At 73.2% G+C, this 57671-nt stretch carries 51 protein-coding genes and 1 tRNA gene (2 of these 52 cut by a window edge); 40 read left to right on the top strand and 12 right to left on the bottom strand.

The window, feature by feature from the left end; genetic code table 11:
* The 8 genes from polA to aroD all read left to right on the top strand — a co-directional run.
* Positions 1-255: the final stretch of a DNA polymerase I gene (polA, locus tag BF93_RS02305; protein ID WP_038370277.1), read on the top strand. It extends 2463 nt beyond the left edge of the window; only the last 255 of its 2718 coding nucleotides appear in the window; the start codon falls outside the window, past its left edge; it ends in the stop codon at positions 253-255.
* A gap of 266 nt (positions 256-521) precedes the next feature.
* Positions 522-2000, top strand: coding sequence for a 30S ribosomal protein S1 (rpsA, locus tag BF93_RS02300; protein WP_038370276.1), 1479 nt, complete (start codon positions 522-524; stop codon positions 1998-2000).
* A gap of 136 nt (positions 2001-2136) precedes the next feature.
* Positions 2137-2967, top strand: coding sequence for an HAD-IIA family hydrolase (locus BF93_RS02295; protein WP_038370275.1), 831 nt, complete (start codon positions 2137-2139; stop codon positions 2965-2967).
* 176 nt (positions 2968-3143) lie between these two features.
* Positions 3144-3929 (top strand): hypothetical protein, encoded by a 786-nt coding sequence (locus BF93_RS02290; RefSeq protein WP_038370274.1) that lies wholly within the window; start codon positions 3144-3146, stop codon positions 3927-3929.
* A 26-nt stretch (positions 3930-3955) separates the two neighbouring features.
* Positions 3956-5188: a chorismate synthase gene (gene aroC / locus BF93_RS02285; protein WP_038370273.1), complete on the top strand. Its 1233-nt coding sequence runs from the start codon at positions 3956-3958 to the stop codon at positions 5186-5188.
* Complete coding sequence (locus BF93_RS02280; RefSeq protein WP_232226153.1) at positions 5185-5739, top strand: shikimate kinase; 555 nt, start codon at positions 5185-5187, stop codon at positions 5737-5739. Before aroC ends, BF93_RS02280 begins: the two co-directional genes overlap by 4 nt.
* Positions 5736-6818 carry a 3-dehydroquinate synthase gene (aroB, locus tag BF93_RS02275; protein WP_038370271.1) on the top strand — a complete coding sequence of 361 codons (1083 nt, stop codon included), beginning with the start codon at positions 5736-5738 and terminating at the stop codon, positions 6816-6818. The genes BF93_RS02280 and aroB overlap by 4 nt, the downstream gene beginning before the upstream one ends.
* A complete protein-coding gene (aroD, locus tag BF93_RS02270) occupies positions 6815-7558 on the top strand; it encodes a type I 3-dehydroquinate dehydratase (RefSeq protein WP_038370270.1) in 744 nt (247 codons plus the stop codon). Before aroB ends, aroD begins: the two co-directional genes overlap by 4 nt.
* A gap of 87 nt (positions 7559-7645) precedes the next feature.
* On the opposite strand, the gene BF93_RS02265 is transcribed toward aroD, so the two are convergent.
* Positions 7646-8473 carry a trimeric intracellular cation channel family protein gene (locus BF93_RS02265; RefSeq protein WP_051486417.1) on the bottom strand — a complete coding sequence of 276 codons (828 nt, stop codon included), beginning with the start codon at positions 8471-8473 and terminating at the stop codon, positions 7646-7648.
* Positions 8474-8514: 41 nt separating this feature from the next.
* On the opposite strand from BF93_RS02265, the gene coaE reads away from it, so the two are divergent.
* From coaE to uvrB, 3 genes are all read left to right on the top strand, one after another.
* The gene (coaE, locus tag BF93_RS02260) at positions 8515-9225 is read left to right on the top strand and encodes a dephospho-CoA kinase (protein ID WP_084148183.1); all 711 of its coding nucleotides are present in this window, start codon (positions 8515-8517) and stop codon (positions 9223-9225) included.
* Positions 9222-10271, top strand: coding sequence for a nitronate monooxygenase (locus BF93_RS02255; protein WP_038370269.1), 1050 nt, complete (start codon positions 9222-9224; stop codon positions 10269-10271). Before coaE ends, BF93_RS02255 begins: the two co-directional genes overlap by 4 nt.
* Before the next feature lie 198 nt (positions 10272-10469).
* Positions 10470-12575 carry an excinuclease ABC subunit UvrB gene (gene uvrB / locus BF93_RS02250; protein ID WP_038370268.1) on the top strand — a complete coding sequence of 702 codons (2106 nt, stop codon included), beginning with the start codon at positions 10470-10472 and terminating at the stop codon, positions 12573-12575.
* Positions 12576-12578: 3 nt separating this feature from the next.
* Here the strand turns inward: uvrB and BF93_RS02245 are convergent, their stop codons facing one another.
* Entirely contained in the window at positions 12579-13259 is a 681-nt protein-coding gene (locus tag BF93_RS02245) for an MBL fold metallo-hydrolase (protein ID WP_038370267.1), read from the bottom strand.
* A gap of 86 nt (positions 13260-13345) precedes the next feature.
* Between BF93_RS02245 and uvrA the strand changes: the two genes are divergently transcribed.
* The 9 genes from uvrA to secG all read left to right on the top strand — a co-directional run bounded on the left by uvrA (position 13346) and on the right by secG (position 24680).
* Positions 13346-16213: an excinuclease ABC subunit UvrA gene (gene uvrA, locus BF93_RS02240; RefSeq protein WP_038370266.1), complete on the top strand. Its 2868-nt coding sequence runs from the start codon at positions 13346-13348 to the stop codon at positions 16211-16213.
* A gap of 3 nt (positions 16214-16216) precedes the next feature.
* Positions 16217-18109, top strand: a complete 1893-nt coding sequence (uvrC, locus tag BF93_RS02235) for an excinuclease ABC subunit UvrC (RefSeq protein WP_038370265.1) — start codon at positions 16217-16219, stop codon at positions 18107-18109.
* A gap of 23 nt (positions 18110-18132) precedes the next feature.
* Complete coding sequence (gene rapZ, locus BF93_RS02230; protein ID WP_051486416.1) at positions 18133-19032, top strand: RNase adapter RapZ; 900 nt, start codon at positions 18133-18135, stop codon at positions 19030-19032.
* Positions 19029-20096: a gluconeogenesis factor YvcK family protein gene (locus BF93_RS02225; RefSeq protein WP_084148182.1), complete on the top strand. Its 1068-nt coding sequence runs from the start codon at positions 19029-19031 to the stop codon at positions 20094-20096. Before rapZ ends, BF93_RS02225 begins: the two co-directional genes overlap by 4 nt.
* Entirely contained in the window at positions 20080-21057 is a 978-nt protein-coding gene (whiA, locus tag BF93_RS02220; RefSeq protein WP_038370264.1) for a DNA-binding protein WhiA, read from the top strand. The genes BF93_RS02225 and whiA overlap by 17 nt, the downstream gene beginning before the upstream one ends.
* Positions 21058-21243: 186 nt before the next feature.
* Complete coding sequence (gene gap, locus BF93_RS02215; protein ID WP_038370263.1) at positions 21244-22248, top strand: type I glyceraldehyde-3-phosphate dehydrogenase; 1005 nt, start codon at positions 21244-21246, stop codon at positions 22246-22248.
* 117 nt (positions 22249-22365) lie between these two features.
* Entirely contained in the window at positions 22366-23565 is a 1200-nt protein-coding gene (locus BF93_RS02210) for a phosphoglycerate kinase (protein ID WP_038370547.1), read from the top strand.
* Complete coding sequence (gene tpiA / locus BF93_RS02205; protein ID WP_038370262.1) at positions 23562-24338, top strand: triose-phosphate isomerase; 777 nt, start codon at positions 23562-23564, stop codon at positions 24336-24338. Before BF93_RS02210 ends, tpiA begins: the two co-directional genes overlap by 4 nt.
* Positions 24339-24437: 99 nt before the next feature.
* The gene (secG, locus tag BF93_RS02200; RefSeq protein WP_038370546.1) at positions 24438-24680 is read left to right on the top strand and encodes a preprotein translocase subunit SecG; all 243 of its coding nucleotides are present in this window, start codon (positions 24438-24440) and stop codon (positions 24678-24680) included.
* 84 nt (positions 24681-24764) lie between these two features.
* On the opposite strand, the gene BF93_RS02195 is transcribed toward secG, so the two are convergent.
* From BF93_RS02195 to tkt, 5 genes are all read right to left on the bottom strand, one after another.
* Positions 24765-25298 (bottom strand): hypothetical protein, encoded by a 534-nt coding sequence (locus tag BF93_RS02195; protein WP_156954011.1) that lies wholly within the window; start codon positions 25296-25298, stop codon positions 24765-24767.
* A gap of 384 nt (positions 25299-25682) precedes the next feature.
* Positions 25683-27386, bottom strand: a complete 1704-nt coding sequence (pgl, locus tag BF93_RS02190; RefSeq protein WP_038370260.1) for a 6-phosphogluconolactonase — start codon at positions 27384-27386, stop codon at positions 25683-25685.
* On the bottom strand, positions 27383-28918 hold the full coding sequence (gene zwf / locus BF93_RS02185) for a glucose-6-phosphate dehydrogenase (protein ID WP_038370258.1): 1536 nt from the start codon (positions 28916-28918) through the stop codon (positions 27383-27385). The genes pgl and zwf overlap by 4 nt, the downstream gene beginning before the upstream one ends.
* 71 nt (positions 28919-28989) lie before the next feature.
* On the bottom strand, positions 28990-30102 hold the full coding sequence (gene tal / locus BF93_RS02180) for a transaldolase (RefSeq protein ID WP_038370257.1): 1113 nt from the start codon (positions 30100-30102) through the stop codon (positions 28990-28992).
* A gap of 107 nt (positions 30103-30209) precedes the next feature.
* Entirely contained in the window at positions 30210-32327 is a 2118-nt protein-coding gene (gene tkt / locus BF93_RS02175; RefSeq protein ID WP_038370256.1) for a transketolase, read from the bottom strand.
* 321 nt (positions 32328-32648) lie between these two features.
* On the opposite strand from tkt, the gene BF93_RS02170 reads away from it, so the two are divergent.
* The 11 genes from BF93_RS02170 (at position 32649) to BF93_RS02120 (ending at position 44402) form a co-directional block, all read left to right on the top strand.
* The gene (locus BF93_RS02170; RefSeq protein WP_038370255.1) at positions 32649-33605 is read left to right on the top strand and encodes a heme o synthase; all 957 of its coding nucleotides are present in this window, start codon (positions 32649-32651) and stop codon (positions 33603-33605) included.
* Between the two features lie 15 nt (positions 33606-33620).
* A complete protein-coding gene (locus BF93_RS02165) occupies positions 33621-34586 on the top strand; it encodes a tyrosine recombinase (RefSeq protein ID WP_051486414.1) in 966 nt (321 codons plus the stop codon).
* 170 nt (positions 34587-34756) lie between these two features.
* A complete protein-coding gene (locus BF93_RS02160; protein WP_038370254.1) occupies positions 34757-35629 on the top strand; it encodes a ParA family protein in 873 nt (290 codons plus the stop codon).
* On the top strand, positions 35629-36483 hold the full coding sequence (locus BF93_RS02155) for a pseudouridine synthase (protein WP_051486413.1): 855 nt from the start codon (positions 35629-35631) through the stop codon (positions 36481-36483). Before BF93_RS02160 ends, BF93_RS02155 begins: the two co-directional genes overlap by 1 nt.
* A complete protein-coding gene (locus BF93_RS02150; protein WP_051486412.1) occupies positions 36480-37631 on the top strand; it encodes a prephenate dehydrogenase in 1152 nt (383 codons plus the stop codon). The genes BF93_RS02155 and BF93_RS02150 overlap by 4 nt, the downstream gene beginning before the upstream one ends.
* Before the next feature lie 19 nt (positions 37632-37650).
* Positions 37651-39897, top strand: a complete 2247-nt coding sequence (gene der / locus BF93_RS02145) for a bifunctional cytidylate kinase/GTPase Der (RefSeq protein ID WP_084148181.1) — start codon at positions 37651-37653, stop codon at positions 39895-39897.
* A 63-nt stretch (positions 39898-39960) separates the two neighbouring features.
* Positions 39961-40434, top strand: a complete 474-nt coding sequence (locus BF93_RS02140; RefSeq protein WP_038370253.1) for an NUDIX hydrolase — start codon at positions 39961-39963, stop codon at positions 40432-40434.
* On the top strand, positions 40431-41063 hold the full coding sequence (locus BF93_RS02135) for a hypothetical protein (RefSeq protein WP_038370252.1): 633 nt from the start codon (positions 40431-40433) through the stop codon (positions 41061-41063). The genes BF93_RS02140 and BF93_RS02135 overlap by 4 nt, the downstream gene beginning before the upstream one ends.
* Before the next feature lie 137 nt (positions 41064-41200).
* Positions 41201-42589 (top strand): extracellular solute-binding protein, encoded by a 1389-nt coding sequence (locus tag BF93_RS02130; protein WP_038370251.1) that lies wholly within the window; start codon positions 41201-41203, stop codon positions 42587-42589.
* Positions 42586-43536: a carbohydrate ABC transporter permease gene (locus BF93_RS02125; RefSeq protein ID WP_038370250.1), complete on the top strand. Its 951-nt coding sequence runs from the start codon at positions 42586-42588 to the stop codon at positions 43534-43536. Before BF93_RS02130 ends, BF93_RS02125 begins: the two co-directional genes overlap by 4 nt.
* Positions 43533-44402 (top strand): carbohydrate ABC transporter permease, encoded by an 870-nt coding sequence (locus tag BF93_RS02120; protein ID WP_038370249.1) that lies wholly within the window; start codon positions 43533-43535, stop codon positions 44400-44402. The genes BF93_RS02125 and BF93_RS02120 overlap by 4 nt, the downstream gene beginning before the upstream one ends.
* Positions 44403-44508: 106 nt before the next feature.
* Here the strand turns inward: BF93_RS02120 and BF93_RS02115 are convergent, their stop codons facing one another.
* On the bottom strand, positions 44509-45696 hold the full coding sequence (locus BF93_RS02115) for an acyltransferase family protein (protein WP_084148180.1): 1188 nt from the start codon (positions 45694-45696) through the stop codon (positions 44509-44511).
* A gap of 122 nt (positions 45697-45818) precedes the next feature.
* Between BF93_RS02115 and BF93_RS02110 the strand changes: the two genes are divergently transcribed.
* Both BF93_RS02110 and BF93_RS02105 read left to right on the top strand, forming a co-directional pair.
* A complete protein-coding gene (locus BF93_RS02110; RefSeq protein ID WP_051486411.1) occupies positions 45819-47090 on the top strand; it encodes a sensor histidine kinase in 1272 nt (423 codons plus the stop codon).
* Entirely contained in the window at positions 47087-47707 is a 621-nt protein-coding gene (locus BF93_RS02105; RefSeq protein ID WP_038370248.1) for a response regulator, read from the top strand. The genes BF93_RS02110 and BF93_RS02105 overlap by 4 nt, the downstream gene beginning before the upstream one ends.
* Positions 47708-47767: 60 nt before the next feature.
* Here the strand turns inward: BF93_RS02105 and BF93_RS02100 are convergent, their stop codons facing one another.
* Positions 47768-48652 (bottom strand): formyltetrahydrofolate deformylase, encoded by an 885-nt coding sequence (locus BF93_RS02100; RefSeq protein WP_051486410.1) that lies wholly within the window; start codon positions 48650-48652, stop codon positions 47768-47770.
* 127 nt (positions 48653-48779) lie between these two features.
* The gene (locus BF93_RS02095) at positions 48780-49859 is read right to left on the bottom strand and encodes an NADH:flavin oxidoreductase/NADH oxidase (protein ID WP_038370247.1); all 1080 of its coding nucleotides are present in this window, start codon (positions 49857-49859) and stop codon (positions 48780-48782) included.
* Positions 49860-50032: 173 nt separating this feature from the next.
* Here BF93_RS02095 and BF93_RS02090 point away from each other — a divergent pair, with 173 nt between their 5' ends.
* Positions 50033-50533: a universal stress protein gene (locus BF93_RS02090; RefSeq protein WP_038370246.1), complete on the top strand. Its 501-nt coding sequence runs from the start codon at positions 50033-50035 to the stop codon at positions 50531-50533.
* On the opposite strand, the gene BF93_RS02085 is transcribed toward BF93_RS02090, so the two are convergent.
* Positions 50497-51225 carry a DedA family protein gene (locus BF93_RS02085; RefSeq protein ID WP_051486409.1) on the bottom strand — a complete coding sequence of 243 codons (729 nt, stop codon included), beginning with the start codon at positions 51223-51225 and terminating at the stop codon, positions 50497-50499. The two genes, BF93_RS02090 and BF93_RS02085, sit on opposite strands and share 37 nt — an antisense overlap.
* A 212-nt stretch (positions 51226-51437) precedes the next feature.
* Between BF93_RS02085 and BF93_RS02080 the strand changes: the two genes are divergently transcribed.
* From BF93_RS02080 to BF93_RS02065, 4 genes are all read left to right on the top strand, one after another.
* Positions 51438-52613 (top strand): sensor histidine kinase, encoded by a 1176-nt coding sequence (locus BF93_RS02080; protein WP_051486408.1) that lies wholly within the window; start codon positions 51438-51440, stop codon positions 52611-52613.
* Positions 52606-53322, top strand: coding sequence for a response regulator (locus BF93_RS02075; RefSeq protein WP_269518582.1), 717 nt, complete (start codon positions 52606-52608; stop codon positions 53320-53322). The genes BF93_RS02080 and BF93_RS02075 overlap by 8 nt, the downstream gene beginning before the upstream one ends.
* A gap of 100 nt (positions 53323-53422) precedes the next feature.
* Positions 53423-55897: a PEP/pyruvate-binding domain-containing protein gene (locus BF93_RS02070; RefSeq protein WP_038370245.1), complete on the top strand. Its 2475-nt coding sequence runs from the start codon at positions 53423-53425 to the stop codon at positions 55895-55897.
* Positions 55898-55972: 75 nt separating this feature from the next.
* Positions 55973-56566, top strand: coding sequence for a dihydrofolate reductase family protein (locus BF93_RS02065; RefSeq protein WP_038370243.1), 594 nt, complete (start codon positions 55973-55975; stop codon positions 56564-56566).
* Positions 56567-56651: 85 nt separating this feature from the next.
* Here the strand turns inward: BF93_RS02065 and BF93_RS02060 are convergent.
* A tRNA-Pro gene (locus BF93_RS02060) sits at positions 56652-56725 on the bottom strand.
* A gap of 379 nt (positions 56726-57104) precedes the next feature.
* Between BF93_RS02060 and BF93_RS02055 the strand changes: the two genes are divergently transcribed.
* Together BF93_RS02055 and ftsR are read left to right on the top strand one after the other, a co-directional pair.
* Positions 57105-57542 (top strand): FHA domain-containing protein, encoded by a 438-nt coding sequence (locus BF93_RS02055; protein WP_038370242.1) that lies wholly within the window; start codon positions 57105-57107, stop codon positions 57540-57542.
* A 3-nt stretch (positions 57543-57545) separates the two neighbouring features.
* Positions 57546-57671: the beginning of a transcriptional regulator FtsR gene (ftsR, locus tag BF93_RS02050; RefSeq protein WP_038370241.1), read on the top strand. Its footprint extends 567 nt past the window's final position; the window shows 126 of its 693 coding nt (coding positions 1-126); its start codon is at positions 57546-57548; its stop codon lies off the right edge, out of view.

The following is a 57671-nucleotide window of genomic DNA, read 5'->3' as shown; positions in this document are numbered from 1 at the left end:
TCGCCGATCCAGGGCAGCGCGGCGGACATCATCAAGCTCGCCATGCTCGCGGTCGAGTCGCGGATGCGCGAGGCCGGGCTCGGCTCCCGCATGCTGCTGCAGGTGCACGACGAGCTCGTGGTCGAGGTCGCCCCGGGAGAGCTCGAGCAGGTCCGCGAGATCGTCGTGGACGGCATGGACGGCGCCTACGAGCTGTCCGTGCCGCTCGAGGTGGGGGTGGGCATCGGCCGCACCTGGCTCGACGCCGCGCACTGAGCGGGCCGAGCGCCGCGCCGTGCGCGGGGGCCGATGGGCATGCCCGCCGGGCCCCCGCGCGCCCGGCGGGTCCGCTCGGGGGCGCTGCGAGCGCATCCCGGGCGCGCACCGGGAGCACGCCCGGCGGCATGTGCGACGGGGCATGCGGAAAAGCCGTCGTCACCGAGACGCGGCCCTGCTATGCTTGAGTCCGTCTGTGCGCTGACCGCGCCCGGATGTTCGTCCCCGTTCCTACTCATTCCTGTTCCTACGGAGTTCCGACCTACATGACCGACACCACCGCCCCTCAGATCGCCATCAACGACATCGGCACGGCCGAAGATCTCATGGCCGCCATCGATTCGACCATCAAGTACTTCAACGATGGCGACATCGTCGAGGGCACCGTGGTGAAGGTCGATCGCGACGAGGTCCTGCTCGACATCGGCTACAAGACCGAAGGCGTCATCCCGTCCCGCGAGCTCTCCATCAAGCACGACGTCGACCCCTCCGAGGTCGTCGAGGTCGGCGACGAGGTCGAGGCCCTGGTCCTCCAGAAGGAGGACAAGGAGGGTCGCCTGATCCTGTCCAAGAAGCGCGCCCAGTACGAGCGCGCCTGGGGCACGATCGAGCAGATCAAGGAGGACGAGGGCGTCGTCACCGGTCACGTCATCGAGGTCGTCAAGGGCGGCCTGATCGTCGACATCGGCCTGCGCGGCTTCCTCCCCGCCTCCCTCGTCGAGATGCGCCGCGTCCGCGACCTGCAGCCGTACGTCGGCCAGGAGATCGAGGCCAAGATCATCGAGCTCGACAAGAACCGCAACAACGTGGTCCTCTCGCGTCGCGCCTACCTGGAGGAGACCCAGTCCGCGGTCCGCTCCGACTTCCTGCAGACCCTGCAGAAGGGCCAGGTCCGCGAGGGCGTCGTGTCCTCGATCGTCAACTTCGGCGCCTTCGTCGACCTGGGCGGCGTGGACGGCCTCGTGCACGTCTCCGAGCTGTCCTGGAAGCACATCGACCACCCCTCCGAGGTCGTCGAGGTCGGCACCAAGGTCAAGGTCGAGGTCCTGGACGTCGACATGGACCGCGAGCGCGTCTCCCTGTCGCTGAAGGCGACCCAGGAGGACCCGTGGCAGCTGTTCGCGCGCACCCACGCCATCGGCGAGGTCGTGCCCGGCAAGGTCACCAAGCTGGTCCCCTTCGGTGCGTTCGTCCGCGTCGAGGACGGCATCGAGGGCCTCGTGCACATCTCCGAGCTGGCCGTGCGCCACGTGGATCTGCCCGAGCAGGTCGTCACCGTCGACCAGGACGTCTTCGTCAAGGTCATCGACATCGATCTCGAGCGTCGCCGCATCTCGCTCTCGCTCAAGCAGGCCAACGAGGGCGTCGACCCCGAGGGCGACGACACCACCTTCGACCCGGCCCTCTACGGCATGGCCGCGGAGTACGACGCCAACGGCGAGTACAAGTACCCCGAGGGCTTCGACCCGGAGACCAACGAGTGGCTCGAGGGCTACGACGCGCAGCGCGAGGAGTGGGAGGCCCAGTACGCGGCCGCCTACGAGCGCTGGACCGCGCACAAGGCCCAGGTCGCCGAGGCGCTCAAGGCCGACGAGGAGTCCGCTTCCGGCGCCAGCACGCAGACCGAGTCCGCTGCTCCGGCCCCGGCCGCCCAGGCCTCCTACCAGTCGAGCTCCTCGGACGAGGGCACGCTCGCCTCGGACGAGGCCCTGGCCGCCCTGCGCGCCAAGCTCACCGGCAACTGATCGGACCGGAGGCCGGCCGCGCGCCGGCCTCCGCCTGATCGCCCGACGGGGCACCACCGCATCGGTGGTGCCCCGTCGTCGTCCGCGGCGGGCGAGCGCGGTGGCCCGCGCGGGGAACCTCGGGCAGACTGTCCTCATGACCACCACTTTCGATGACCGTCCTGTCAGCACCTGGCTCACCGACATGGACGGGGTGCTCGTCCATGAGCAGATGGCGCTGCCGGGGGCGGCGGAGTTCATCGCCGAGCTGCAGCGCTGCGGGCGCCGCTTCCTGGTCCTCACCAACAACTCGATCTTCACGCCTCGGGACCTGCGTGCCCGTCTCGCGCGCGCCGGGATCGACCTGGAGGAAAACGCGATCTGGACCAGCGCCCTGGCCACCGCGCAGTTCCTGTCCGAGCAGTCCCCGGGCGGCTCCGCGTACGTGATCGGAGAGGCCGGCCTGACCAGCGCCATGCACGAGGCCGGCTTCATCCTCTCGGACACCGACGTCGAGTTCGTGGTGCTGGGGGAGACGCGCACCTACTCCTTCGAGGCCATCACGCGGGCGATCCGCCTGATCGGCTCCGGGGCGAAGTTCATCGCGACGAACCCGGACGTGACCGGGCCCAGCCCGGAGGGGCCGCTGCCGGCCACCGGGGCGGTCGCGGCGATGATCACGGCCGCGACCGGCATCCAGCCCTACTACGTGGGCAAGCCCAACCCGCTCATGATGCGCACGGCGCTGAACCGCATCGAGGCCCACTCGGAGACCTCCGTGATGATCGGCGACCGGATGGACACCGACGTGAAGTCCGGCCTGGAGGCGGGCATGCGCTCGATCCTCGTGATGACGGGGTCGACGCGTCCGGAGGAGATCACCCGCTTCCCGTACCGGCCCTCGCTCGTGCTGGACGGCATCAAGGACGTGGTGCCGCTGATCGACGGTCTCACCCCCCTTCCCTCGGTCGAGCTCGACGAGGACTGAGAGGTCCCGGGGCGGCGGATGGTTGACGCCCACGCGTCCGCATGCCATGGTGTTGCTCGGTTGATGATTCGGTAAAGCCGTGGTCAAGTGTCCAGGTTCTTCGGGCCTGGCGGGCCACGGAGCATCGGCCGGAGGCGTTGCACGGCGCCTCGCACCGACAGCAAGGAAGTCCCCGCATGCCGTACCGCCCCCGTCGCACCGCCGTCGCGACCGTCGCCGCCCTGACCGCCCCGGTCCTGGCCGGCCTCGGGTTCGCCGCCGCCGCCTTCGCGACCGCCCCGGCGGTCCCCGCCCATCTGCCGACGGAGCCGTCCGCCGCGGAGACGACGGACTCCGCGCCCGCCCCCACCCAGCTCATCGCCGCCGGGCCGGGGGTCTTCACCCCGGAGCAGCGCGCCGGCAGCGACCGCACGGTGCCCCGCGACCTCGTCGAGGACCGCCTGGCCGAATGGGTCGCCCTGCCCGGCCAGGTCGACGACGCGTTCTGCACCGGCACCCTGTCCACGGAGAGGCCCGGGCAGTTCTCGACCTGCTCCATCACGGACGCGTCCGGGCAGAAGCAGACCTACTACGGCTACGTCGCCGAGAGCCTCGCCTACGGCTCCGACTTCCAGCTGTTCTACGCCGAGGGGGCGCCGCTGTCCGACGAGGCGACCGCCGTGCTCACCGACGAGGACGCCGCCGTGATCGTGTATCCCGTCTATGACGAGACCTCCGCGGTCAAGCCCCGCTCCCTGACCTCCCAGCGGGCGGTCTCCGCCGGCAACCGGATCCTGGAGCTCGCGGGCCAGCGGGATCTGCGGATCGTCTCGGTGCTGGACCGGGTGGACCTGACCTCGCCGGAGCCCGTCGAGGCCGTGGCCGAGGACCGGACCACCGGTGCGGTGCGCACCGTGCACCTGCTGCCGGTGGTGATGGAGGGGGAGAGCCCCGTCCTGGTGGTGAGCGTGGAGGCCGTCTGACCTCGTCCCATGAGAGAATCGCGCTCATGCTTCGATGGATCACCGGTGGGGAATCCCACGGCCAGTCCCTGATCGCCCTCCTCGACGGCGTCCCCGCCGGGATCGCCCTGACGACGGACGATCTCCGTGCCGTCCTGGCGCGCCGTCGCCTCGGCCACGGCCGCGGCACCCGGCAGAAGTTCGAGCAGGACGTCGTGCGCGTGCTCGGCGGCCTGCGCCACGGCGTGACCATGGGCTCGCCGATCGCGATCGAGATCGCCAACAGCGAGTGGCCCAAGTGGGAGAAGGTCATGTCCGCCGATCCCGTCGCCCGCGAGGACCTGATGGTCGACGCCGGCACCGGGGACGAGCGCGAGATCGCCCGCAACAAGCCCCTGACCCGCCCGCGCCCCGGCCATGCCGATCTCGCCGGCGTGCTCAAGTACGGCTTCGACGAGGTGCGCCCGGTCCTCGAGCGGGCCAGCGCCCGCGAGACCGCGGCGCGGGTCGCCGCCGGCAAGGTCGCGGCGGCGCTGCTCGAGCAGGCCGCCGGCATCCGCCTGGTCTCCCACACCCTCTCCGTCGGGCCGATCCGCGTCCCGGAGGACGCCCCGCTGCCCACCCCGGAGGACGGCGCCGTCCTCGACGCGGATCCGGTGCGCTGCTTCCACCCGGAGACCTCCGCGCGGATGGCCGCCGAGATCGACGCGTGCAAGAAGGACGGCGACACCCTGGGCGGGGTGGTCGAGGTCCTCGCCTACGGGATGCCCATCGGCCTGGGATCGCACACCCAGTGGGACCGGCGGCTGGACGGGAAGCTCGCCCAGGCGATCATGTCGATCCAGGCGATGAAGGGCGTGGAGATCGGCGACGGCTTCGCCACCGCCGCCCGGCGCGGCTCCGCGGCGCACGACGAGATCCTCGCCGGGGCGGACGCCGCCAGCACCCAGCGGGCGAGCAACCGCGCCGGCGGGCTCGAGGGCGGCATCTCCAACGGCCAGGTGATCCGGGTGCGCGGGGCGCTGAAGCCGATCTCCACCGTGCCGCGCGCCCTGCGCACCGTCGACATCGTCACCGGGGAGCAGGCCACCGCCAACCATCAGCGCTCGGACGTGTGCGCCGTCGCGCCCGCCGCGGTGATCGCCGAGGCCATGGTCGCGCTCACCCTGGCCGATGCCCTGCTCGAGAAGGCCGGAGGGGACAGCGTGGAGGAGATCCGCGCCCACCTGTCCGCGACCGGAGCGCTGCAGCGGGAGGGCAGGGAGGGCTCCGCCTCGTGAGCGGAGCGGACGCCGGCCCCTGCATCGTCCTCATCGGCCCGATGGCCGCGGGCAAGAGCAGCATCGGCCGCCGGCTGGCCTCGCTGCTCGAGGTGCCCTTCGCCGACCTCGACGACCTCGTCGTCGAGCGCGACGGCCGCGAGATCCCGGACATCTTCGCGGCCGACGGCGAGGAGTCCTTCCGCGCCCTCGAGGCCCGCGTGCTCACCGAGGCGCTGCGCACCCACCGGGGCGTCCTCAGCCTCGGCGGCGGGGCGCCGATGACCGCGTCGGTCCAGCCGCTGCTGCGGCAGGCGCCGGTGGCGCTGCTGGAGATCGGGCCCGAGACCGCCGCGCGGCGCATCGGCACCGGCACCGGCCGGCCGATGCTGCGCGGCGAGGACCCCCTGCAGCGCTGGACCCGCCTGGCCGAGGAGCGCACCCCCACCTACCGCGCGCTCGCCCGCTGGCGCATCGACGCCGATCGCGGATCGGTCACCGGCCTGGCCCGCCGCCTCGCCGACCTGATCCGCACCCCCGCCCCCACCTCCTCCGGGAAGGACCGCGCATGAGCACCACCGTCATCCCCGTCAGCACGCCCACCGGGAGCTACGACGTCCACGTGGGGCGCGGGATCCTCGCGCAGCTGCCGGAGCACGTCCCCTCCCGGGTGCGGCGCATCGTCGTGGTCCACCAGCCGAGCCTGCGGCAGGTCGCCGAGCAGCTGCGCGAGGCGCTGCTGGCCAGCGGCCGCGAGGCCTTCCTCGCCGAGGTCCCCGACGGGGAGGAGGCCAAGACCGCCCAGGTCGCCGGCTTCCTCTGGGGAGTGTGCGGGCAGGCCGAGATCGGCCGCACCGACCTGGTGATCGGCCTGGGCGGCGGCGCCGCGACCGATCTGGCCGGCTTCGTCGCCGCGACCTGGCTGCGCGGCGTGGACGTGCTGCAGGTCCCCACCACGGTCGCCGCCATGGTCGATGCCGCCGTCGGCGGGAAGACGGGGATCAACACCGCCGAGGGCAAGAACCTCGTCGGCTCCTTCCACCCGCCGATCGCCGTGGTCGAGGACCTCGACGTCCTGGCCGGGCTCGGCGCCCATGACGTCGCCGCGGGCCTCGCCGAGGTCGTCAAGGGCGGGTTCATCGCCGACGAGCGCATCCTCGAGATCGTCGAGGCCGATCCCTCCGCCGTGCTGGACGTGTCCAGCGAGGCCTTCCGCGAGGTCGTCGAGCGGAAGATCCGGGTGAAGGCGAAGGTCGTCTCCGCGGACCTCACCGAGCAGGGGGACCGCGAGATCCTCAACTACGGGCACACCCTGGCCCACGCGATCGAGCGCAACGAGCGCTACCAGTGGCGCCACGGCGCCGCGGTGAGCGTGGGGATGATGTTCGCCGCCGAGCTGTCCCATCTCGCCGGGAAGCTCTCCGAGCAGGACGTGAACCGCCACCGCGAGATCCTCACCTCCCTGGGGCTGCCCACCACCTACCGCGACCGCCAGTGGCCCAAGCTCGAGGACGCCATGCGCCGGGACAAGAAGACCCGCGCCGGCACGCTGCGGTTCATCGTGCTGGACCGGGTGGGCAAGGTCTCCCGCCTCGAAGGACCGGACCCCGCGCTGCTGCTGGCCGCGTACGACGCGGTCACCGAGGGATGATCCCGGCGGCGCCGCTGGACGGCAGCGGGCCGACGGCCGTGATCGTCCCGGTCACCGCGGCGGATCCGGCGCGGCTGGCGCAGGAGGTCCGGACGGCGGCCGATGCCGCCCCGGATCTCCTCGAGTGGCGGGCCGACCCGCTGCTCGCCGCCGGGCACGCCGGAGCGGTCGCCTCGCTCGCGCAGACGGTGCGGGAGGCCGCCGGGGACATCCCCCTGCTGGTCACGGTGCGCACGCGCGCCGAGGGCGGCGCGGCGGACCTGACCGGCGTTGCGACCACGACGCTGCACGAGCGGCTGCTGGCCACCGGGGCGGCGGACCTCCTGGACGTCGAGATGCTCACGGACCCGACGGCCGCCCGGGCCTCCCTCGAGGCCGCGCATCGGGCCGGCGTGCGGGTGGTGGGATCCCACCACCGCTTCGACGCGACCCCGGACGAGGACGAGATGGTCGCGGCGCTGCACCGCATCGCCACCGCGGGGGCCGATGTCGCCAAGCTCGCCGTCATGCCGCACAGCCCGCAGGACGTCCTCGCGCTGATGCGCGCGACGCTGCGCGCCCACGAGGAGCTGCCGGTCCCGGTGGTGACCATGAGCATGGGGCCGCTGGGGGCCCTCAGCCGCCTGTCCGGCCCGCTCACGGGCTCGGCGGCGACCTTCGCGACCGTCGGCGCGGCCTCCGCCCCGGGACAGCTGACCCTGGCGCAGGTCCGCGCGGCCCTGGCCGCCCTGGCCGGCTGACCTGATCCCGGACCCGGCGCGGTCTGTCCCGCGGACGGCTCCTGACGGCCCGGTCCGGGGCCCCCGCCTCCGCGGCGGGAGCGCCGCTCAGGCCGGGGAGCCGGGGGAGCGGGGGCTGGCGGCGGAGGCGGCGGAGCCGAGGTCCTCGGCGACCAGATGGCCGTCGGCCGCATCGGGCGGGAGCACGGGGATGGCGCCGGTCTCGCGGGCCACGCGGCGCCGCTCGCTGCGGCGCACGCGGCGCACCATCGTGCGCATCTGGCTCGCCGAGAGGGTGACCTGCCAGTCCTGATGGCTGGGCAGGCCCCAGCTGCGCCACTGCGACAGGATCGCGAGGCTGGTCCCGAGCACCACGGCGACCAGGACCAGGGCGCCCGGCAGGTGCAGGGCCTGCACCAGGACGGCGCCGGTCGCGGTGACCAGGGCGCTGGTGGCGTACAGCGGCCCGCCCCCGAAGATCACCGGGATCCGCCCCACCAGGAGGTCGCGGATCGCGCCCCCGCCCACGGCGGAGACGATCCCCAGCAGGATCGCGGCCAGCACGTCCAGGCCTGCGGCGAGGGACTTCAGGGTGCCGGTGGCCGCCCACAGCCCCAGGGCCGTCGCATCCAGCCCCACCATGAGCCGGCGCCAGGCGGTGCCGTCCGCGGCGACCAGGAAGGAGAAGCCCGCGCCGGCGAGCGCGCACACCAGGTACCAGGGCCCGCCGAAGGCGGCCGGCACCCCCTGGTCCAGCATCACGTCGCGGAGGATCCCACCGCCGAGCCCGGAGACGATGCCGATGGCGGCGAAGCCGACCGGATCGAAGCGCAGCCCCCGCGCGATCGAGCCGCCGGTGATGCCCATGACGACCACGCCCACCAGGTCCAAGGCGCGCAGGAGGTCGTTGGAGGCGAGCAGCTGCACAGGGGTCACAGCAGGCCACGATAGGCGAGCCCATGCCTAGACTGACAGGTATGGAACGCTCCGTGACGGGATCCACCCTCGTGCGCATCGGACTCACCGGCGGCATCGGTGCGGGCAAGTCCACCGTCGCGGAGATCTGGCGCGAGGAGGGGGTCCGGGTGATCGACCTCGACGCCCATTCCCGGGCCGTGCTGGACCGGCCCGGGGAGGGCCTGGAGGAGGCGATCGCCCGGTTCGGGGAGCAGTACCGCAGCGATGCCGGCACCGCCGACCGGGAGGCGCTGGCCCGCCTGGTGTTCTCCGATGCCGCGGCCCGCGCCGACCTGGAGCGGATCGTCCTGTCCCGCGTGGACGCCGCGATCGCGGACGAGGAGGCGGCGGCCGTCGCGGCGGGGGAGCGGATGGTCGTCCACGACAGCCCGCTGCTGCTGGAGAAGGGCCACGACGACGGACGGTACCGGTGCGTGGTCGCGGTGATCGCCCCGCGCGAGCAGCGGCTGCGCCGCATCGAGGAGGGGCGGGGGCGGCCCCGCAGCTACACCGAGTCCGTGATGGGCGCCCAGGTCGGCGACCTCGAACGGATCCGCCGTGCCGATCGGCTGATCATGAACGGGCAGGGCCTGGAGGCCCTGCGCGCACGCTCCCTAACCCTGCTGGCCGCCCTGCGCGCCGAGCTCGGCGCCGCGGCCTCCCCGCCGCCCGCCCGGCCTGCGGCGCCGACCGCGGCCGTCCGCGAGACCGCCGCCGGGCAGTCCCGATGAGCGCGAGCGCCGTCCTGGACGCCCTGCGCCTGCCCCTCGTGGGAGCGCCGATGGCCGGGGGTCCCAGCACCCCGGGCCTGGCCGCCGCCGTCACCGAGGCCGGGGGACTGGGGAGCCTGGCCGCGGGATACCGCACCGCGGCGGAGGTGCGCGCGCAGATCGCGGCCGCCCGGGAGCTGACCGGCGGCCCGCTGAGCGTGAACGTCTTCATGGCCGAGACCCATCGTCCCGATCCCGCCGCGCTGGCGCGCTACGGAGAGGTCCTCGCCCCGTGGGCGCGGGAGGTCGGCCGGCCGGCGCCGCGGCCCGTCGTGGTCGACCCGGAGGTCGAGGCGCGCGAGGTCGAGGAGGTCCTCTCCGCGGCGCTGGACGCCCCCGGGCGCGGGATCGACCTGCTGACCACGACCTTCGGTCCGCCCTCGCCGGCGCAGGCCCGGCGGGTGCATGCCGCCGGCGTCGAGCTCGGCGTCACGGTGACCAGCGCCGCCGATGCCCGCAGCGTGCTCGCGCTCGCGCCGGAGGTGCTCGTCGTCCAGGGCCCCGAGGCCGGGGGCCACCGCAGCACCTTCCGCGCGGACGCCCCGCCGCCGCAGCTCCCGCTGCCCGGGCTGCTCGCCGAGGTCCGTGCCCTCGTGGGCTCCGCGGCCGATGCCCCGTCGCTGGTGGCCGCCGGCGGCGTCGCCTCGCGCACGCACGTGCGGGAGCTGCTCGCCCTCGGGGCCGACGCGGTGCAGATCGGGACGCTGCTGCTGGCGGCGGAGGAGGCCGGCACCCGGCCCGCGCATCGGCGCGCCCTGGGCGGCGACGCCCCCACCGTGGTCACGCGGGTGTACAGCGGGCGGCCGGCGCGGGCGATCCGCAGCCGCACCATCGACGAGCTGGGGCCCCACGAGATCACGGCCTATCCCCATGTCCATCGCATGACCGCGCCGCTGCGCGCCGCCGCGGGGGAGGACGCCGGGCGGCTGAACCTGTGGGCCGGCACCGGCCACGCCGCGGCCCGCCCGGGCACCGCCGCGGAGATCATCGGCCGCCTGGCTCCCTGACCCCGCGCGATCCCTGACCCCGCGCGATCCCCGACGCTGCGCGATCCCCGACGCTGCGCGGCCCCTGACGCTGCGCGGTCCTGGACCCCGCGCGATCCCCGGCCCGGCGCGCCGCTCCCCGCGCGATCCGGGCGCCGGACCCTGCGTGCCGCGCCACAGAGGTCACCTCCTGTCCGCCTCGGGTCGTAGGCTCGTCCCATGCGTCCCGTCACCGATCTCGTCCGCTCCGTCAACCCCTTCGAGGTCGTCTCCCCGTACCAGCCCTCGGGGGACCAGCCCCAGGCCATCGCCGAGCTCGCCCGCCGCATCGAGGCCGGGGAGCAGGACGTCGTCCTGCTCGGGGCGACCGGCACCGGCAAGAGCGCGACGACGGCCTGGCTCATCGAGAAGCTGCAGCGCCCCACCCTGGTGATGGCCCACAACAAGACGCTCGCCGCGCAGCTCGCGAGCGAGTTCCGCGAGCTGCTGCCGAACAACGCGGTCGAGTACTTCGTCTCGTACTACGACTACTACCAGCCGGAGGCGTACGTCCCGCAGTCGGACACGTACATCGAGAAGGACTCCAGCATCAACGCCGAGGTCGAGCGCCTGCGCCACAGCGCCACCAACTCGCTGCTGACCCGCCGCGACACCGTCGTGGTCAGCTCCGTCTCGTGCATCTACGGCCTGGGCACCCCGCAGGAGTACGTGGACCGCATGGTGCGCCTGGCCGTGGGCCAGCAGATCGATCTCGACGAGCTGCTGCACCGCTTCGTGGACATGCAGTACGACCGCAACGACGTCTCCTTCGAGCGGGGCACCTTCCGGGTGCGCGGCGACACCGTCGAGATCATCCCCATGTACGAGGAGCTCGCGATCCGCATCGAGTTCTTCGGCGACGAGATCGACGCGCTGTACACCCTGCACCCCGTGAGCGGCGAGGTGATCCGCAAGGAGGAGCAGATCCACGTGTTCCCGGCCTCCCACTACGTGGCCGGGCCCGAGCGCCTCTCCCGGGCGATCGAGTCGATCGAGGTCGAGCTCGCCGAGCGGCTCGAGGAGCTCGAGGGGCAGAACAAGCTGCTCGAGGCGCAGCGGCTGCGGATGCGCACCACCCACGACCTGGAGATGCTGCGCCAGACGGGCAGCACCAACGGCGTGGAGAACTACTCGCGCCACCTGGACGGGCGCGGACCGGGCACCGCCCCCAACACCCTCATGGACTACTTCCCCGAGGACTTCCTGCTGGTCATCGACGAGTCCCACGTGACCATCCCGCAGATCGGCGCCATGTACGAGGGGGACCGCTCGCGCAAGCGCACCCTGGTCGACTTCGGCTTCCGCCTGCCCAGCGCCCTGGACAACCGCCCCCTGACGTTCGACGAGTTCGTCCGGCGCACGGGGCAGACCGTCTACCTCTCGGCCACCCCGGCGGCCTACGAGCTGGAGCGCTCGCACGGCGCGGTGGAGCAGATCATCCGCCCGACGGGGCTGGTGGACCCGCGGGTGATCGTCAAGCCCGTCAAGGGGCAGATCGACGACCTGCGCGCCGAGATCGAGAAGCGGGTCGCGGCCGATGAGCGCGTGCTGGTCACCACCCTGACCAAGCGCATGGCCGAGGACCTCACCGACTACCTGCTCGAGAACGGGGTGCGGGTGCAGTACCTGCACTCCGACGTCGACACCCTGCGCCGTGTGGAGCTGCTGCGCCAGCTGCGCCTGGGGGAGTTCGACGTGCTGGTGGGCATCAACCTGCTGCGCGAGGGCCTGGACCTGCCGGAGGTGTCGCTGGTGGCGATCCTCGACGCGGACAAGGAGGGCTTCCTGCGCTCGCGCACCTCGCTGATCCAGACCATCGGCCGTGCCGCCCGCAACGTCTCCGGCGAGGTGCACATGTACGCCGACCGGGTCACCGACTCGATGCAGCAGGCGATCGACGAGACCAACCGGCGCCGCGAGAAGCAGATCGCCTACAACGAGGAGCACGGCATCGACCCGACGCCGCTGCGCAAGCGGATCGCGGACGTCACCGACATGCTGGCCCGTGAGGACATCGACACCGAGACCCTGATGTCGACCGACTACCGCTCGGGGAAGGACCGGGTCGCCCGGGACCGCGCCCGCTCGCAGGCGGTCGACGCCGTCTCGGCCCGCAGCGTCGACCTGGGCGACGACCCGGTCGGCTCGCTCACCGGCATGATCGACGAGATCACCGCCCAGATGCACCAGGCGGCGGAGACGCTCCAGTTCGAGGTCGCCGCGCGCCTGCGCGACGAGGTCACCGAGCTCAAGAAGGAGCTGCGGCGCATCCAGCGCAGCTCCTGAGGATCACCAGCCCCGCTCGGCCCATTCGTCCAGGTGCGGGCGCTCGGCGCCGAGGGTGGTGTCGTCGCCGTGCCCGGGGTAGACCCAGGTCCCGTCGCCCAGGCGGTCGAAGATGCGCTCGCGCACGTCGCCCAGGAGGAGCCGGAACCGCTCCGGGTCGCTCTGCGTGGCCCCGACCCCGCCGGGGAAGAGCGTGTCCCCCGTGAAGAGATGGTCGCCCTCGGCGCCCCCGCGCCACAGCAGGGCGACCGAGCCCGGCGTGTGCCCCCGCAGCACGATCACCTCGAGGTCGTGCACCCCGACGCGGATCGTGTCCCCCTGGCGCAGCGGCTCCGCGGTGGCCACGGGGATCCCGTCCATGTCCTCGGCGCCGGCGGCCGTGACCGCGCCGGTCGCCGCCTCGACCTGGGCGAGAGCGCCCCAGTGGTCGTGGTGCTGGTGGGTGGTCACGATGGTGTCCAGGCGGGAGGTGGGGGATCCCTCGCGCACCAGCTGCAGCAGGCGCGGGGCATCGGCGGCCGCATCGATCAGCAGCTGCGCCCCGGAGACCCGGCAGCTGAGCAGGTAGGCGTTGTTGTCCATCGGCCCGACGGCGGCCTTGCGGATGATCAGGGTGGACAGCACGCGCATGGCGGCGGGTCCCCCGACCTCGACGTGCGGGGTGTACGAGTCCTGGGAGGTCATGCCCCGAGCATATTCGCGGACAGGATGTGTCCGCTCGGACACCCCCGGCCCGACCACGTGTCGGATCCGGCCACTACGATGGACCGGTGAGCGATTCGCTGGTTGTCCGTGGTGCCCGGGAGCACAATCTGAAGGATGTCGACATCGAGATCCCCCGGGATCGTCTGGTGGTGTTCTCGGGGCTCTCCGGATCGGGGAAGAGCTCCCTGGCCTTCGACACCATCTTCGCCGAGGGCCAGCGGCGCTACGTCGAGTCGCTGTCCTCCTACGCCCGCCAGTTCCTGGGGCAGATGGACAAGCCGCAGGTCGATCACATCGAGGGGCTCTCCCCGGCGGTGTCCATCGACCAGAAGTCGACCAACCGCAACCCGCGCTCGACGGTCGGCACGATCACCGAGATCTACGACTACCTGCGCCTGCTGTTCTCCCGCACCGGTGTGCAGCACTGCCCCGTCTGCGGCGAGGTGGTCACCGCCACCAGCGCCGAGCAGATCGTGGACATCCTCCTCGAGCTCGAGCCGGGCACGCGCTTCCAGCTGCTGGCCCCGGTGCTGCGCGGCCGCAAGGGCGAGCACGCCGACCTGCTGTCCTCCCTGCGCACCCAGGGCTATGCCCGGGCCCGCATCGACGGGCGCCTGCGGCGCCTGGACGAGGACATCACCCTGGACCGCAAGCTCAAGCACTCGATCTCGGTGGTCGTGGACCGCCTGGCCGCCAAGCCCGACGCCCGCCGGCGCCTGACCGACTCCGTGGAGACCGCCCTGCGCCTGGCCGAGGGCCTGCTGGTGGTGGACTTCGTCGACCGCGACGAGGACGATCCGCAGCGGATGCGGCGCTTCTCCGAGGCGCGCGCCTGCCCCAACGGCCACGAGCTCACGATCGACGACATCGAGCCGCGCTCCTTCTCCTTCAACGCCCCCTACGGCGCCTGCCCGGAGTGCACGGGTCTGGGCCAGAAGCTCGAGGTCGACCCGGAGCTGGTCGTCCCGGACGAGGACCTGAGCCTCGCCGAGGGCGCCATCGCCCCCTGGACCATGGGCTCCAGCGACCACCACCAGGAGATGCTGGCGGGCCTGGCCGAGGAGCTCAAGTTCTCGATGGACACGCCGTGGAGGGCGCTGCCGCAGCGCGCCAAGGAGGCGCTGCTGCACGGCAACGACTTCGAGGTCCACGTGCGCTACCGCAACCGCTTCGGCCGCGAGCGCACGTACTCCACTGGCTTCGAGGGGGTCATGCACTTCCTCCAGCGCCGCCACTCCGACACCGAGTCGGACTGGGCCAAGGACAAGTACGAGCAGTTCATGCGCGAGGTGCCCTGCGCCGCATGCCACGGGGCGCGCCTGCGCCCGGAGATCCTCGCGGTCACCGTCGGCGGCCGGTCCATCGCCGAGGTGTGCGAGATGTCCATCCGCGAGGCCCAGCAGTTCATCGTGAACCTCAGCCAGAGCGAGCGGGACGCCGAGATCGCCGCGGAGATCCTCCGCGAGGTGCGCGCCCGCCTGGGCTTCCTGCTGGACGTCGGACTGGACTACCTCTCGCTCGCCCGCGCCGCCGGCACCCTCTCCGGCGGGGAGGCGCAGCGCATCCGCCTGGCCACCCAGATCGGCTCCGGCCTGGTGGGCGTGCTCTACGTCCTGGACGAGCCCTCCATCGGCCTGCACCAGCGGGACAACGAGCGGCTGATCGCCACGCTCACCCGGCTGCGGGACCTGGGCAACACGCTGATCGTCGTCGAGCACGACGAGGACACCCTCAACGCCGCCGACTGGGTCGTGGACATCGGCCCGCTGGCGGGGGAGTACGGCGGCCACGTCGTGCACTCCGGGAGCGTGGAGGCCCTCAAGCTCAACCCCGAGAGCCTGACCGGCAAGTACCTCAGCGGCGAGCTGTCCATCCCGGTGCCGCCGGTGCGCCGTCCCGTGGACCCGCAGCGGGTGCTGAAGGTCATCGGCCCGCGCGAGAACAACCTCCGCGGCACGGACGTGACCTTCCCGCTGGGCACCCTGACCGCCGTCACCGGCGTCTCGGGCTCGGGCAAGTCCACGCTCGTCAACGACATCCTGTTCTCGGTGCTCGCCAAGGAGCTCAACCGTGCCCGGGTGGTGCCCGGGCGCCACAAGCGCGTCACGGGGCTCGAGCACCTCGACAAGGTCGTGCACGTGGACCAGTCGCCCATCGGCCGCACCCCCCGCTCGAACCCGGCGACGTACACCGGGGTCTGGGACCGGGTGCGCACCCTGTTCGCCCAGACCTCCGAGGCGAAGATCCGCGGCTACCAGGCCGGCCGCTTCTCCTTCAACGTCAAGGGCGGGCGCTGCGAGGCGTGCTCGGGCGACGGCACCATCAAGATCGAGATGAACTTCCTGCCGGACGTCTACGTCCAGTGCGAGGTGTGCCACGGCAACCGCTACAACCGCGAGACGCTCGAGGTCCGCTTCAAGGGCCGCAACGTCGCCGAGGTGCTGAACATGCCGATCTCGGAGGCCGTGGAGTTCTTCGACGCCGTCCCGGCGATCCGCCGCCAGCTGCAGACCCTGGTCGACGTGGGCCTGGGCTACGTGCGCCTGGGCCAGAGCGCGACCACCCTCTCCGGCGGCGAGGCGCAGCGCGTGAAGCTCGCCTCCGAGCTGCACAAGCGCCACAACGGGCGCAGCGTGTACGTGCTCGACGAGCCCACCACCGGCCTGCACTTCGAGGACGTGCGCAAGCTCCTGGGCGTCCTCGACGGCCTGGTGGACAAGGGCAACACGGTCATCGTCATCGAGCACAACCTCGACGTCATCAAGAGCGCCGACTGGGTGATCGACCTCGGGCCCGAGGGCGGCGCCGGCGGCGGCCAGGTCGTCGCCACGGGCACGCCGGAGAAGGTCGCCCAGGTGGAGGCCTCCTACACGGGGCGCTTCCTGGCGCCCATGCTCGAGGGGACCGCGCGGACCGCCGTCGGAGCGCGCTGATCCATGGCCGATCCCGCGACCTATCGCCCGGCGCCCGGGACCATCCCGACCTCCCCGGGGGTCTACCGCTTCCGCGACGCCGACGGCCGGGTGGTCTACGTCGGCAAGGCCAAGAACCTGCGCCAGCGGCTGTCCAACTACTTCCAGGACATCTCGGCGCTGCACGACCGCACCCGCCGCATGGTCACCACCGCGGCGAGCGTCGAGTGGACGGTGGTGGGCACCGAGGTCGAGGCGCTCACCCTCGAGTACACCTGGATCAAGGAGTACGACCCGCGGTTCAACGTCAAGTTCCGCGACGACAAGTCCTACCCGTTCCTCGCGATCACCATGGGGGAGCGGTTCCCGCGGGTGCACGTCACCCGCAGGCCGCGGGCGAAGGGGGACCGCACCTTCGGTCCCTACGCCCAGGTCTGGGCGATCCGGGAGACGGTCGACCTCATGCTGCGCGTGTTCCCGGTGCGGACCTGCACGCCGGGCGTGTTCCGCCGGGCGGAGCGCAGCGGCCGCCCCTGTCTGCTGGGGTTCATCGGCAAGTGCTCGGCGCCGTGCACGGGGGAGATCTCCGAGCAGGACCATCGCCGCCTGGCCGAGCAGTTCGCGGACTTCATGGCCGGCAACACCGCGACCTACACCCGGCGCATCGAGCAGCGCATGCGGGAGGCCGCCGCGGCGATGGACTACGAGACGGCCGCCTCGCTGCGCGACGACCTGCAGGCCCTCACCGCGGTGATGGAGAAGAACTCGGTCGTGCTCTCCGATGCGACCGATGCGGACCTGGTCTCCATCGTGCAGGACGAGCTGGAGGCCTCCGTGCAGGTCTTCCACGTGCGCGGCGGCCGGATCCGCGGCCAGCGCGGCTGGACGGCGGAGCTGCTGGACGAGTCCACGCCCTCCGATCTCATGGAGCGCGCCCTGACCCAGCTCTACACCGACGGGGAGGCGCCCCGCGAGGTGCTCGTCTCCGAGCTCCCCTCGAACGAGGACCAGGTGCGCCAGCTGCTGGGCCGCGGCGCGGACCTGCGGGTGCCGCGACGCGGGGAGAAGAAGGAGCTGCTGGGCACCGTCACCGCCAACGCGCAGGAGGCCCTGCGCCTGGGCCGGCTGCGCCGCACCGGCGACCTCACGGCCCGCTCCAAGGCCCTCGAGGACCTGGGGGAGGCCCTCGAGCTGGCCGAGCCGCCGCTGCGGATCGAGTGCTTCGACATCTCCCACTCCCAGGGCACGAACGTGGTGGGGTCGATGGTGGTCTTCGAGGACGGACTGCCCCGCAAGAGCGAGTACCGCCGCTACTCGGTCAGCGGGGAGGCGGCCCGCGACGACACCAGCTCGATGTACGACGTCATCCGGCGGCGCCTCCAGCGCCACCTGAACCCGCCCGAGCAGAGCGAGGAGGATGCGCGCCGCTTCGCCTACCCTCCCTCGCTGATCCTCGTCGACGGCGGGGCGCCGCAGGTCGCCGCCGCCCAGCGCGCCTTCGACGACCTGGGGGTGAGCGACGTGGCGCTGGCCGGGATCGCCAAGCGCCTCGAGGAGATCTGGCTGCCCGGCGAGGAGCACCCGCTGATCCTGCCGCGCACCAGCGAGGCCCTGTTCCTCGTGCAGCGGCTGCGCGACGAGGCCCACCGCTTCGCCATCAGCTACCACCGCTCCAAGCGGGGCCGCGCCCAGAACCAGAGCGCCCTGGACGGCATCCCGGGGCTGGGCCCGGCCCGGCGGCGCGCGCTGCTGGACCGCTTCGTGACGGTCCGGGCGATCCGCGAGGCCGAGCCCGAGCAGCTGCGGGAGGTCGACGGGATCGGGCCGGCATTGGCCGCGCAGATCCTCGCCGCGCTACGATCCGAGGAGCCCGGACCGGCGGTGGACATGTCCACCGGGGAGATCCTCGAGCCGTGAGCGGGCCCGCGGAAGGAGAGCACGTGACCAGTTCATCCGGTCAGCAGGCGCAGCCTGCCGGAGGTCCGGGGGAGATCGTCATCATCACGGGGCTCGCGGGCTCGGGCCGCGAGACCGCCGCCCATGCCCTCGAGGACCTGGGCTGGTACGTCGTCTACAACATCGCCCCCCAGCTGATCGGGACGCTGTACGAGCTGCAGGCCCAGGCCGAGGGGCGGGACACCCGCTTCGCCGTGGTCGTGGATCCGCGCTCCGGCCCCTTCTTCTCCGAGCTGTCCGAGGTGGTCCAGACCCTCCGCCGCGCCGAGCTGCGCCCGCGCCTGGTGTTCCTCACCGCCAAGGAGGACGTGCTGGTGCGGCGCTTCGACTCGGTGCGCCGCCCCCACCCGCTGCAGGGCGACGAGGGCGTGCTCGAGGGGATCCGCCGCGAGCGGGAGATGCTCGCCCCCTACCGCCGCCTGGCCGACGTCGTCATCGACACCAGCGGCATGAACGTCCACCAGCTGACGATGAAGATGCGCACCAGCTTCGGCTCCTTCGAGGAGCAGTCGCTGACGGTCAACGTGGTCTCCTTCGGGTTCAAGTACGGCATCCCCATCGAGGCCGACCATGTCAGCGACGTGCGCTTCATCCCCAACCCATACTGGGTCGAGGGGCTGCGCGCGAAGCGGGGCACGGACCCGGAGGTCGCCGAGTTCGTGCTGGAGAACGCCAACGCCCGCGAGTTCGCCGAGCGCTATCTCGACATGATCGCGCCGGTCCTGCGCGGGTACACCGGCGAGAACAAGCACTTCACGACCCTGGCGATCGGCTGCACCGGCGGCAAGCACCGCTCCGTGGCGATGGCCGAGCACATCGCCGACGGCCTGCGCCAGAGCGGTCATGCCGTCCGGGTCCGTCACCGCGACCTGGGGCGCGAATGAGCCCCGCGGCGCGGCCGGGGACGCCCCGGCGACGCGGGCGCGCGCGGATCGGCAACCCCTCCACCGGCATGCGGGTGGTGGCGCTCGGCGGCGGGCACGGCCTCGCGGCGAACCTGCGCAGCCTGCGCCTGCTGGTCGAGGACATCACCGCCGTGGTGACCGTCGCCGACAACGGCGGCTCCTCCGGCCGGATCCGGACGGAGCTGCCGGTGCTGCCGCCGGGGGACCTGCGGATGGCCCTCGCCGCGCTGTGCGAGGACTCCGACTGGGGCTCGATCTGGCGCGACGTGATCCAGCACCGCTTCTCGACCACGGGCGAGCTGGACGGGCACGCCCTTGGGAACCTCCTGATCGTCGCCCTGTGGCAGATCCTCGAGGACCCCATCGCCGCGCTCGACCAGATGGGCGAGCTGCTGGGCGCCCGCGGGCGCGTGCTGCCGATGGCCCTGGAGCCGCTGGACATCGAGGCCGATGTGCTCGACGCCTCCGGGACGATGCGCCTGGTGCGCGGGCAGGCCCAGGTCGCCAAGGCCGACGGCCGCGTCCAGGAGGTGCGCCTGCTGCCGGCCACCCCGCGGGTCCCCGAGCAGGTCATCGAGGCGATCCATCGGGCCGACTGGGTGATCATCGGCCCCGGCTCCTGGTACACCTCCGTGCTGCCGCACCTGATGATCCCCGAGATCGCCGAGGCGATCCGCACCACCAGCGCCCGGCGCTGCGTGACGATGAACCTCAGCGCCGGGACGCAGGAGACCGAGGGCCGCTCCAGCCGGGACCTGCTCGAGGAGCTCTTCGAGCGCGAGCCCGGCATCCGCTTCGATGCGCTGGTGGCCGATCCGACCGCCCTCGAGGACGCCTCGGAGCTCGCCGATCTGGCCGACCGCCATGGCATCCGCACCCTGCTGCGGCAGGTGAGCGTGCGCACCGGGGTCGCCGTGCATGACCCGATCCGCCTGGCCGCGGCGTACCGTGACCTGTTCGACGGCGCCTACGGCGACGTGGACGACCAGGCCCCCACCCCGCCCCTGCAGATGGAGGATCCCCGCGATGGCGCTCACCGGTGACGTCAAGGAGGAGCTCGCCCGCCTCGAGGTGACCCGGCCCTCGGCACGCAAGGCCGAGGCCGCCGCGATGCTCCGCTTCGCCGGAGGACTGCACCTGGTCGCCGGGAAGATCGCGGTCGAGGCCGAGCTCGACCATGCCGCCAGCGCCCGGCGCCTGCGCGCCGCGATCGCGGACATGTACGGGCACTCCAGCGAGATCGCGGTGCTCGCCGCCTCCGGGATCCGCCGCTCCACCCGCTACGTGCTGCGGGTCCACGGCGACGGCGCGGTCCTGGCCCGGCAGACGGGCCTGCTCGATGCCCGCGGCCGCCCGGTGCGCGGCATGCCGCCGGCCGTGGTCGGCGGCGCCCTGCCCGACGCCCAGGCCGCCTGGCGCGGCGCGTTCCTCGCCCGGGGCTCGCTGACCGAGCCCGGCCGCAGCTCGGCCCTCGAGCTCAGCTGCCCGGGACCGGAGGTGGCGCTGGCGATGGTCGGGGCCGCGCGCCGCCTCGGCGTGACCTCCAAGGCGCGCGAGATGCGCGGCATCGACCGGGTGGTGCTGCGCGACGGCGACCAGATCTCCGCGCTGCTGACGCTGATGGGCGCGCACCAGACCGTCCTCACCTGGGAGGACCGCCGCACCCGGCGGGAGGTGCGGGCGACCGCGCACCGCCTGGCGAACTTCGACGACGCCAACCTCCGCCGCAGCGCGCGCGCCGCCGTGGCCGCGGGCCAGCGCGTGGAGCGGGCCCTGGAGATCCTCGGGGACGAGGTCCCCGACCACCTCCTGCAGGCCGGCCGGCTGCGCCTCGAGCACCGCCAGGCGAGCCTGGAGGAGCTGGGCCGCCACTCCGATCCGCCGATGACCAAGGATGCCGTCGCCGGGCGCATCCGGCGCCTGCTGGCGCTCGCGGACAAGCGCGCCGAAGAGCTCGGGATCCCGGGCACGGACGCGGGAGTCCGCGACGAGGACGCCTCCTGACCTGCATCGATGCCGGGCGCGGGACGTCCCGTCTCACGGTGTGCGCACGCTGGGCGGCGGGTCCCTGAAGCATTGGTACGCTATCGGGTGGCCGGGCACACATCGCCCGGTCGTCCGAGCGTACGACGGTGTGCGCGACACCCATCGCCGCGGCATCTCCGAGGTGCCGCGATCCAAGGAGGAACCGTGGCCCTCAAGGTCGGTATTAACGGATTCGGTCGCATCGGGCGCAACTTCCTGCGCGCCGCGCTCGAGCAGAAGGCAGACATCGAGATCGTCGGCGTGAACGACCTGACCGACAACGCGACGCTCGCCAACCTCATCAAGTACGACTCCATCGGCGGCGTCCTGCCCTACGACGTCTCGTTCGACGACGAGTCCATCACCGTCGGGGAGAACACCTTCAAGGCCTTCGCCGAGCGCGACCCGGCCAACCTCCCCTGGGGCGAGATCGGCGCGGACGTCGTCATCGAGTCCACCGGCATCTTCACCAACGCCGAGAAGGCCAAGGCCCACCTCGACGCGGGGGCCAAGAAGGTCATCATCTCCGCTCCCGCCACCAACGAGGACGCGACCTTCGTGATCGGCGTCAACGAGGGCGACTACGACCCGGCGACGCACCACATCGTCTCCAACGCCTCCTGCACCACCAACAGCCTCGCGCCGCTGGCCAAGGTGCTGAACGAGAAGTTCGGGATCGTCAAGGGCCTGATGACCACGATCCACGCCTACACCTCGGACCAGGTGCTGCAGGACGGCCCCCACAAGGACCCGCGCCGTGCCCGCGCCGCCGCCCTGAACATCGTCCCCACCACCACCGGCGCCGCCAAGGCCGTCGCCCTGGTGCTGCCCGAGCTCAAGGGCAAGCTGGACGGCTACTCGCTGCGCGTGCCGGTCCCCACCGGCTCGATCACCGACCTGACCTTCGAGGCGACCCGCGAGGTCACCGCCGAGGAGATCAACGCCGCCGTCAAGGAGGCCGCCGAGGGCCCGCTCAAGGGCATCCTGCGCTACACCGAGGACCCGATCGTCTCCAAGGACATCGAGGGCGACCCGCACTCCTCGATCTTCGACGCGCAGCTGACCAAGGTCAACGGCAACCTCGTCAAGGTCTTCGCCTGGTACGACAACGAGTGGGGCTTCTCCAACCGCCTCGTCGAGCTCTCGCAGCTCGTCGGCAAGTCCCTCTGATCCGCCCGTCGTCGCGCTGACGACACGGACAGCCACGGAGCCCGCCGGACGCCACCCTGCAGGGTCGGCGACCGGCGGGCTCCGCTCGTCCCCCTCCGACCGGAAGGAAGCTCTGTGCTGAAGACCCTCGAATCGCTCGGCGATCTGCGCGGGAAGCGCGTGATCGTGCGCGCGGACCTCAACGTCCCCCTCGACGGCGAGACCATCACCGACGACGGCCGCATCCGCGCCGCCCTGCCCACCCTGACCCGCCTGGTCGACGCCGGCGCCCGCGTGGTCGTCGTCTCCCACCTCGGCCGCCCCAAGGGCGCCCCCGAGGACCGCTACTCCCTGCGCCCCGTCGTGGCCCGCCTCGGCGAGCTGCTGGGCCAGGAGGTCGCCTTCGCGAACGACACCGTGGGCGAGAGCGCCCGCGAGGTCGTCTCCGCGCTGGAGGACGGCCGCGTCGCCGTGCTGGAGAACCTCCGCTTCAACGCCGGCGAGACCGCCAAGGACGAGTCTGAGCGCACCGCCTTCGCGCGCGAGCTCGCCGAGCTGGGCGACGCCTTCGTCTCCGACGGCTTCGGCGTCGTCCACCGCAAGCAGGCCTCCGTGTACGAGCTCGCGCAGCTCCTGCCCGCGGCGGCCGGCGAGCTGGTCGGCCGCGAGGTCGAGGCCCTGCGCAAGGTCACCGACACCCCGGAGCGCCCCTTCGTGGTGATCCTGGGCGGCTCGAAGGTCTCCGACAAGCTCGGCGTCATCGACACCCTGCTGACCAAGGCCGACCGCATCCTCATCGGCGGCGGCATGGCCTTCACCTTCCTCAAGGCCAAGGGCTGGGAGATCGGCACCTCGCTCCTGGACGGCGATCAGCTCGAGACGGTGCGCGGCTACATCGCGCAGGCCGAGTCCGCGGGCGTCGAGCTCGTGCTGCCGGTGGACGCCGTGGTGGCGCCCGCCTTCGCGGCCGACTCCCCGGCGACCACCGTCGCGGCCGACGCCATGCCGGTGGACCAGATGGGCCTGGACATCGGACCGGAGTCCGCGAAGCTCTTCGCCGAGAAGATCGCCGATGCGGCGACCGTCTTCTGGAACGGGCCGATGGGCGTGTTCGAATTCGAGGCCTTCGCCGGCGGCACCCGCGCCGTCGCCGAGGCCCTCGCCGAGGCGCCCGGATACACCGTGGTCGGAGGCGGCGACTCGGCCGCCGCCGTCCGCACCCTGGGCTTCGAGGAGTCGAAGTTCTCGCACATCTCCACCGGCGGCGGTGCGAGCCTCGAGCTGATCGAGGGCAAGGCCCTGCCGGGCATCACCATTCTCGAGGAGGACGACAAGTGAGCAGCCGCACCCCGCTGATGGCGGGCAACTGGAAGATGAACCTGGACTGGAAGCAGGGCCTGGCCCTGGTCGAGGACCTGGGCGACGCCCTGAAGGACGTCGACACCGACGCCGTCGAGGTCGCGGTGATCCCGCCGTTCGTGGACATCCGCACCGTGCAGACCGCCGTCGAGGCCGGGAAGCTCCCGATCGCCTACGGCGGCCAGGACATCTCCGAGCACGAGTCCGGCGCCTACACCGGCGAGACCTCCGGGCAGATGCTCGCCGCCCTCGGCGCGACCTACGCCCTGGTGGGCCACTCGGAGCGGCGCCAGTACCACGCCGAGACCGAGCAGATCACCAACGCCAAGGTCAAGGCCGCCTTCGCCGCCGGCCTGGTGCCGATCCTCTGCGTCGGGGAGCCGCTCGAGGAGCGCAAGGCCGGCAAGCACGTCGAGTACACCCTCGCCCAGCTCGAGGGCGGCGTCGAGGGCCTCTCCGCCGAGGACGCCGCGAAGATCGTCATCGCCTACGAGCCGGTGTGGGCCATCGGCACCGGCGAGGTCGCCACCCCGGAGGACGCCCAGGAGGTCTGCGCGGCGATCCGCGAGGCGCTGCGCGGCCTGTTCTCCCCGGAGGTCGCCGACGCCGTCCGCGTGCTGTACGGCGGCAGCGTGAAGTCCTCCAACGTCGCCGAGATCATGGGCAAGGAGGACGTCGACGGGGCTCTCGTGGGCGGCGCCTCGCTCAAGGCCGACGAGTTCGCGAAGATCGCCGGGTACCAGAGCGCCTGATCCCTGTGCGCCGGCCCACGGGCCGCGTCCCCCAGGGGGCGCGGCCCGTGCCGTATCCTGGACGCGTACGTGCTTCGACCGGAAGGGGTCTTCGTGGACCTGTCCCTGCTGCGGATCATCCTGCAGGTGTTCATCGCGGTCACCGGGATCCTGGTGATCATGCTCATCCTGCTGCACAAGGGCCGGGGCGGCGGCCTGTCGGACATGTTCGGCGGCGGCGTCTCCTCGACCGCGAGCGCCTCCGGCGTCGCGGAGCGGAACCTGAACCGCCTCACCGTGACCCTGGCCGTGCTGTGGGCCGCCGGTGCCGTGGGCCTGGGCATCATCGAACGCATCCTGTGATCCGAGCGCGCTGCGGCGCGCACCGAACGGGCCGTCCCCTCCGGGGCGGCCCGTTCCGTCGTTCCTGGGCCGGGGGAGACGCGCTCACGCGGCGACGGCCATCTCCTCCGCACGGAGGTCGATGAGCACGTCGTGCTCGGCGGCGATCGGCACCAGGTGGCGCTCGAGCGGGGTCGTCCTGGGCGTGCTCGCCGTGATCCCCTCGGGATGCGCCGCGGCGATCCGTTCGCCGTCCATCTCCACGTCGATGCCGACGTCGAGGTGGTTCCCCACGATGTCGATCCCGGCGCTGATGATGCCGAGGCCCTCGGCGCCGTCCCCGGCGAACACGGCGTCCTGCGCGGCCGTGAGCTCGTCCCAGGAGTGCTCGACGGGCGCCACGCGGACGTAGGCGTCGAACTCGGCGCCGAGGAGATCGCGCGCCTGGTCGACGACCTCCGCGCCGTCGTCCGTCACGAAGATCTCGAGCATCGTGCCGTCCGAGGTGAGCGCGGCGCCGGCGAAGACGTCCGTGCGGGTCCACAGCAGCTCCTGCACCGGCAGGGTCGCGGCGGCCTCCATCGCCGGATCGGGGGCCCCGTCCCAGACCCGCTGGCCCTCCTCGTCGGTGCGGTTCACGCCGCGGTCCGGCGGGGCGGCGGGGGAGGAGGGCGGCGGTCCGGACGAGGGAGGCGGCGCGGACGGGGGAGGCGGCGGGGAGGGGCTGCTCGACGGGCCGGCCCCGTTCTGCGGCGCCCCCGAGGATGAGAGCACGATCGCGACCACGAGGCACAGCACGGCGAGGGCGGAGGCCCCGACCGTCAGCAGGACCGACGCACGGGCACGGACCGGTGGCCCCATGGCTGCCCCCTCTCGATGCTCCCCGGGGCAGACAGTGTGGCACAGGGCGCCCCGGCACGGGCCTCCGGCGGCAGGAACGGCCGCAGGGCCCGTCCCCGCGCTCGAGCGCGGGGACGGGCCCTGCCAGGGGCGACGCGCACCGCGGGAGGCGGTGCGGGCCGATCAGGTCGTCGGCGGGAGCTCCGCGGCGGCGGCCTCGTCGAGGAACCAGGTGGTCGACTCCAGCCCGCGCACGGCCGAGGCCGGTGTGCCGGTCGGGTCGATCTCGCCGTGGCCGCGGGCGACGGCGGCGGCCTTCTCCGCGCCGGCGACCAGCAGGGCCACGTGGCGGGCGGAGTTCACGACCGGCCAGGTCAGCGAGATCCGCTCGGCCGGGGGCTTCGGGGACTCGCGCACGGGGATCACGTTCGCGCTCACGTCCTGCTGCGCCGGGTGCTCCGGGAACAGGGAGGCGATGTGCCCGTCGGGGCCCATGCCCAGCAGGATCACGTCGAAGAACGCCTGCCCGCGGGTGCGGAACGGGGCGTCGCCGCCGGCGAGGTCCAGCTGCTGGCCGTACCAGGCAGCGGACTCGTCCAGAGACATCCCGTCCGAGGTGGCGGGCATGCGGTGCACGCGGTGGGCGGGCAGGCCCAGGGCCTCGATGGCGGGCTGCACGGCGGCGTCGTTGCGGTCCGGGTGGCCCGCCTCGACGAAGCGCTCGTCGCCCCACCACAGGTGCAGGGCGCCGGTGTCCACGCCCGCCGCCGCGAGGGCGTCGGGCAGGGCCAGCGCGGTCTTCACGCCGACGGTGCCGCCGGTGAGGACCAGGTGCGCCACGCCCCGGGCGTCGATCGCCTCGCGCAGCCGGGCGGCGACGTGCGCCGCCGCATCGGCCGCGACGGCATCGGCGTCGGCTGAGATCGCATCGGTCGGGGCGGGCTTGTCCTTGGCATACGTGGACAGGTTGCGCACCACCGAGTACGCGTGGGAGAGGACGTCGCCGTAGACCTCGTCGGGGTCCAGGCGCCGCAGCTCCTCGGCGAGGAGCTCGTACAGCGAGCGCTCCGGCATCGCCACGTGCTGGCCCGCCTGGTCGCCCGGGAGGGTCAGGACGATCGAGTCGTCGTTCTCGCGGCGCAGGCTCACGGTGCCCTCGGCGCGGTGCAGGACGATGCCCTGCACGCCGGGGGCGTCCGTGCTCGGGGCCTCGACCCGGACCTCCGTGCCCAGGGACAGCTCGAGCCAGGAGGCCAGCAGCACCACGGACGGGTCCTCCGCCCGGCCGGTGACGACCACGCGGTCCGGCGTGGTGGCCGGCGGCACCTCGTAGGCGGTGGCCACCAGGCCGCGCCAGTTGGTCAGCCGGGCCCAGGCCAGGTCCGAGTCCCCGCTGGAGTACCCGCGGCGCAGCCGCTTGAGCGTCGCCGTCGGCTCGCCGCAGGCGAGCGCGTCGGTGATGCGGCGCTGGGACATGGAGCCGAGCACGTCGTGGACGGGGGAGGAGGGAGCGTTCTCGGGCCACCAGGTGACGATCGGCGCATCCGGCAGCAGCAGCGGCATGATCAGCGTGTCGAGGTTCGCCATCACCTCGCCGCGGGCGCGCAGGATGATGATCTCCCCGGCGCCGGCGTCGCGCCCCACACGGATCTCCGCGTCGAGGCCTGAGACCTCGGCGTCGCGATCGGCGTCGACCACGATGACCCGGCTGGGGTGCTCGTGGCTGGCGCGCACGGCGGCCTCCAGGGGCGCGTCGATGTCCTCGCCGGTGGCGACGATCAGCAGGGTCAGCACGCGGCCGATGGTGTTGGCCCCGAACGTCTCCCGCATCTGCGTCATCTTCTTGTCGATCGCCGACGCGGTGGTATCGGTCAGGGTGGTGATCACGGTCGCCTCCAGGCGCGCCCGTCGCGGGCGAGCATCTCGTGTGCGGTGTCCGGGCCCCAGGTCCCGGAGCGGTACGGGGTGGGGGGCAGCTGCTCGGCCCAGAACGCGGTGATCGGGTCCAGGATCTTCCAGGACAGCTCGACCTCCCGCTGGCGCGGGAACAGCGGCGGGTCGCCCAGCAGCATGTCGAGGATCAGGCGCTCGTAGGCCTCCGGGGACTCCTCGGTGAAGGACGAGCCGTAGGCGAAGTCCATCGTCACGTCCCGCACCTCCATCTGGGTGCCCGGGACCTTGGAGCCGAAGCGCATGGTGACGCCCTCGTCCGGCTGGACGCGGATGACGATCGCGTTCTGGCCCAGATCCGCCGCATCGGTCGACCGGAAGGGCAGGAACGGCGCGCGCTTGAGGATCACGGCGATCTCGGTGACGCGGCGTCCCAGGCGCTTCCCGGCACGCAGGTAGAACGGCACGCCCGCCCAGCGGCGGGTGGCGATGTCCAGGCGGATCGCGGCGAAGGTCTCGGTCTGCGAGTCGGCCGGGATCCCGTCCTCCTCGAGGTAGCCGCGCACGTGCTCGCCGCCCTGCAGCCCGCCGACGTACTGTCCGCGGGCGGTGTGGGCCCCGAGCTCCTCGGGGAGGGTGACGGCCGCGAGGACCTTCTCCTTCTCGGCGCGCAGGTCGCTGGCCTCGAAGGAGACGGGCTCCTCCATGGCGGTCAGCGCCAGCAGCTGCAGCAGGTGGTTCTGGACGACGTCCCGGGCGGTGCCGATCCCGTCGTAGAACCCGGCGCGGGAGCCGATGCCGATGTCCTCGGCCATGGTGATCTGCACATGGTCGACGTAGTTCGCGTTCCAGATCGGCTCGAACATCTGGTTGGCGAAGCGCAGCGCCAGGATGTTCTGGACGGTCTCCTTGCCCAGGTAGTGGTCGATGCGGAAGACGTCCTCGGGACGGAAGACCTTCTCGACGACGTCGTTCAGCTCGCGGGCCGACTCGAGGTCGTGGCCGAAGGGCTTCTCGATGACCACGCGGCGCCAGGATCCGTCCCGGCTGGTGTTCAGGCCGGAGTTGGCCAGCTGCTCGCACACCTGCGGGAACGCGCCCGGCGGGATGGAGAGGTAGAAGGCGTGGTTGCCGCCGGTGCCGCGGGTGCGGTCCAGCTCGCCGACCACGCGGGTCAGCTCCTCGAAGGCGGCGGCGTCGTCGAACTCGCCCGTCACGAAGCGGAGCCCGCCGCGCAGCTGCTCGAAGACGGCCTCGCTGAAGGGCGTGCGGGCATGCGCCTCGACGCTGTCGTGCACGTACTGCGCGAAGTCCTCGTCGCTCCAGTCGCGGCGGCCGAAGCCGACCAGTCCGAAGCTGGGCGGCAGCAGGCCGCGGTTGGTGAGGTCGTAGATGGCCGGCAGGAGCTTCTTGCGGGCCAGGTCGCCGGTCACGCCGAACATCACCATCGAGCAGGGGCCCGCGATGAGAGGCAGACGGCGATCACGCGGGTCCCGCAAGGGGTTGCCCTGCGTCTCGGTGTCGTTCACGGTGTTCCTTTCGGCAGGACGCGGGGCCGGCCCGATGACCGGCCCCGCGCTGCGTCGTTCTGTGGTCCGGCTCAGGCCCGGGCGGCGTCGACGGAGGTCTGCACGGTCTCGAGGAGCTCGTTCCAGGCGACCTCGAACTTGGACACGCCCTCGGTCTCGAGCACGGCGAACACGTCGGCGAGGTCGACGCCGGCGGCGGCGATCTCGGCGAGGACCTGCTCGGCCTGCTCCGCCGACTCGGCGGTCAGGGCCGCGGCCGGGGCGGAGTGGTCCGCGACGGCCTGCAGGGTCTTCTCCGGCATGGTGTTCACGCTCGGATCCGCGACGAGGTTGTCGACGTAGAGCGTGTCGGAGTACTCCGGGTTCTTCACGCCGGTGGAGGCCCACAGGGCGCGCTGCGGGTTGGCGCCCTGCCCCTTCAGGGCGGCGAAGCGCTCGCCCCCGAAGGCGGCCAGGTACTCGCCGAAGGCGGCGACCGCGTTGGCGACGCCGGCCTTGCCCTTGAGCGCCGCGGCGTCGCCGCCGATCGCGTCCAGGCGCTTGTCGATCTCGGAGTCCACGCGGGAGACGAAGAACGAGGCCACCGAGTGGATGGTGGACAGGTCCTTCCCGGCCTGCGCGGCGAGCTCGAGCCCGGCGAGGTACGCCTCGATGACCTGCTGGTAGCGGGCCACGGAGAAGATCAGGGTGACGTTGACGCTGATGCCCTCGGCGATCACCGCGGTGATCGCCGGGAGGCCCTCGAGGGTCGCCGGGATCTTGATCATGACGTTCTCGCGGCCGACGATCTCGTGCAGGCGCTTGGCCTGCTCGACGGTCTTCTCCGTCTCGTGCGCGAGGCGGGGGTCGACCTCGATGGAGACCCGGCCGTCGAAGCCCTTGCTGGAGGCGTAGACGTCGGAGAAGAGATCGGCGGCGGTGCGCACGTCGTCCGTGGTGAGGACCTCGACGACGCCCTCGACGTCGGCGCCCTCGCCCGCGAGGCGGGCGATGTCGGCGTCGTAGTCGGAGCGGCCGGAGATCGCGGCCTGGAAGATCGAGGGGTTCGTGGTCACGCCGACCACGTTGACGGTGTCGATGAGCTCCTGGAGGTTGCCCGAGGAGATGCGCTCGCGGGAGAGGTCGTCCAGCCAGATGGAGACCCCGGCGTCGGAGAGGGCCTGGGTGCGGGGGTTCTGAGTCATGATGCGTTCTTTCCGGGCACGGGGTGCCCTACGTCGAACTGCGGTACAGCGGTGGTGCGGCGGGGAGCGGCGCGGGGCGGGACCATGGGGTCCCGCCCCGCGGACGGTCAGGCGCCGGTGGGTGCCAGGGCCTTCTCGGCGGCGGCGAGGGACTCCTCGGCCGCCGCGACGACGGCCTCCGGGGTGAAGCCGAACTCGCGGAACAGCGTCTTGGCATCGGCCGAGGCGCCGTAGTGCTCGAGGGACACCGCGCGGCCGTGGGCGCCGAGGAAGCGGTACCAGGGCATGGCGATCCCGGCCTCGACGGTGACGCGGGCGGTCACCGCGGCGGGCAGCACGGACTCCTTGTACTCCTCGTCCTGCTCGTCGAACCACTCGACCGAGGGCATGGAGACGAGGCGCGTGGGAACGCCCTTGGCCTCGAGCTCCTTCTGGGCCTCGACGGCGTACTGGACCTCGGAGCCGGTCGCGATCAGGATGACCTTCGGCTCGGCCGAGGCGTCCTTGAGGATGTAGCCGCCGCGGGCCACGCCCTCCGCACCGGCGTACTCGGAGCGGTCCAGCGTCGGCAGCGCCTGGCGGCTGAGGATCAGGCCCACGGGGCCGCGGTCGCGCTCGAGCAGGGCCTTCCAGGCCTGGGCGGTCTCGTTGGCGTCGGCCGGGCGCACGATCGAGAGGTTCGGGATCGCGCGATACGCGGCGAGGTGCTCGACCGGCTGGTGGGTGGGGCCGTCCTCGCCCAGGCCCACGGAGTCGTGGGTCCAGACGTAGGTGGCCGGCACGTTCATCAGGGCGGCCAGGCGCACGGCGCCGCGCATGTAGTCCGCGAACTGGAAGAAGGTGCCGCCGTAGGGACGGGTCAGGCCGTGCAGCGAGATGCCGGACAGGATCGCGCCCATGCCGTGCTCGCGGATGCCGAAGTGCAGGGTGCGGCCGTACACGTCGCCGGAGAACTCCTCGGAGGAGTGCTCGGCCGGGATGAAGGAGGGCTCGCCCTTCATCGTCGTGTTGTTCGAGCCGGCGAGGTCGGCGCTGCCGCCCCACAGCTCCGGCAGCACCGGGGCGAGGGCGTTCAGGACGGTGCCGGAGGCGGCGCGGGTGGCCACGCCCTTGGCGTCGGCGTCGAAGGTCGGGATCGCCTCGGCGAAGCCCTCGGGCAGCTCGCGCGCCTGGAGGCGGTCCAGGAGGGCGGCGGCCTCGGTGTGGGCCTCGCGCCAGGCCTGGTAGTCCTTCTCCCAGGCGGCCTTGGCCTCGGCGGCCCGGTCGGCGAGGGCGCGGGTGTGCGCGATGACGTCCTCGGGGACCTCGAAGGTCTTCTCCGGGTCGAAGCCCAGGACCTCCTTGAGGCCGGCCACGGCGTCGTCGCCCAGGGCGCTGCCGTGGGCGCTGTGGCTGCCCGACTTGCCCGGGGTGGGCCAGCCGATGACGGTGCGCAGGCGGATGAAGGTCGGCTTGTCGGTGACCTTCTGGCCCTCGAGGATGGCCTGCTTGAGCGCGGCGACGTCCTCGACGTACTCGGTGCCCCCGTTGGTCCAGTCCACGGTGCGCACGTCCCAGCCGTACGCCTCGTAGCGCGCGGCGGTGTCCTCGCTGAAGGCGATCGAGGTGTCGCCCTCGATGGAGATCTCGTTGTCGTCCCAGATGACGATGAGGCCGCCGAGCTGCTGGGTGCCGGCCAGGGAGCTGGCCTCGCTGCTCACGCCCTCCTGCAGGTCGCCGTCGGAGGCGATCACGTAGGTGAAGTGGTCGAAGGGGCTGGTGCCCGGGGCGGCCTCGGGGTCGAGCAGGCCGCGCTCGCGGCGCTGGGCCATGGCGAAGCCGACGGCGGAGGAGATGCCCTGGCCGAGGGGGCCGGTGGTGATCTCCACGCCCGTGGTGTGGAAGTTCTCGGGGTGGCCCGGGGTCTTGGAGCCCCAGGTGCGCAGCGCCTCGATGTCCTCGAGCTCGAGGCCGAAGCCACCCAGGTAGAGCTGGATGTACTGGGTCAGGCTGGAGTGGCCCGCCGAGAGGATGAAGCGGTCACGGCCCAGCCAGGCCGGATCCTTCGGATCGTGCCGCATGATGTCCTGGTAGAGCAGGTAGGCGGCGGGCGCGAGGCTCACGGCGGTTCCGGGATGACCGTTGCCGACCTTCTGCACGGCGTCCGCCGCGAGGACGCGCACGGTGTCCACGGCGCGCTTGTCGGTCTCGTTCCAGCCCTCGGGGGCCTTGAAGGTGTCGGTCACGTGTACTCCCTCATATCGATGGACCGGCCGGCACCCACTGAGGCGTCCGGCAGGCGTTCCCAGGCGCGCGGACATGCGCGCCGACACTGACACTCTAGTAGCGGGGGCGAGGCCCCGCCGAGCGTGCGTCATCAGATGGAACGCCGGGTCACGGATGGATCACCGCACCTGGTGAGCGGTCTCACGCGCCGCGTCCCATGTCACGCGGGCGCGAGGGCGGGGCGCGTCGGGATCGGGACCCTCCTCCGGTACTCTGGCGTCCGTACGTCCGTCCGGCGCCCGTCCCGCGCCGGGGGGCCCCTCGTGGAAGGACGGTGAGCGGTGGACGCCACCCAGGACACCCGACGCCAGGCCTCGGACCAGGCCCCGGCGCCGGTCGCCGAGAAGCGCTCCGCCGGATCCGTGCTGCGGGCCTATGTGGCCCTGACCAAGCCGCGCATCATCGAGCTGCTGCTGATCACGACCATCCCCACCATGTTCCTGGCGGCGGGCGGCTTCCCGTCCCTCGGCCTGATCGCCGCGACGATGATCGGCGGCTATCTCGCCGCCGGCGGCGCCAACGCGCTGAACATGTACCTGGACCGCGACATCGACGCCCGGATGAAGCGCACCCGCAACCGGCCGATCGTCACCGGCGAGGTGTCCCCGCGCGCCGCGGTGATCTTCGGCTCGGCGCTGTCGGTGCTCTCCGCCGTGTGGCTCGGGGTGCTGGTCAACGTGGTCTCGGCGGTGCTCGCCGTCGCGGCGATCCTGCTCTACGTCGTCTTCTACACGATGATCCTCAAGCGCCGCACGTCCCAGAACATCGTCTGGGGCGGGGTGGCCGGCTGCATGCCCGTGCTGATCGGCTGGTCCGCGGTGACCGGCGGCGTGTCCTGGACCGCCGTGCTGCTGTTCGGGATCATCTTCTTCTGGACCCCGCCGCACTACTGGCCGCTCGCGGAGAAGTTCACCAAGGACTACGAGACCGCCGGCGTGCCGATGCTCCCGGTGGTCGCCTCCCGCCGCAGCGTCGCCCACCAGATGATCCTGCACACCGCGCTGATGATCGCCTGCTCGCTCGCGATCATCCCGCTGGGCCACACCGGCTGGGTCTACGGCGTCGCCGCCGTCGTCACCGGCGGCTGGTTCGGGTTCCTCGTGATCCGCTACGCGGTGCGCACGCACCGCGGGCTCACCGGCAAGCAGCTCGGGCCGATGGTCGTCTTCCACGGCTCGATCACCTACCTCACCCTCCTGTTCGTCGCCCTGGCCGTCGACCCGTTCGTCCGCCTCTGAGGCCGGAGGGGACACGTGGACGCCGCCGCGGACCTGTCCCGCGCCCACGGGCGGACCCTCGAGCAGTACCTCGCGCACCTGCGCATCGAGCGCGGGCTGTCCGCGAACTCCGTGGCGGCCTACCGCCGCGACCTGACCCGCTACCTCGCGCATCTCGAGGCGGCGGGTCTCGTGCTCGAGGAGGTCGATCCGGAGGGCGTGAGCGCCTACCTCCGCACGATCCGCGCCGGCGCGGACGGCCGGGCCCCGCTCGCCGCCTCGAGCGCCGCCCGGGCCCTCGCCGCGGTGCGGGGCCTGCACTCCTTCCTCGCCGAGGAGAAGGACCTCTCCGCCGGGGACCCGACGCGTCTGGTCGCGGCCCCCGGGCGGCCGCGCAGGCTCCCGCATCCCCTGGACATCGACGAGGTGCTCGCCCTGATCGAGGCGGCGGGCCGGGAGCGCGGGGGAGTGCTGTCCGCCGAGCGCGCCCTGCGCGACCGGGCGCTGGTGGAGGTCCTCTACGGGCTCGGGGCGCGCATCTCCGAGGCGGTGGGGATCGACCTCGACGACCTCGATCGCGAGGGGCGTGCCGTCGTCCTGCGCGGCAAGGGCGACAAGCACCGCGCCGTCCCCGTGGGGCGCTGCGCCGTGGAGGCGGTGGACGCCTATCTCACCCGAGGCCGTCCGGCCCTGGCGGCGCGCGGCCGCGGCACCCCGGCGCTGTTCCTCGGCAGCCGCGGCGGGCGCCTCACCCGCCAGGCGGCGTGGCAGATCATCCGGGCCGCCGCCGAGGAGGCGCGGCTCGCGGATCGCGTGAGCCCGCACACGCTGCGCCACTCCTACGCCACCCATCTGCTGCACGGCGGGGCCGATGTGCGCTCCGTCCAGGAGCTGCTGGGGCACGCGAGCGTCACCACCACCCAGCTGTACACCAAGGTCACGGTCGACTCGCTGCGCGAGGCGCATGCCGCCGCCCATCCCCGGGCCAGCGAGTGGGCATAGACTTGTCGGCCAGGAGACCGGACCCGCCGGGCCCCGCCCCCGAGGACACGCCCGTCCAGCAGACGCTGCCGGGGCTGGGGATCGGGCCGGATCCCGCCGTGGCCGCCGCAGCGCCCCGCAGCGCTCGGCACCGGCGCCCCCGACCGCGACGCAGACGACAGGACACATACGTGAGCGACACAGCAGCGCAGACGCTGGAACTCGGCCTCGGGCCCACCGGACGCCCGCTCCCGGAGTTCCCCGAGCCGCCGGCGCTCGACGGGCACGGTCCCGCACGGGTCATCTCGATGGTCAACCAGAAGGGCGGGGTCGGGAAGACCACCAGCGTGATCAGCCTCGGGGCGGCGCTGGCGGAGATCGGCCGCCGCGTGCTCCTGGTGGACCTGGACCCGCAGGGAGCCCTGTCCGCCGGCACCGGCATCAACCCCTACGACCTCGACGTGACCGTCTACAACCTGCTCATGGAGCGCGACCACGACGTGCGCGAGGTGATCCAGGAGACCCGCACCGAGAACCTCGACGTCCTCCCGGCGAACATCGACCTCTCCGCGGCGGAGGTCACGCTGGTCAACGAGGTCGCCCGCGAGATGGCGCTGGCGCGCGTGCTGCGCCCGGTGATGGACGACTACGACGTGATCATCATCGACTGCCAGCCCTCGCTGGGCCTGCTGACCATCAACGCCCTGGCCGCGAGCCACGGCGTGATCATCCCGCTGGAGGCCGAGTACTTCGCCCTGCGCGGCGTGGCGCTGCTGGTGGAGACCATCGAGAAGGTGCAGGACCGCATCAACCCGGCCCTGGAGATCGACGGCATCCTCATCACCATGTTCGACCAGCGCACCCTGCACGCCCGGGAGGTGTGCGCCCGCGTGGTCGAGGCCTTCCCGGACGTCGTCTTCCACACCACCATCAACCGCACCGTGAAGTTCCCCGACGCCTCCGTGGCTGCGGAGCCGATCACGAGCTTCGCCTCCAACACCAAGGGCGCCGACGCGTACCGCCAGCTGGCCCGCGAGCTCATCGCGCGCGGCGGCGCCGCCTGATGGCCGAGGGCCGGGCTCCGCGCCGGCGCCGTCGCAGCGCCTTCACCCCGCCGCGCACGGTCCGGCTGCGCGACAGCGAGGGCCGGGCCGATGCGCGGCCCGAGCCGGAGGAGATCCATCGCGAGGACGGCGAGCGGCTGCAGAAGGTCCTCGCCCAGGCCGGCCTCGGCTCGCGCCGCGCCTGCGAGGCGCTGATCGCCCAGGGCCGGGTGGCCGTGGACGGCGTGATCGTCACCGAGCAGGGCGTGCGCGTGGACCCCGCGCGGCAGGCCGTCCACGTGGACGGGCGCCGGCTGCAGCTGGACGGGGGGACGCTGACCGTGGTGCTGAACAAGCCCCGCAAGGTGATGACCTCCCTCGGGGACCCGGAGGGCCGGCGCGACCTCACCGAGTTCGTCGAGCGCTACGACCAGCGCCTCTACCACGTCGGGCGTCTCGACTACGAGACCGACGGGCTGCTGCTGCTGTCCAACGACGGGGAGCTCACCCACCGCCTGACCCATCCCAGCTTCGCCATCGAGAAGACCTACGTGTGCCGCTTCGCGGCCCCCGGCGCACCGCCGCGCGGCCTCGTGAAGACGCTGCGGGAGGGCGTCGAGCTCGAGGACGGGCCGGCCCGCGCCGACAGCGCCAAGCTGGTGGCCCACAACGGGCGCGAGGCGGTGGTCGAGGTGACGCTGCACGAGGGCCGCAACCGGATCGTGCGGCGCATGTTCGCCTCCCAGGGCTTCGAGCTCACCCACCTCACCCGCACCCGCATCGGCCCCGTGCTGCTGGGGGACCTGCGCCCCGGGCAGACCCGCGAGCTGACCCGGCGCGAGCTGGGCACCCTGATGGCCGAGGTCGGGCTGTGAGCCCCGAGGACCGGGCGCCCGGCGGGACCGTGCTGGTGCCCGGCCCGGTGCGGATCATCGGCACCGGGCTGATCGGCGGCTCCCTGGGGCTCGCGCTGAGCGCCGCCGGGGTCGACGTCGTCGTCCAGGACGTGTCCCCGGGCACCCAGGCCCTCGCGGTGGAGATGGGCGTGGGACGCGCCCCGCGCCCCGGGGACCCCGACCCGGCCCTCGTGCTCGTCGCCGCCCCGCCGGACGTCGCCGCCCAGCTCGCGGTCGAGGCCCTGGCCCGGTGGCCCCGCGCGATCGTCGCGGACGTGGCGAGCGTGAAGACCACCGTGCTGGCCGGGATCGTCGCCGCCCGGCGCGCGGGCGACCTCGACGAGGACGCCCTGGCGCGCTACGTCGGCACCCATCCCATGGCCGGCCGCGAGGTCGCCGGGGTGATCGCCTCCCGCGGTGACCTGTTCCAGGGGCGGCCCTTCGTGGTCGTCCCGCACGGGAGCACCCGGCCCGAGGCCCGCTCGATCCTGCGCGCCCTCGCCGTCGAGCTCGGCTCCGTCCCGGTGGAGATGGACGCCGCCACCCACGACGCCGCCGTCGCGCTGGTGTCCCACGTCCCCCAGATCATGTCCTCCCTGCTGGCCGCCACCCTCGTCGACGGCCCGGAGCAGGCGCTGGGCCTGGCCGGGCAGGGGCTGCGCGACACGACCCGCATCGCCGCCTCCGACCCGCGGCTGTGGGTCGAGATCCTCGGCGCGAACGCCGCGGCCATCGGCCCGGTCCTGCGGGACGTGCGCGAACGGCTCGAGGCCGTCCTCCAGGCGCTGTCCTCCCTCGAGGGGGACCCGGATCCGGGCGTCGGGTCCCGGCGGGCTCTCGCGGGCCTCATCGCCGACGGCAACCGCGGCGTCCAGCGCATCCCCGGCAAGCACGGCGGCGCCGGCGACGCCTTCACGACCATCGTGGTGCTGGTGCCCGATCGCCCGGGCCACCTGGCGCGGCTGCTCACCGAGATCGGCCAGATCGGCGTGAACCTCGAGGACCTCCACCTCGAGCACACCCTGGGCAAGAAGGTGGGCCTGGCCCACGTGTCGATCGAGCGCGCCCATGAGTCACTGCTCACCCAGGCGCTCCGCGAGCGCGGCTGGACCGTCGCGGAGAGCTGATCGCCCGTATCCTGGGGGGATGAACGCCTCCGATCCCGCGCCCGCGCACGCCGAGACCCCGCCCAGCGCACCCGCCGGCAGCGCCGTGGTGGTCGCCATCGACGGTCCCGCCGGATCGGGCAAGTCCACCATCGCCCGCCGGACGGCCCTCGCCACCGGCGGCGGCCTGCTCGACACCGGCGCCATGTACCGCGCCGTGACCTGGACCGCCCTCGAGGACGGCGTGGACCTCGCCGACCATGCGGCCGTCGCCGCCCTGGCCGAGGAGCTCGACCTGGACCTCGGCACCGACCCGGAGGACCCGCACGTCCGCGTCCGCGGCCGGGACATCACCGCGGAGATCCGCACCGAGCGGATCAGCGCCGCCGTGAGCGACGTGGCCACCAACACCCGGCTGCGCCCGGTGCTGCAGCGCCTCCAGCGGGAGATCCTGCAGTCCGCCGCCGCGCAGCGCGGCGTGTGCGTGGCCGAGGGCCGGGACATCACCACCGTCGTCGCGCCCGATGCCGAGGTCCGCGTGCTCCTGTCCGCGAGCGAGGAGGCGCGCATGCGCCGCCGCGCCGAGGAGCTGGGCCTGGAGGATTCCGCCGAGACCCGCGAGCGCATGCACGACCAGGTCGTGCGCCGCGATCGCGACGACTCCTCGGTCTCGGAGTTCCTCACCGCCGCCGAGGGCGTGGTCACGATCGACACCACCGACCTCTCCGTGGACGAGGTTCTCGAGCGCGTGCTCGCCCTCGTCGACGCCGCCCGCGGGATCGAGGCCCCGGCCGTTCCCGGTCCGACGGCCGACGCCGATGCCGCCGCGACCGGGATGCCGGGTGCGACGGGCGTCGACGACGAGGCCGTCGAGGCGGCCTGGCGCGCCGGGCTCGAGGACTACGCGCTCGACGAGGAGGACCTCGCCCTGCTCGCCGGCGACGAGGAGGAGCTGCCGCGCGGCGCCGAGCGCGCCCCGCTGCCCGTCCTGGCCGTCGTCGGCCGCCCCAACGTCGGTAAGTCGACGCTGGTCAACCGCATCCTGGGCCGCCGCGAGGCGGTCGTCGAGGACGTCCCGGGCGTCACCCGCGACCGGGTCTTCTACGAGGCCGAGTGGTCCGGCACGGACTTCTGGCTGGTCGACACCGGCGGCTGGGAGGACCGCGTCCAGGGCATCGCCTACCGCGTGGCCGAGCAGGCCGAGCTCGCCGTCGAGCTGGCGGACGTCGTCCTGTTCGTCGTGGACGCCAACGTCGGCATCACCGCCACCGACGAGCAGCTGCTGAAGGTCCTGCGCCGCGCGAAGCGCCCCATCATCCTGTGCGCCAACAAGGTCGACGACGAGCGCGGCGAGCTCGAGGCCGCCGCCCTGTGGAACCTGGGCCTCGGCGAGCCGCACCCGGTCTCGGCCCTGCACGGGCGCGGCTCGGGCGACCTGCTGGACGCCGTGCTCGCGGTCATGCCGGAGGAGGGCCGCGGCCTGCCCCCGGACAGCGGCCCGCGCCGGGTGGCCCTCGTCGGCCGCCCCAACGTGGGCAAGTCGTCGCTGCTGAACCGTCTCGCGGGGGAGAACCGCGTGGTGGTGGACGACGAGGCCGGCACCACCCGCGACCCGGTCGACGAGAAGATCGAGCTGGGCGGGGTGCCGTGGACGTTCGTGGACACCGCCGGGATCCGCCGGCGAGTGCTCCAGTCCCAGGGCGCGGACTTCTACGCCTCGCTGCGCACGCGCTCCGCGCTGGACCGCGCGGAGGTCGCCGTGGTGCTGCTGGAGGCCTCCGAGACCATCTCCACCCAGGACCTCAAGATCATCGACATGGTCCTGGAGTCCGGGCGGGCCCTGGTCCTCGCCTTCAACAAGTGGGATCTCATCGACGAGGAGCGGCGCGCGCAGCTCGAGCGGGAGATCGAGAAGGACCTCGCGCACGTCGCCTGGGCGCCGCGCGTGAACCTCTCGGCCAAGACCGGCCGGCACACCGACAAGCTGGTCCCGGCGCTGAACACCGCCCTGGACTCGTGGGACACCCGCATCCCCACGGGCCGCCTGAACGCCTTCCTGGGCACCCTGGTCGCCGCGCACCCCCACCCGCTGCGCGGCGGCAAGCAGTCGCGGATCCTCTTCGCCACCCAGGCCCGGACCCGCCCGCCGCGCTTCGTCATCTTCGCCAGCGGCTTCCTCGAGCACGGCTACCGCCGTTTCATCGAGCGCCGCCTGCGCGAGGACTTCGGCTTCGCGGGATCGCCCATCGAGATCGGTGTGCGCATCCGCGAGAAGCGCCGCCGCTGATCGGGGCGGCGGGTCGCCGCGGGCCTCGCCGCCCCCGGCGGGGACGGCCCGTACAGTGGCGGCATGCCCACCCCTGATTTCGTCCTCGCGCTGCGCGAGAGGATCGGCCATGCCCCGCTGTGGATGCCGGGCGTCACGGCCCTGGTCCTGGACGCGCAGCGCACCCGAATGCTGGTGGTGCGCCGCGCCGACACCGGGGCGTGGACCCCGGTGACCGGGATCATCGATCCGGGCGAAGAGCCCGCCCGCGCCGCGGTGCGGGAGGTCGCCGAGGAGGCCGGGGTGCAGTGCCGTCCGCTGCGCCTGATCGACGTGCGCACCCTGCCGCCGATGACCTACCCCAACGGGGACCAGGCCCAGTACCTCGACCTGTGCTTCCTGCTCGAGCACACCGGCGGGGAGCCGCACCCGGCCGACGGCGAGAACACGCAGGCGCGCTTCGCCCCGCTGGACGATCTGCCGCCGATGAACCGGCGCTTCCAGGAGATGGTGCAGATCGCGCGGGAGGACCGGCCCGAGGCCCGCTTCCGCCGATGAGGATCCACGAACCGCCCGCCCCGGGCACCGTGCTCGACCTTCCGCTGTCCCCGGCGCCGGGCGACGTCGCCCAGGTGCGGGTGCTCGCCGCCGCCCGCCGGGACCTGCTCACCGCCCCGGACCCCGCCCCGGCCCTGCGCCGGTTCGCCGATGCGGTGCTGGTGGAGGTCTCCTTCCGCGGGCGCGACCTGCTGCCCGGCGCCTGGGTCGACGACTCGCTGGGGAGCCTGGCCCGCCGCCCGCGCCCCTCTCCCGTGGACCCGGCGCGGATCCGCTTCCCCGCCGTCGTCCTCGGGGAGGGCCGGGGCAGCGTCCTCGCCTGGGGCGAGACGAGCTGGCCGCTGCCGCTGGACGGCAGCGTGCAGGTGCCCGCGTCCTGCCGGCCCGGGGTGCATCGGGCGGCGGAGCTGCGCCGACTGGCCCTGACGGCGCTGGGCCGCCGGGCCGAGGTGGCCCTGACCCGCTGGCGCGAGGAGCAGTTCGACGTGCCCTGGCACGATGTGCGGCTCGTGCCCCACGCCGCCTGGTGGTTCGACATCGCGCAGGTGCCGCGCGAGATGCGCTACGCCGATGCCGCCCGCGGGCAGGGACGCTCGCCGGAGCGCTTCGTGCTGACGCCGTCGTCCTGACCGCCCGCGGTGGGCGGGATCGGGGCGCGCGCGTCGCGCCGGGACGGCGCGGAGCACGTGTGTAAGGTGGATCACCCGTCCGGCCCGAGGCCCGCGCGGTCCCTCGGGCGATTCCGTCGTCGAGGAGGACGCCACCCATGCCCGCCCCCATGCGACCGTCGCCGCCCGGGCGACGCACCTTCCTCCGGATCGCGGCCGGCTCCGCGGTCGTGCTGCCGCTGGCGGCGCTGGCCGGATGCACCGGCGCGGACCGCGACCCCGGCACCATCCGGGTGGCCTACCAGCAGTTCGGCTCCGGGACCCAGATGGAGACGATGCTGCGGCGGGTCTCCGAGAGCTACACCGCGCAGAACCCCGGCGTGAGCATCGAGTTGGTCCCCATCGTCGCGGCCGAGAACGACTACTTCACCAAGAACGAGCTGCTCATGTCCTCCCCGCGGACCTCGGCGGACGTCGTCTACGAGGACTCCTTCATCCTGCTGTCCGATGTGGGCGCGGGCTATCTGCAGAGCATCGACGACCAGATCGCCGGATGGCCCCTGTGGGACGAGATCGCCCCGGCCTCCCAGGAGGCGTTCACCGGCGAGGACGGCCACGTCTACGGGATCCCCGTCTCCACCGACACCCGCGCCCTGTGGTACCACCGCGACGTGTTCGCCGAGGCGGGGCTGCCGGACCCGTGGGAGCCGGCGAGCTGGGAGGAGGTGCTGGAGGCGGCCCGCACCATCCGCGACTCCGCCTCCGAGGCGGCGCCGCTGTTCGTCTTCTCCGGCAAGGCGCAGGGGGAGAAGGCCTCCATGCAGGGGTTCGAGATGCTGCTCTACGGCACCGGCTCGACCCTCTACGACGAGGAGACCCGCCGCTGGGTGCTGGGCAGCCAGGGCTTCGAGGACTCCCTGGCCTTCCTGCGGACGCTGTTCGACGAGGAGCTCACCCTCCCGCTGTCCCAGCACCTGGACCCCAACATCTCCGAGACCATCTACTCGACCCTGCTGCCCGAGGGACGGCTGGGGATCCTGCTGGACGGGTCGTGGATCTCCCGCAGCTGGGCGGAGGGCGCCGCCGGCGCCTGGCCGGAGTGGTCCGAGACCATGGGCCTGGCCAAGATGCCCACCCAGCACGGGCAGGACCCCGGATCGGTGACCCTCGCCGGCGGGTGGGGCTGGACGATCCCCCAGTACGCCACCGACAAGGAGGCGGCCTTCGACTTCATCGAGGCGCTGTGCGCCCCCGAGAACTCGGTCCTGCGGGCGATCGAGGACAACCACATCACCGTGCGGGCCGATGTCGCCGCCGACGAGCGCTACCTCGGGTACAGCCCGACGGTCGGCTTCTTCACCGAGCTGCTGGAGACGGCCCGGTACCGGCCCGCCCTGCCGGCCTATCCCGAGGTGTCCGCGGCGATCCAGGAGGCGATGGAGGTCGTGATGACCGGCACCGCCGATCCGGCCCAGGCCCTGGCCGCCTACGGCGACCAGGTCACCGGGATCGTCGGCGCCGAGAACGTCCAGGAGGAGGAGCGATGAGCACCACGGCATCCGCCGCACGCCCCGAGGCCGGCCGCCGCGGCACCGGGCGGTCCCGCCGCCGGGCGGGAATCGGGGACCGTCTGTCCCTGGTGCGCGCCCTGCCGATGCTCCCGGCCGCGATCCTGCTGCTCGCCTTCATGGCCGGGCCCATCCTGTACTCGCTGTACCTGGCCTTCACCGACAAGGCGATCCGCGGGGAGGGCGCTGCGGACACCTCCTTCGTGGGCCTGGACAACTTCGCCCGGGCCCTGGGGGACGGGGACTTCTGGAACGCGGTCGTGCTCACGATCGTGTTCACCACCATCTCCGCCGTGATCGGCCAGAACGTGCTGGGGATGACGCTGGCGCTGCTCATGGAACGGGCGCATCGTGCCGTCGCCTTCGTGATGACCTCGATCGTGATCGCCGCCTGGATCCTCCCCGAGGTGGTCGCCGGATACCTGCTGTACACGTTCTTCGCCGACGGCGGCAGCCTCGACGCGATCCTCGGCGTGGTCGGCCTGCCGAAGCAGACCCTGCTGTTCAGCGCGCCGATCATCGCCGTGAGCTTCGCGAACATCTGGCGCGGAGCGGCCTTCTCGATGCTCGTGTACTCCGCGGCGCTGGGGGCGATCCCCGGCGACGTGCAGGAGTCGGCGGCCATGGACGGCGCCGGGCCCGTGCGCCGGTTCTGGTCGATCACGCTGCCGCTGCTGCGCCCCGCGATCGCCACCAATCTCATGCTGATCACCCTGCAGACCCTGTCGGTCTTCGGGCTGATCTTCATCATGACCGGGGGCGGCCCGGCCCGGAAGAGCCAGACCCTGCCGCTGTACATGTACGAGCAGGCCTTCTCCTACGGCCAGCTCGGCTACGGCACCGCGGTCGCCCTGATCCTGCTGCTGATCGGCGCGGTCGCCTCCCTCGTCTACCTGCGCCTGCTCCCCGAGGAGGACAAGCGATGACCGCCTCCCGCACCCCCGTCCGCCCCCGCCGCAGCGGCAAGGGCCCGCGCGAGCGCACCGTGGAGACCGCCTCCAGCCTCGCCATCACCGTCATCGGCGTCGCCTTCCTGATCCCGCTGCTGTGGGTGGTGCTCGCCTCCTTCGACACCAGCGCCACCCTCGCCGTCTCCTGGCCGCAGCAGTGGAGCCTGGGCAACTTCGCCGCCATCTGGAACACGGAGACGACGTTCCGTCCGCTGGCGAACTCGCTGATCCTGTGCGGCGGCGCCACGATCGTCACCATGGTCGCCGCGGTGCTGTGCGCCTATCCCTTCTCCCGGTACCGCTTCGCGGCCAAGCGCCCCCTGCTGCTGACGGTCATCTTCGCCACGGGCCTGCCGATCACCGCGATCATGATCCCGGTCTACTCGCTGTTCGTGCAGGTCAACCTGATCGACTCGATGGTCGGGGCGATCCTGTTCCTGGGCGCCTCGTCGCTTCCCTACGCCATCTTCCTCACCAAGGGGTTCATGGATGCCGTGCCCGTGGAGATCGAGGAGTCGGCGTGGACCGAGGGGGCGGGGGTGCTGCGGACCCTGCGCTCGGTGGTGATCCCGCTGATGCGCTCCGGCCTCGCGGTCGCGACGATCTTCACCTTCGTGGGGATGTGGGGGAACTTCTTCGTGCCGTTCATGCTGCTGCTGAGCCCGGACCAGCTGCCGGCGGCGGTGACCCTGTACACCTTCTCCTCGCAGTACGGGCAGGTCGCCTACGGGCAGCTGGCCGCGTTCTCGATCTTCTACTCGCTGCCGGTGGTGGCCCTGTACCTCATCATGGGCCGCAGCCTCGGCACGGGATTCGCCGCAGCGGGAGGCGTCAAGGGCTGATCGGACCGGCTCCGGCCGGAGCCGAGGCGAGGCACGAGCGGCGGCGCAGGTCGGTGCCGATCCGATCGGCCGGGATCAGCAGGGCTGATCGGACCTCAGCCCTCGCTCATCGCCGTGCCCGGGTGAGGATCGCCCGGGGGCGGCGATGCCCGCTCAGCCATCGGCCGATCCAGGTGCTGCGCACGATCGCGTCGTAGACCAGCACCAGCAGGCCGGTGGTGACCACGAGGTTCACCGCCACCTTCACCAGGGCCGGCCAGGGCAGGTCGCCGAGCGCCATGCCCAGGGCCACCACCAGCGGCAGGTGCATCAGGTAGATCCAGTACGAGGCATCGGCCAGGTACCGGATCGCGGGGATCTCCCGGTCCAGGAACCGTGCGGTCACCCCGACCAGGGCATGCACCCAGGCCCACGAGGCCAGGGGCACCAGGACGATCTCCATCGGCCCGGGGACCAGGAAGGCGAGGACCGAGAGCACGCCGGCGAGCGCGAGCTTGACCGGCCAGGCCCGGGCTACCTGCGCCAGGGAGCCGGGGGCGGCGTGCAGGAACCAGCCCACCAGGAACGCGCCCAGGTAGGCGATGCTCGCGCCCGGCACCGGGACGATGGTCAGCGGCTCCTGGATCCCGCCGGTGCGCACGCCCTGGGCGAGCAGGCCCAGTCCGTAGGGCACCGCGGCGATGGCGATGCCGGCGGGGGAGGCGAGCACCGCGCCGAGGCGGCGGGAGATCGCCCCGGCGCGCTCCGTGCCGAGGACGCGCAGCAGGATCGCCCGGGAGAGGACGACCACCAGGGCGATCTCCAGCAGGAGCAGCAGGAACCAGAGCTGGCCGGGGGTGAGCATGTCCAGCAGGCCCGGCTGCTCGGCGGCGCGGGGGTCGGTGGGGATCTCCGTCCCGCGCAGGGCGGAGCCGACGACGATCACGATCGGCAGCGTCAGCACGGCCAGCGGCCAGAACGCCACCAGCGGCAGCCCGATGCGCAGCAGGCGGTCCTTCACGTAGGCGCCGGCGCCGCGGCGGTGCAGCACCATCCGGCCGAAGAACCCGGCCAGCATCATGAACAGCACCATCCGGAACAGATGGATGACGAAGATGACGGGCAGCGCCCAGCCTGCCGGCCGGGAGTCGATGAACAGCCAGGACTGCCCGGGCACGAAGCCGAGCAGGGTGTGCAGGACGACGCCCAGCAGCAGCGCGCCGCCGCGCAGGGCGTCGAGGTGGTGGAGGCGGGCGGGGGAGGGGTCGGCGCCGGTGCGTGCCGGCGCGGTCGCGGAGGAGGATGCGGATGTCATGGCACCGACGCTAGGCGGGGCCGCGCGGCGCGGCCTCCCCCGACCGGGTGGGCGAGGCTCCATCGATCGGTGGATGCCCCATCGCTGGTGCGGCACCGGGGCGCCGGGGGAGACTGGGGGACATGCTCGCCGACTCCCCCCGGATCACCCCCGGCTCCCCGCGGGAGTTCCTCGGGCCCCCGGGACGTCCCGCGATGGTCGGGCCGATCCCCGCGACCGACAGCCCGATGGGACGCTTCCTCGAGACCTGGCTGCCGGTGGTCCTCGCCGCGGTGTCCTTCGGCGTGGGGTGGCAGGTCTCGCCCTCGTTCGGATACGAGAGCTCCGTGCCGTACTCGCTGGCGCCTGCCGCCGCCACGCTGCTGCTGCGGATGCTCATGACCCGCCGCGCGCACCGCCGCGGCCCCGGGGACCCGCTGCTGACCGGCCTGTTCGTCCTCCACCAGGCACTGGTCCTGCTGACGGTGGCCCTGAACCCCCTGGCCTGCATCTACGCCTTCACCGGGTACATCGACGCCTCTCGCTTCCTCACCAGGCGCACGGCGCTCGTCTCCGTCATCGTCACCGCCATGATCTGCGCCTTCGGACAGTCCGGCGGGCCCTCCGGCGTCGCGGCGGTCCCCGCCCTGTTCGGCCTGCTGCTGCTGGTCAACGTGATGCTGAGCCTGGGGATGGGGTACCTCGCCGACGAGCGGGAGCGGCAGGTGGCCGCGCGCGAGCAGGCCGCCCGGGAGCTGGACCTGGCCACCCGGGAGAACCAGGCCCTGCAGGAGGAGCTGCTGCGCCGGGCCCGCGAGAGCGGCGTCCTGGCCGAGCGCACCCGCCTGGCCCGGGAGATCCATGACACCGTCGCCCAGGGCCTGGTGGGCGTGATCCGCCAGCTCGAGGCGCTGCCGGCCGACGCCCTGGGCGACCCGGCCCGCCAGCGCATCGCCATCGCCGAGGACACCGCGCGCGAATGCCTGGTCGACGCCCGGCGCGCCGTGGAGGCCCTCGCCCCGCAGCAGCTGGGGGAGGGGGACCCCGTGGAGGTGCTCGGAGAGATCGTGGGCCGCTGGGCCCGGGCCCACCGGGTGGTGGCGACCTTCGACGCGGACGAGGCGCCCCGGCCCTGCCCGCACCCGCATGTGCTGATCCGCGTCACCCAGGAGGCGCTGGCGAACGTGGCCCGCCACTCCCGCGCCGGCAGCGTCGAGATCACGCTCTCTGCCCAGGACGGGGACGCCCTGCTGCGGATCCGCGACGACGGCTCCGGCTTCGACCCCGCGGCAGTTCCCGCCGGCGGCCACGGCCTGCGCAGCATGCGCGAGCGCGTCGCCGAGACCGGCGGGAGCCTGCAGGTCGAGACCGCCCCCGGGCAGGGGACCCTCCTCACCGCGAGGGTCCCGCGATGACCGCGACGGTGCGGGTGCTGGTGGTGGACGACCATCCCGTGGTGCGCGACGGTCTCGTCGCCATGCTCGGCGCGGGGCCCGGGATCGAGGTCGTCGGCTCCGCCGAGGACGGGCAGGAGGCGCTCGCGATGATCGCCGAGCACGCCCCCGAGGTCGTCCTCATGGACCTGCGGATGCCGCGCCTGGGCGGGGTCGAGGCGATCCGGGCGCTGCGCGGGCGCGGGGACCGCACCCGGGTGCTGGTGCTGACCACCTACGACACGGACCGCGAGATCGTCGGCGCCCTGGACGCGGGGGCCGACGGGTATCTGCTCAAGGACGCCCGCGGCCCGGAGCTGGTGCGTGCCGTCCACGACCTGGCGGCGGGCCGCCCGGTGCTGGTGCCGGCGGCGCTGGCCGCCCTCACCGGGGCCCGGCAGTCGCGGCCCTCGCTCAGCGCCCGCGAGAGCGAGGTGCTGCGCCTGGTCGCCGACGGCTGCACCAATCGGGCGGTGGCCACGCGGCTGGGGATCGGCGAGGCGACCGTGAAGACGCACCTGGTGCACGTCTACGAGAAGCTCGGGGTCGGCGATCGCGCCTCCGCCGTGCGGACCGCCTGGGAGCAGGGCCTGGTCTGACGGGGAGGCGGGTCGTGGCCGGGCCGACGCGAGGCTCGCGATCCGGTCCCGGCCCGATGCTCAGCGGAAGATGATGGTGCGGGTGCCGTCCAGCAGCACGCGCGACTGGGCGAACCAGCCGACCGCCTGGCGCAGCGTGCGGGACTCCGCGTCCTGGCCGATGGCCATCAGCTCGCGGGGGGAGCGCGTGTGGTCCACGCGGATCACGTCCTGCTCGATGATCGGCCCCTCGTCGAGGTCGGTCGTCACGAAGTGCGCGGTCGCCCCGATCTGCTTGACCCCGCGGGCGTACGCCTGCCGGTAGGGGTTGGCGCCCTTGAAGCCGGGCAGGAACGAGTGGTGGATGTTGATGCAGCGTCCGGCGAGCGCCTCGCACAGCTCCGGGGAGAGGATCTGCATGTACCGGGCCAGGACCACCAGCTCGATGTCCGCCTCCTGGACGATCTCGAGCACGCGCGCCTCGAAGGCCGCCTTGTCCTCGGGACCGGCGACCGCGCGGTGCTCGAAGGGGACGCCGTAGTGCTGGGCCAGCGGGGCGATCACGTCGTGGTTGGCGAGGATCAGCGGGACGTCGATGGGCAGGTGGCCGCTGGCGCGCTGGTACAGGAGGTCGTTCACGCAGTGCGTGGCCTTGGAGGCGAGGATCAGCGTGCGGCGGGGACGCCAGGCGACGTCGAGGACGTGCTCGATGCGGTGGCGGGCCACCACGGGCGCCAGGGCCTGCTCGAACTGCTCCGCGCTCGCCGGCGAGGTGACCTGGAGGCGCATGTAGAAGCGACCGGTCTCCGCGCTCGCGAACTGCTGGCTCTCGGTGATGTTGCCGTCGATGCCGACCACCGCGCCGCTCACGCCGTGCACGATCCCCGGACCGTCCTCGCACACGAGGGTGAGGACGTACTCGGTGACGTCGCCGGCGGGGGACTGCGGGGCAGGGATGGTCGACATGGCCGGAATCCTATCGGCCCGCGCCGCCCCGCCGGAACGCGGCCCCGGGGTGCGGAGGCCGCGTTCCCCGGGGCCGCGCGGCGGGCGGGTGCCGGTGCGCTGCCCGGCGCCCCGGCCCGTCTCCCGTTCAGGAGTGGGCGCGCTCGTACTGCGGGGTGATGTAGTGGCCGGCGAAGCGCAGCGCCTTGGCGGCCCGGATCGGGAAGTTCTGGTCGCGCAGCATCTCGCGGCCCAGCAGCACCACGTCGGCCTGGCCGGTCGCGACGACCTGCTCGGCCTGGAAGGGCTCGTCGATCATCCCGACGGCGGCGGTGGGCAGGCCGCTGGCCTGCTTCACCGCGGCGGCCAGGGGGACCTGGTAGCCGGGGCCGACGGGGATCGGCGCCGGGTGGAGGTTGCCGCCGCTGGAGACGTCGAGCATGTCCACGCCGTGCTCGGACAGCCATGCCCCGACCTGTCCCACCTCCTCGAGCGTGAGGCCGCCCTCGAGCCAGTCGGTGCCCGACAGGCGCACCAGCACCGGCATGTCCTCGCCGACGGCCTCGCGCACGGCGTCGACCACGCGCAGGAGCAGGCGGGCGCGGCCGGCGAGGTCGCCGCCGTACTCGTCGGTGCGCTCGTTGCTCAGCGGGGACAGGAACTCGTGCAGCAGGTACCCGTGGGCGGCGTGGACCTCGACGAGGTCGAACCCGGCCTGCGCGGCGCGCACGGCGGAGGCGGCGAAGGCCTCGACCACCGCGTCGATGCCGGCGGCGTCCAGCGCCTCGGGCACGTCCAGGCCGGGGAAGGGGATCGCCGAGGGGGCGACGGTGCGCCAGGCGCCTTCCTCCGCGCCCAGGCTGCCGGAGCTGTCGGTGCCCCATCCCGGATGGGTGGAGGCTTTGCGCCCGGCATGCGCGAGCTGGATGCCGATGGCGGCGCCGTGGTCGTGGGCCAGCTGCACGATCGGGACCAGGGCGTCGCGCTGGACGTCGTTCCACAGGCCCGAGTCGCGCGGGGAGATGCGTCCCTCGGGCACCACCCCGGTCGCCTCGACGATGATCGCCCCGGCGCCCCCGCGCGCGAACGACCCGTAGTGCATGAGATGGAAGGGCGTGACCACGCCGTCCTCGGCGAGGGCGGAGTACATGCACATCGGCGGCACCCAGATCCGGTTGCGGATCTCGAGGCCGCGCAGGGTGATCGGGGTGAACAGGGCGTGGGTCATGGGGGCGTCCGGCTTTCTGCGTCGCGTGATCTGCCTCCGGGCGGCCGAGGGGCCGGCGGAGGCACGTGCCCCTATCCCAACTTCCGGGCGTCAGAAGTATTCCTGGGGACACGAGCCCATCACAGTGTGACCTGCGTCTCGCGCGAGGGGCCGGGATGTGCGACCATCGGGTCATGAACGCTCATGTGGTCGTGGGAGTCATCCCCGGGCAGCCGTCGGCCGTGGTGGAGACCGCCGCGGACTTCGCCTCCCGGTTCGGCGCGGATCTGGTCTGCGCGAGCGTGGACATCGCCCGATATACCGTCGCCCAGAGCTTGGACGGGACGATCATCGCCTCGTCGATCGACCCCGAGCTCATGGACGAGAAGGCGGAGCGGTTCGACCCCATGCTCGAGCAGAGCATCGGCCGCACCCTCGAGGGCCGCGGCATCAGCTGGTCGGTGCGGGCGCTCGCCGGCAATCCCGCGGTCGAGCTGTCCGATCTCGCCGAGCAGCTGGACGCGATCATGATCGTGGTCGGCACCCGCGAGGCGGGGCTGCGCGGCTCCCTGCGGGAGTTCCTCAGCGGATCCGTCGCCGCCCACCTGGCCCACCATCAGCACCGCCCCGTGCTCGTGGTGCCGCTGGACCCCCAGCCTCACGGCACGCAGATGCCCTGGGCCGGGGCCGACTGAGACCCGGCGCCGCCCCGTCCCGGATCCGGGGCCGGCTGCGCCGCCTGCCGCGGCGCGGGGACGTCGTCCGTCGCCGCCGCCGCGCCGTCCGCGCCCGGACGGGAGCGGGCCGTGCGCCGGGCCCGCAGGAGCTCCGCCCCGCCGCCGAGGAGCAGCGCCGCGCCGATGCCGACCGCGACCCCCACCAGCGGTCGGTCGCGGAAGGCGGCGCCGCCCAGCATGCCGATCCCCGCGCTGTACAGCGACCAGACGATGCCGGCGAGCGCGGCCCACAGCACGAAGCGCCGCCGGGGAAAGTGCAGGACGCCCGAGGTGATGGCCGTGGCGGTGCGCCCGCCGGGGATGAACCGGCCGGCCATGATGATCCCGGCCGCGCGCTGCTCGAGCCCGGCCTCCGCCCAGCGGAAGAGGCCGTCGGCGATCCGCGAGCGACGGGCCCAGCGGGCCAGCGGACCGGCGGCGCGCCCGACATGATGCGCGGCCAGGTCGCCGATCAGCGCGCCGGAGGCGGCGCTGAGCACCAGCAGCACCGGGTCGACCTGCCCGGCGGCGACGAAGGCTCCGGCGGCGATCACCATCGTCTCGGCGGGCACGAGGGGCAGCAGGACGTCGACGGCGACGGCCGCCAGGATCAGGGCGTAGAGCCAGGGGGAGGCGAGGGTCGCCTCGAGGAGCTGGAGCAGCGATTCCATGGTGGCAGGCTTCCGGGTAGGAGGTGCTTCCACGCTAGGGACCGCCCCCCGCGCCCGGACACGGGGCGGACTGCACGGCCGCGTACGGCCACCCGGACGCCGGTGTTACGGGAATCCCCATGCCGGCGCCCGCGCCCGCGTTGCTAGCATCGGCCCTCGTCGAAGCCCCTCGCCGCGGTGCGAGCCGGCACCGCCCCGGACAGATCGGACCTATGGACCGCGACGACTCGCTCCCCTCCCCGCTGCGCCAGGAGGCCGGACGGCTGCTGCGCCGGGCCGTGCGCAGCGTCGTGGCCGTCCTGCTGGGCCTGGCGACGGGGCCGCTGCTGATGCTCGCGGCGCTGCTGGCGCTGATCCGGATCCGCCGTCCGCTGGCCGCCGTGGACCGCTGGGACGCCCGGCGCCTGGAGCGCTTCGCCCGGTTCGTGCACCAGGATCCGGACGGCGCCGCGCTCGGGCCCGGGCGGGCCCTCCTGCACGGCGCCGGCTCGACGGTGCTCGGCCTGGTCATGGCCAATCTCCTGCAGCAGCTGATCGTGGTGACCCTCGGCAGCCTGGGCCAGCTGCTCTTCGGCGGAGAGGTCGTCTTCGTCTTCGAGATGTGGGTCGTGACCCAGTCCGCGCTGCTGGTGCTGCTCATCTACGGGCCGGCGACCTTCCTCGCCTGCGTCGGCTGGGCGGAGGTCGCGCTGTGGCTGCAGGCACGCCTGCTGCGGCGATGGTTCCCCACCATGCTGCGGGCCGATGCGCTCGAGACCCGGATCACGCGGCTGGTCACCACCCGGCGCGGCGTGGTCGTCGCGATCGACGACGAGCGCCGGCGCATCGAGCGCGATCTCCACGACGGCGTCCAGCAGAACGTCGTCTCCCTGTCCGTGCTCATCGCCCGTGCGCGGCGCTCGAAGGACCCCGAGCGCACCGCAGCCCTGCTGGACCAGGCCCACCGCCAGTCCCAGTCCCTCATCGACGAGGTCCGCCAGGTCGCCTGGAGGATCCACCCGACCGCGCTGGACGAGCGCGGGCTCGCCTCCGCGCTCGCGGAGGTCGCCGAGACCTGCCCCGTGCCCGTGCAGCTCGACGTGCAGCTGGAGGAGCGGCTGCCGGGGCCGGTCGAGTCCGCCGCCTACTTCGTGGCCCGCGAGGCCGTGACCAACGTGGTCAAGCACGCCCGGGCCGAGAGCATCCGCATCGCGCTGTGGCGCACGGGCGCCCCGCGCCGCCGGACCCTGCACCTGAGCGTGATCGACGACGGGATCGGCGGGGCCGACTCCGAGGGCGGCGGCCTGCAGGGCCTGGCGCGTCGCGTCGCGGCCCTGGACGGCAGCGTCGACGTCCACAGCCCGCCCGGCGGGCCCACCACCATCACCGCGGAGCTGCCCTATGCCTGAGACCACGACGACCGGATCCCCCCGGCCCGGCACCGGCCCCATCTCCGTCATCCTCGCCGACGACGCCGTGCTCCTGCGCGAAGGCCTGCGCAGCCTCCTCGAGGAGGAGGGCCTCGAGGTCCTCGCCTCCGTCGGCGACGGCGACGCGCTCCAACGGGCCGTCGCCGAGCATCGGCCGAACCTGGCGATCGTGGACGTGCGCATGCCGCCCACGCACACCGACGAGGGCCTCGTCGCCGCCCTCGCGATCAAGCGCGCCCGTCCCGAGGTCGGCGTGCTCGTGCTGTCCCAGTACGTGGTGCGGGAGTACGCCACCGAGCTGCTGGGCGCCGACATCCCGGGGGTGGGCTACCTGCTGAAGGACCGCATCACCGAGATCGACGCCTTCCTCGACGCCGTCCAGCGGGTGGCCGCCGGCGGCACCGTCATCGACCCCGCGGTGCTGCGGGGGCTGCTGGCGACCCCCGAGCAGCAGCGCCGCATCCAGCGCCTGACCCCGCGCGAGCTGGAGGTGCTCGAGGCGATGAGCGCGGGCATGTCCAACCGCGGCATCGCCGAGCAGCTGCATCTGTCGCTGAGCTCCGTGGAGAAGGCCTGCAGCGCGATCTTCGACAAGCTGGACCTGGTGGGAGACGACCGCTCCAGCCGGCGGGTGATGGCGGTGCTGCGGTACCACCAGGGACAGGAGGACCCCGGCCCTGCCCGGTGAGAGCTCCCGCGCGCGGGACTCCCGGGCGAGGGGACGTTGCGCTTCCGGTCGGGGAGGTCCAGCATGAGCATCCCGGCACCGCAGCTCGAGGAGGAGTGCCATGACCGCCCCATCGCCCCCGAGCCCGCCGGGCCGGTCATCGGTCCTCCCGCTCTCGGCGCTCGGCGCCGGGGACCTGGACCGCGCCGGCGGCAAGGCCGCGAACCTCGGGGAGCTGCTGCGCGCCGGCCTGCCCGTCCCGCCGGGCGCGGTGATCACGACCGACGCCTACGTCGCGGCCGCGCACCGCGCCGGTCTCGACGCTCTGCTCGCGGATCCCGCTGCGCCCCCGTCCGCCCTGCGCCGCGCCCTCGAGGACGCCCCGATCGCCGCGGACCTCGACCGCGAGATCCGCAGCGCCTATCAGGGACTGCGGGGCCCGGGGGAGGACGAGGCGCGGGTCGCGGTCCGCTCCAGCGCCACCGCCGAGGACCTGCCCGGCGCCGCCTTCGCCGGGCAGCAGGACACCGTCCTCGACGTCCGCGGGGAGGAGGAGGTGCTCGCCGCGGTGCGCCGATGCTGGGCCTCGCTGTGGACCGATCGGGCGGTGTCCTATCGGCGCGAGCGCGGGATCGATCCCCACGAGGTGCGGATCGCCGTCATCCTCCAGCGGATGGTCCCCGCCCGCTGGGCCGGGGTCGCCTTCACCGCCGATCCCGTCACCGGCGCCCGCGACCGCCTGGTGATCGACGCCGTCCCCGGCCTCGGGGAGGCGGTGGTGTCCGGAGCGGTCACGGCGGAGCACCTCGTGGTCGGCCCCGCCGGGCGCGTCCTGTCCCGCACCCCCGGCCGGGACCCCGCCACCGGCGCCGTCCCCGCCGCCCTGCCGCACGAGGTCCTCACCGCGCTGCTGCCGCTGGCCCGCCGCATCGACGAGCACTTCGGCCGGCCCCAGGACATCGAATGGGCCGCCGACGGCAGCGGCGTGCAGATCACCCAGGCCCGGCCGATGACGGCTCTGCCCCCGCCGTCCGTGCCGCTCTCGCCCGCCCAGCGCCTGCAGTGCTCCGTGCTGCTGGAGTTCCTGCCCGTGCGCCCGTACCCGCTGGACGTCACCACCCAGATCGCCCACGGTCCCGCACGCATGATGCAGGGCATCGCCCGGTTCTACGGGGTGGAGGGCCTGTTCGCCGGCTTCCTGCGGGAGGAGGACGGTGTCGCCGTCCAGCTGCTCCCCGCCCGGGCGCGGCCGACGGCCCGACTCCTGGCCACCCCGGCGAAGCTGGCGGCACGGATCCGCCGCTTCGACCCCGCGGTGTGGGCGCGGGACCCGCGCCAGCAGGAGTTCCTCGCCGAGATCGCGGCGCTCGAGGACCTGGACCTCGCAGCGCTGGACTGGCAGTCGCTGCTCGCCGTGCCGCCCCGGGCCTTCGCGACCCTGGAGACGTGCCGGGACCTGCGCATCGACTACCTGCCCGGCAGCGCCGCCGCCGTCGCCCGCCTCGCGCTGCTCGCCCTGCTGCTGGGCGAGCACGCGCTGATCGCGGATCTGCTGGGCGGCGCCCGCACCCGCACCGCCGACGCCGACCGCGCCCTCGAGGAGCTCGCCGACGCCGTGCGCGCCGATCCCGCCCTGACGGAGCGGATGATCGCCGCGCGGTCTCCCGAGGAGCTCGTCCGCCTCGCCGCGGACCGCGGGCACCCCCTCCTCCAGGACGGGCTGGCGAGGTTCCTCGAGGAGTTCGGCCGACGCGAGACGACCTCCTCGATGCTGGTGAGCACCCCGACCCTGGACGAGTGCCCGGAGATCGTGCTGGGGATGGTCCGGGCGAACCTCGCGCGACCCCGGGACGCGACGCCCCGGGCCTCCCGCTCCCGGGCGGCCCGCAGCCGGCTCCTGGCCCACCCCGGGCTGCGCGGGCCCCGCGCCGCCGACCGGGCGGACCGATGGATCCGCGCCGCGCAGGCCGGCGTGGCCTTCCGCGAGGACTCGCACTTCCACTTCACCGCCGCGCTGCCCACCCTGCGCCGGGCGCTGCGGGAGTCGGGGCGGCGCCTGGCGGCCGCAGGCGTGCTCGAGGACCCCGAGGACGTCCTCCACCTGCGCTGGGAGGAGATCTCGGCGATCCCGGCCCCGGAGAGCCTGCCGGAGGCCCGGTGCCGGGAGCTGCGCCGGGCCGTGCGGCGACGGGCGGCCCGCCGCGCCGAGCTCGAGGGGGTGCCGATGCTGGATGCGGCCCGGGTCTTCCCATCTCGCGGGGGTCCGGGGGCGCTCGCCACGGGCATGCCCTCGGGGGCGGGCATCGCCACGGGGCCGGCGCGGATCATCCGCGGGCCGGAGGACTTCGCCCGGCTCCAGGACGGGGACGTGCTCGTCTGCCCCTTCACCAACCCTGCCTGGACCCCTCTGTTCCTGCGGGCCGCGGCGGTCGTCGTCGACGCGGGGTCCCCGGGATCCCATGCGGCGATCGTCGCCCGGGAGCAGGGGATCCCGTCGGTGACGGCCACCGGGACGGGGACCCGCCTCATCGAGGACGGAGCGCTGGTGACCGTCGACGGCACCCACGGCCGGGTCACCCCCGCCGCCGGGTCCTGACCGATGCCCCGCCCCTTCCCCCGGAGGCGCCGGCGGCGGAGAATGGGGACGGCGGAGCGAGGCGGAGGAGGAGCCATGGGGGCCGTGGTGTGCGACGTGACCGTGTCCCTGGACGGATTCGTGGCCGGACCGGAGCAGAGCCGGGAGGAGCCGCTGGGCATCGGCGGCGAGCGGCTGCACCGGTGGCAGTTCGAGCGCCCGGAGGACAGCCCCGTCGAGCGGGAGCGCATCGTCGCCGCGGGCGCGTTCATCATGGGGCGCAACATGTTCGGGCCGGTGCGCGGGGAGTGGGACGAGCCCTGGGAGGGCTGGTGGGGCCCCGAGCCCCCGTACCGCGCTCCGGTGTTCGTGCTCACCCATCACCCGCGCGAGCCGGTGCGCCTGGAGGGCGGCACGACCTTCCACTTCGTCACCGACGGCATCGAGCAGGCGCTGCGGCGGGCCCGGGAGGCGGCCGGCGAGGAGGATGTGGCGATCTGCGGCGGGGCGCAGACCATCGACCAGTTCCTGCGCGCCGGGCTGCTGGACGAGCTGCGGCTGCACGTGGCCCCGCTCGTCCTCGGGGGAGGGGAGCGGCTGTTCTCCCGCACGCCCCATCTCGCGGCCCGGCCCGTGAGCTCGCGCACGACACCCCTGGCCACCCACGTGACGTACCGCTTCGACGTCTGAGCGGACCGCGGCGTGCCGCCACCCGCGGCGGCCGCGCCGGGGACGAGAAAGCCCCGGCGAGAGGATCTCTCGCCGGGGCTCGCTGTCGGGCTGACAGGATTTGAACCTGCGACCCCCTGACCCCCAGTCAGGTGCGCTACCAAGCTGCGCCACAGCCCGAAACCCTTCGCGGCGGAAGGGCCGAGATGAATACTAGCCCGATCCCGACCGCGGACGCGAATCGAGACGGGCGTGACCTGCGGCACCATCGTCGCCGTGAGCGCACCGCGCGGCCGGGGCGAGGTCCGGCCCGCCCCCGGACTCCGGACCTCGCCCACCCGGACCGGGGTGCGCCGGCGACCCGGGGGGAGAGGCCCCGGGGCGCGGGGACGGTCGCGTCGCCGACGCCCACGGTCAAGTGATCGTCAAATCCTCCCCGTCCAACCGTCCGGCGGCGCTGTCCGCCCAGCTGGGCGTGGGAAGATGGACGCGCACGCGTGCGGCCTCCGCCCCTGGGGCGGTCGTCGGCAGACCAGGACCACGGAAGGACGCGATCACCATGAGCGACAGCCAGCACAGCGATCGGCTCGATCAGACGTCGAAGCTCACCGCCATCTCCTTCCCGGACGCCGTCGAGGACGCCGAGTACGGCCTCAGCCCCCAGGATCGTGCGGCGATCGACGCGCTCCCCGAGGGCAGCGCCCTGCTCATCGTCCGCAAGGGCCCCAACCTCGGCGCCCGCTTCCTGCTGGATGCCGAGAGCACCGTCGCCGGTCGCGACCCCAAGAGCGAGATCTTCCTCGACGACGTGACCGTCTCGCGCAAGCACGCCGCGTTCGTCCGCGTCGGGGACTCCTTCGTCGTGCGCGACCAGGGGTCGCTCAACGGCACCTACGTCAGCAAGGCACGGGTCGAGGAGGCGACGCTCCAGGCCGGCCAGGAGGTCCAGATCGGGAAGTACCGCCTCACCTTCCACCCGTACCACGGGAAGGCCTGACCCGTGCCGGCCTCTGCATCCCGGCGGCAGGGTGCGGGCGGGGCGCGGCAGAGCATCGGTCAGGTCCTCGCGCAGCTCCAGGAGGAGTTCCCGGATCTGTCCCACTCCAAGCTCCACTACCTGGAGGCC

Origin of the sequence: Brachybacterium phenoliresistens, assembly GCF_000576425.1 — a bacterium.
Classification (GTDB): Bacteria; Actinomycetota; Actinomycetes; order Actinomycetales; family Dermabacteraceae; genus Brachybacterium; species Brachybacterium phenoliresistens.
This window is presented reverse-complemented; position numbering and strand designations above follow the sequence as displayed.

Excerpts from the sequence above, each read along its gene's own strand:
- BF93_RS02120 (WP_038370249.1), top strand. The coding sequence starts at position 43,533 with ATGACCGCCTCCCGCACCCCCGTCCGCCCCCGCCGCAGCGGCAAGGGC.
- BF93_RS02090 (WP_038370246.1), top strand. The coding sequence starts at position 50,033 with ATGAACGCTCATGTGGTCGTGGGAGTCATCCCCGGGCAGCCGTCGGCC.
- BF93_RS02255 (WP_038370269.1), top strand. The coding sequence starts at position 9,222 with ATGAGCGCGAGCGCCGTCCTGGACGCCCTGCGCCTGCCCCTCGTGGGA.
- BF93_RS02105 (WP_038370248.1), top strand. The coding sequence starts at position 47,087 with ATGACCGCGACGGTGCGGGTGCTGGTGGTGGACGACCATCCCGTGGTG.
- aroC (WP_038370273.1), top strand. The coding sequence starts at position 3,956 with ATGCTTCGATGGATCACCGGTGGGGAATCCCACGGCCAGTCCCTGATC.
- whiA (WP_038370264.1), top strand. The coding sequence starts at position 20,080 with ATGGCGCTCACCGGTGACGTCAAGGAGGAGCTCGCCCGCCTCGAGGTG.
- BF93_RS02095 (WP_038370247.1), bottom strand. The coding sequence starts at position 49,859 with ATGACCCACGCCCTGTTCACCCCGATCACCCTGCGCGGCCTCGAGATC.
- BF93_RS02155 (WP_051486413.1), top strand. The coding sequence starts at position 35,629 with ATGGCCGAGGGCCGGGCTCCGCGCCGGCGCCGTCGCAGCGCCTTCACC.
- BF93_RS02080 (WP_051486408.1), top strand. The coding sequence starts at position 51,438 with ATGGACCGCGACGACTCGCTCCCCTCCCCGCTGCGCCAGGAGGCCGGA.
- BF93_RS02125 (WP_038370250.1), top strand. The coding sequence starts at position 42,586 with ATGAGCACCACGGCATCCGCCGCACGCCCCGAGGCCGGCCGCCGCGGC.
- aroB (WP_038370271.1), top strand. The coding sequence starts at position 5,736 with ATGAGCACCACCGTCATCCCCGTCAGCACGCCCACCGGGAGCTACGAC.
- BF93_RS02140 (WP_038370253.1), top strand. The coding sequence starts at position 39,961 with ATGCCCACCCCTGATTTCGTCCTCGCGCTGCGCGAGAGGATCGGCCAT.
- BF93_RS02135 (WP_038370252.1), top strand. The coding sequence starts at position 40,431 with ATGAGGATCCACGAACCGCCCGCCCCGGGCACCGTGCTCGACCTTCCG.
- coaE (WP_084148183.1), top strand. The coding sequence starts at position 8,515 with ATGGAACGCTCCGTGACGGGATCCACCCTCGTGCGCATCGGACTCACC.
- BF93_RS02100 (WP_051486410.1), bottom strand. The coding sequence starts at position 48,652 with ATGTCGACCATCCCTGCCCCGCAGTCCCCCGCCGGCGACGTCACCGAG.
- BF93_RS02075 (WP_269518582.1), top strand. The coding sequence starts at position 52,606 with ATGCCTGAGACCACGACGACCGGATCCCCCCGGCCCGGCACCGGCCCC.
- BF93_RS02290 (WP_038370274.1), top strand. The coding sequence starts at position 3,144 with ATGCCGTACCGCCCCCGTCGCACCGCCGTCGCGACCGTCGCCGCCCTG.
- aroD (WP_038370270.1), top strand. The coding sequence starts at position 6,815 with ATGATCCCGGCGGCGCCGCTGGACGGCAGCGGGCCGACGGCCGTGATC.
- BF93_RS02110 (WP_051486411.1), top strand. The coding sequence starts at position 45,819 with ATGCTCGCCGACTCCCCCCGGATCACCCCCGGCTCCCCGCGGGAGTTC.
- BF93_RS02115 (WP_084148180.1), bottom strand. The coding sequence starts at position 45,696 with ATGACATCCGCATCCTCCTCCGCGACCGCGCCGGCACGCACCGGCGCC.
- BF93_RS02055 (WP_038370242.1), top strand. The coding sequence starts at position 57,105 with ATGAGCGACAGCCAGCACAGCGATCGGCTCGATCAGACGTCGAAGCTC.
- BF93_RS02295 (WP_038370275.1), top strand. The coding sequence starts at position 2,137 with ATGACCACCACTTTCGATGACCGTCCTGTCAGCACCTGGCTCACCGAC.
- rpsA (WP_038370276.1), top strand. The coding sequence starts at position 522 with ATGACCGACACCACCGCCCCTCAGATCGCCATCAACGACATCGGCACG.
- BF93_RS02070 (WP_038370245.1), top strand. The coding sequence starts at position 53,423 with ATGACCGCCCCATCGCCCCCGAGCCCGCCGGGCCGGTCATCGGTCCTC.
- BF93_RS02065 (WP_038370243.1), top strand. The coding sequence starts at position 55,973 with ATGGGGGCCGTGGTGTGCGACGTGACCGTGTCCCTGGACGGATTCGTG.
- uvrC (WP_038370265.1), top strand. The coding sequence starts at position 16,217 with ATGGCCGATCCCGCGACCTATCGCCCGGCGCCCGGGACCATCCCGACC.
- uvrB (WP_038370268.1), top strand. The coding sequence starts at position 10,470 with ATGCGTCCCGTCACCGATCTCGTCCGCTCCGTCAACCCCTTCGAGGTC.
- BF93_RS02225 (WP_084148182.1), top strand. The coding sequence starts at position 19,029 with ATGAGCCCCGCGGCGCGGCCGGGGACGCCCCGGCGACGCGGGCGCGCG.
- tal (WP_038370257.1), bottom strand. The coding sequence starts at position 30,102 with ATGACTCAGAACCCCCGCACCCAGGCCCTCTCCGACGCCGGGGTCTCC.
- BF93_RS02085 (WP_051486409.1), bottom strand. The coding sequence starts at position 51,225 with ATGGAATCGCTGCTCCAGCTCCTCGAGGCGACCCTCGCCTCCCCCTGG.
- BF93_RS02245 (WP_038370267.1), bottom strand. The coding sequence starts at position 13,259 with ATGACCTCCCAGGACTCGTACACCCCGCACGTCGAGGTCGGGGGACCC.
- der (WP_084148181.1), top strand. The coding sequence starts at position 37,651 with ATGAACGCCTCCGATCCCGCGCCCGCGCACGCCGAGACCCCGCCCAGC.
- BF93_RS02130 (WP_038370251.1), top strand. The coding sequence starts at position 41,201 with ATGCCCGCCCCCATGCGACCGTCGCCGCCCGGGCGACGCACCTTCCTC.